General features: G+C 73.2%; 48 protein-coding genes, 3 tRNA genes and 2 pseudogenes (1 of these 53 cut by a window edge). 22 read left to right on the forward strand and 31 right to left on the reverse strand.

Features of this window, described 5'->3' with window-relative positions; genetic code table 11:
• Positions 1–65: 65 nt before the first annotated feature.
• Positions 66–1,580, forward strand: a pseudogene (locus AC067A_RS11895) (MDR family MFS transporter); the annotation flags it as partial.
• Between the two features lie 87 nt (positions 1,581–1,667).
• Here the strand turns inward: AC067A_RS11895 and AC067A_RS11900 are convergent.
• The 11 genes from AC067A_RS11900 to AC067A_RS11950 form a co-directional block, all read right to left on the reverse strand.
• On the reverse strand, positions 1,668–2,456 hold the full coding sequence (locus AC067A_RS11900) for a TetR/AcrR family transcriptional regulator C-terminal domain-containing protein (protein WP_478618025.1): 789 nt from the start codon (positions 2,454–2,456) through the stop codon (positions 1,668–1,670).
• Between the two features lie 35 nt (positions 2,457–2,491).
• Positions 2,492–4,018 carry an MFS transporter gene (locus AC067A_RS11905; protein ID WP_478618028.1) on the reverse strand — a complete coding sequence of 509 codons (1,527 nt, stop codon included), beginning with the start codon at positions 4,016–4,018 and terminating at the stop codon, positions 2,492–2,494.
• Between the two features lie 97 nt (positions 4,019–4,115).
• Complete coding sequence (locus AC067A_RS11910; protein ID WP_478618031.1) at positions 4,116–6,329, reverse strand: ArnT family glycosyltransferase; 2,214 nt, start codon at positions 6,327–6,329, stop codon at positions 4,116–4,118.
• The gene (locus AC067A_RS11915) at positions 6,326–7,627 is read right to left on the reverse strand and encodes a bifunctional glycosyltransferase family 2/GtrA family protein (protein WP_478618033.1); all 1,302 of its coding nucleotides are present in this window, start codon (positions 7,625–7,627) and stop codon (positions 6,326–6,328) included. Before AC067A_RS11915 ends, AC067A_RS11910 begins: the two co-directional genes overlap by 4 nt.
• Positions 7,628–7,653: 26 nt before the next feature.
• Positions 7,654–9,180 (reverse strand): sensor histidine kinase, encoded by a 1,527-nt coding sequence (locus AC067A_RS11920; RefSeq protein ID WP_478618772.1) that lies wholly within the window; start codon positions 9,178–9,180, stop codon positions 7,654–7,656.
• A gap of 11 nt (positions 9,181–9,191) precedes the next feature.
• A complete protein-coding gene (locus AC067A_RS11925; protein ID WP_478618036.1) occupies positions 9,192–9,947 on the reverse strand; it encodes a response regulator transcription factor in 756 nt (251 codons plus the stop codon).
• 68 nt (positions 9,948–10,015) lie between these two features.
• On the reverse strand, positions 10,016–10,906 hold the full coding sequence (locus tag AC067A_RS11930; protein ID WP_478618039.1) for an amidohydrolase family protein: 891 nt from the start codon (positions 10,904–10,906) through the stop codon (positions 10,016–10,018).
• Positions 10,893–11,228 carry an antibiotic biosynthesis monooxygenase family protein gene (locus AC067A_RS11935; protein WP_478618042.1) on the reverse strand — a complete coding sequence of 112 codons (336 nt, stop codon included), beginning with the start codon at positions 11,226–11,228 and terminating at the stop codon, positions 10,893–10,895. Before AC067A_RS11935 ends, AC067A_RS11930 begins: the two co-directional genes overlap by 14 nt.
• Positions 11,229–11,313: 85 nt before the next feature.
• A complete protein-coding gene (locus AC067A_RS11940) occupies positions 11,314–12,180 on the reverse strand; it encodes a DUF2797 domain-containing protein (protein ID WP_478618045.1) in 867 nt (288 codons plus the stop codon).
• A gap of 228 nt (positions 12,181–12,408) precedes the next feature.
• Positions 12,409–13,233: a BRO family protein gene (locus AC067A_RS11945; RefSeq protein ID WP_478618048.1), complete on the reverse strand. Its 825-nt coding sequence runs from the start codon at positions 13,231–13,233 to the stop codon at positions 12,409–12,411.
• A gap of 125 nt (positions 13,234–13,358) precedes the next feature.
• Positions 13,359–13,724 (reverse strand): PH domain-containing protein, encoded by a 366-nt coding sequence (locus AC067A_RS11950; RefSeq protein ID WP_017240499.1) that lies wholly within the window; start codon positions 13,722–13,724, stop codon positions 13,359–13,361.
• 166 nt (positions 13,725–13,890) lie between these two features.
• On the opposite strand from AC067A_RS11950, the gene AC067A_RS11955 reads away from it, so the two are divergent.
• The 3 genes from AC067A_RS11955 to AC067A_RS11965 all read left to right on the forward strand — a co-directional run bounded on the left by AC067A_RS11955 (position 13,891) and on the right by AC067A_RS11965 (position 16,873).
• Positions 13,891–14,838, forward strand: a complete 948-nt coding sequence (locus AC067A_RS11955) for an RNA polymerase sigma-70 factor (RefSeq protein WP_478618052.1) — start codon at positions 13,891–13,893, stop codon at positions 14,836–14,838.
• Between the two features lie 102 nt (positions 14,839–14,940).
• Entirely contained in the window at positions 14,941–16,128 is a 1,188-nt protein-coding gene (locus tag AC067A_RS11960) for an NAD(P)/FAD-dependent oxidoreductase (RefSeq protein ID WP_478618055.1), read from the forward strand.
• 502 nt (positions 16,129–16,630) lie between these two features.
• Entirely contained in the window at positions 16,631–16,873 is a 243-nt protein-coding gene (locus AC067A_RS11965) for a hypothetical protein (RefSeq protein WP_478618058.1), read from the forward strand.
• 149 nt (positions 16,874–17,022) lie between these two features.
• Here AC067A_RS11965 and AC067A_RS11970 read toward each other — a convergent pair whose 3' ends face one another.
• The 3 genes from AC067A_RS11970 to AC067A_RS11980 form a co-directional block, all read right to left on the reverse strand.
• Positions 17,023–17,208, reverse strand: coding sequence for a hypothetical protein (locus tag AC067A_RS11970; protein ID WP_478618061.1), 186 nt, complete (start codon positions 17,206–17,208; stop codon positions 17,023–17,025).
• 127 nt (positions 17,209–17,335) lie between these two features.
• Positions 17,336–17,408: transfer RNA gene (locus AC067A_RS11975), tRNA-Arg, on the reverse strand.
• A gap of 285 nt (positions 17,409–17,693) precedes the next feature.
• Positions 17,694–17,787, reverse strand: a tRNA-Ser gene (locus AC067A_RS11980).
• Positions 17,788–18,241: 454 nt separating this feature from the next.
• Here AC067A_RS11980 and AC067A_RS11985 point away from each other — a divergent pair.
• A complete protein-coding gene (locus tag AC067A_RS11985; RefSeq protein ID WP_478618064.1) occupies positions 18,242–18,670 on the forward strand; it encodes an SSI family serine proteinase inhibitor in 429 nt (142 codons plus the stop codon).
• A gap of 112 nt (positions 18,671–18,782) precedes the next feature.
• Positions 18,783–22,775 (forward strand): PAS domain-containing protein, encoded by a 3,993-nt coding sequence (locus tag AC067A_RS11990; RefSeq protein WP_478618066.1) that lies wholly within the window; start codon positions 18,783–18,785, stop codon positions 22,773–22,775.
• 91 nt (positions 22,776–22,866) lie between these two features.
• On the opposite strand, the gene AC067A_RS11995 is transcribed toward AC067A_RS11990, so the two are convergent.
• The 11 genes from AC067A_RS11995 to AC067A_RS12045 all read right to left on the reverse strand — a co-directional run bounded on the left by AC067A_RS11995 (position 22,867) and on the right by AC067A_RS12045 (position 33,500).
• The gene (locus AC067A_RS11995; protein WP_478618068.1) at positions 22,867–24,519 is read right to left on the reverse strand and encodes a long-chain fatty acid--CoA ligase; all 1,653 of its coding nucleotides are present in this window, start codon (positions 24,517–24,519) and stop codon (positions 22,867–22,869) included.
• 145 nt (positions 24,520–24,664) lie between these two features.
• Complete coding sequence (locus tag AC067A_RS12000) at positions 24,665–25,210, reverse strand: SigE family RNA polymerase sigma factor (protein WP_478618070.1); 546 nt, start codon at positions 25,208–25,210, stop codon at positions 24,665–24,667.
• 276 nt (positions 25,211–25,486) lie between these two features.
• Positions 25,487–26,728 (reverse strand): DUF1906 domain-containing protein, encoded by a 1,242-nt coding sequence (locus tag AC067A_RS12005; protein WP_478618073.1) that lies wholly within the window; start codon positions 26,726–26,728, stop codon positions 25,487–25,489.
• Positions 26,729–26,780: 52 nt separating this feature from the next.
• Complete coding sequence (locus AC067A_RS12010; RefSeq protein WP_478618075.1) at positions 26,781–27,947, reverse strand: lipid-transfer protein; 1,167 nt, start codon at positions 27,945–27,947, stop codon at positions 26,781–26,783.
• The gene (locus AC067A_RS12015; RefSeq protein ID WP_478618078.1) at positions 27,944–28,327 is read right to left on the reverse strand and encodes a MaoC family dehydratase; all 384 of its coding nucleotides are present in this window, start codon (positions 28,325–28,327) and stop codon (positions 27,944–27,946) included. The genes AC067A_RS12010 and AC067A_RS12015 overlap by 4 nt, the downstream gene beginning before the upstream one ends.
• Positions 28,324–29,487 (reverse strand): acyl-CoA dehydrogenase family protein, encoded by a 1,164-nt coding sequence (locus tag AC067A_RS12020; protein ID WP_478618081.1) that lies wholly within the window; start codon positions 29,485–29,487, stop codon positions 28,324–28,326. Before AC067A_RS12020 ends, AC067A_RS12015 begins: the two co-directional genes overlap by 4 nt.
• Before the next feature lies 1 nt (position 29,488).
• A complete protein-coding gene (locus AC067A_RS12025; protein ID WP_478618083.1) occupies positions 29,489–30,427 on the reverse strand; it encodes a bifunctional MaoC family dehydratase N-terminal/OB-fold nucleic acid binding domain-containing protein in 939 nt (312 codons plus the stop codon).
• Positions 30,424–31,635, reverse strand: a complete 1,212-nt coding sequence (locus tag AC067A_RS12030; protein ID WP_478618086.1) for an acyl-CoA dehydrogenase family protein — start codon at positions 31,633–31,635, stop codon at positions 30,424–30,426. The genes AC067A_RS12025 and AC067A_RS12030 overlap by 4 nt, the downstream gene beginning before the upstream one ends.
• Before the next feature lie 215 nt (positions 31,636–31,850).
• Positions 31,851–32,156, reverse strand: coding sequence for a hypothetical protein (locus tag AC067A_RS12035; protein WP_399522280.1), 306 nt, complete (start codon positions 32,154–32,156; stop codon positions 31,851–31,853).
• Between the two features lie 449 nt (positions 32,157–32,605).
• Complete coding sequence (locus tag AC067A_RS12040; protein ID WP_478618091.1) at positions 32,606–33,127, reverse strand: O-acetyl-ADP-ribose deacetylase; 522 nt, start codon at positions 33,125–33,127, stop codon at positions 32,606–32,608.
• 169 nt (positions 33,128–33,296) lie between these two features.
• On the reverse strand, positions 33,297–33,500 hold the full coding sequence (locus AC067A_RS12045; protein WP_478618094.1) for an antitoxin: 204 nt from the start codon (positions 33,498–33,500) through the stop codon (positions 33,297–33,299).
• Positions 33,501–33,725: 225 nt separating this feature from the next.
• On the opposite strand from AC067A_RS12045, the gene AC067A_RS12050 reads away from it, so the two are divergent.
• Complete coding sequence (locus AC067A_RS12050) at positions 33,726–34,490, forward strand: tetratricopeptide repeat protein (protein WP_478618097.1); 765 nt, start codon at positions 33,726–33,728, stop codon at positions 34,488–34,490.
• An 89-nt stretch (positions 34,491–34,579) separates the two neighbouring features.
• Here AC067A_RS12050 and AC067A_RS12055 read toward each other — a convergent pair whose 3' ends face one another.
• A complete protein-coding gene (locus tag AC067A_RS12055) occupies positions 34,580–35,098 on the reverse strand; it encodes a hypothetical protein (RefSeq protein ID WP_478618100.1) in 519 nt (172 codons plus the stop codon).
• A 650-nt stretch (positions 35,099–35,748) separates the two neighbouring features.
• Between AC067A_RS12055 and AC067A_RS12060 the strand changes: the two genes are divergently transcribed.
• Entirely contained in the window at positions 35,749–37,080 is a 1,332-nt protein-coding gene (locus AC067A_RS12060) for a hypothetical protein (protein WP_478618102.1), read from the forward strand.
• A 79-nt stretch (positions 37,081–37,159) separates the two neighbouring features.
• Here the strand turns inward: AC067A_RS12060 and AC067A_RS12065 are convergent.
• Together AC067A_RS12065 and AC067A_RS12070 are read right to left on the reverse strand one after the other, a co-directional pair.
• Positions 37,160–37,246, reverse strand: a tRNA-Ser gene (locus AC067A_RS12065).
• Positions 37,247–37,634: 388 nt separating this feature from the next.
• Positions 37,635–39,200, reverse strand: a complete 1,566-nt coding sequence (locus AC067A_RS12070) for a S1C family serine protease (protein ID WP_478618105.1) — start codon at positions 39,198–39,200, stop codon at positions 37,635–37,637.
• A 200-nt stretch (positions 39,201–39,400) separates the two neighbouring features.
• On the opposite strand from AC067A_RS12070, the gene AC067A_RS12075 reads away from it, so the two are divergent.
• From AC067A_RS12075 to AC067A_RS12085, 3 genes and pseudogenes are all read left to right on the forward strand, one after another.
• Positions 39,401–40,222, forward strand: coding sequence for a glycerophosphodiester phosphodiesterase (locus AC067A_RS12075; RefSeq protein ID WP_478618108.1), 822 nt, complete (start codon positions 39,401–39,403; stop codon positions 40,220–40,222).
• Between the two features lie 117 nt (positions 40,223–40,339).
• Positions 40,340–40,941 (forward strand): annotated as a pseudogene (locus tag AC067A_RS12080) (ATP-binding protein).
• A gap of 129 nt (positions 40,942–41,070) precedes the next feature.
• The gene (locus AC067A_RS12085; protein ID WP_478618111.1) at positions 41,071–42,048 is read left to right on the forward strand and encodes a DUF5926 family protein; all 978 of its coding nucleotides are present in this window, start codon (positions 41,071–41,073) and stop codon (positions 42,046–42,048) included.
• Positions 42,049–42,267: 219 nt separating this feature from the next.
• Here AC067A_RS12085 and AC067A_RS12090 read toward each other — a convergent pair whose 3' ends face one another.
• Together AC067A_RS12090 and AC067A_RS12095 are read right to left on the reverse strand one after the other, a co-directional pair.
• The gene (locus AC067A_RS12090) at positions 42,268–42,849 is read right to left on the reverse strand and encodes a hypothetical protein (RefSeq protein WP_478618113.1); all 582 of its coding nucleotides are present in this window, start codon (positions 42,847–42,849) and stop codon (positions 42,268–42,270) included.
• A 339-nt stretch (positions 42,850–43,188) separates the two neighbouring features.
• Entirely contained in the window at positions 43,189–43,869 is a 681-nt protein-coding gene (locus tag AC067A_RS12095; protein ID WP_478618116.1) for a bifunctional DNA primase/polymerase, read from the reverse strand.
• Between the two features lie 563 nt (positions 43,870–44,432).
• On the opposite strand from AC067A_RS12095, the gene AC067A_RS12100 reads away from it, so the two are divergent.
• Together AC067A_RS12100 and AC067A_RS12105 are read left to right on the forward strand one after the other, a co-directional pair.
• A complete protein-coding gene (locus tag AC067A_RS12100; RefSeq protein ID WP_478618119.1) occupies positions 44,433–45,884 on the forward strand; it encodes a PP2C family protein-serine/threonine phosphatase in 1,452 nt (483 codons plus the stop codon).
• 125 nt (positions 45,885–46,009) lie between these two features.
• Positions 46,010–47,470, forward strand: a complete 1,461-nt coding sequence (locus AC067A_RS12105) for an aminopeptidase P family protein (RefSeq protein ID WP_478618121.1) — start codon at positions 46,010–46,012, stop codon at positions 47,468–47,470.
• Positions 47,471–47,534: 64 nt separating this feature from the next.
• Here AC067A_RS12105 and AC067A_RS12110 read toward each other — a convergent pair whose 3' ends face one another.
• The gene (locus AC067A_RS12110; protein WP_478618124.1) at positions 47,535–47,993 is read right to left on the reverse strand and encodes an ATP-binding protein; all 459 of its coding nucleotides are present in this window, start codon (positions 47,991–47,993) and stop codon (positions 47,535–47,537) included.
• Positions 47,994–48,251: 258 nt separating this feature from the next.
• On the opposite strand from AC067A_RS12110, the gene AC067A_RS12115 reads away from it, so the two are divergent.
• The 9 genes from AC067A_RS12115 to AC067A_RS12155 form a co-directional block, all read left to right on the forward strand.
• Complete coding sequence (locus tag AC067A_RS12115) at positions 48,252–49,025, forward strand: hypothetical protein (RefSeq protein WP_478618127.1); 774 nt, start codon at positions 48,252–48,254, stop codon at positions 49,023–49,025.
• Between the two features lie 113 nt (positions 49,026–49,138).
• Entirely contained in the window at positions 49,139–49,912 is a 774-nt protein-coding gene (locus AC067A_RS12120) for a YcnI family copper-binding membrane protein (protein WP_478618130.1), read from the forward strand.
• A gap of 35 nt (positions 49,913–49,947) precedes the next feature.
• Positions 49,948–50,655, forward strand: a complete 708-nt coding sequence (locus tag AC067A_RS12125; protein ID WP_478618133.1) for an SCO family protein — start codon at positions 49,948–49,950, stop codon at positions 50,653–50,655.
• Positions 50,652–51,104, forward strand: a complete 453-nt coding sequence (locus AC067A_RS12130) for a copper chaperone PCu(A)C (RefSeq protein ID WP_478618136.1) — start codon at positions 50,652–50,654, stop codon at positions 51,102–51,104. Before AC067A_RS12125 ends, AC067A_RS12130 begins: the two co-directional genes overlap by 4 nt.
• Positions 51,105–51,128: 24 nt before the next feature.
• Positions 51,129–53,135 carry a copper resistance protein CopC gene (locus AC067A_RS12135; protein WP_478618139.1) on the forward strand — a complete coding sequence of 669 codons (2,007 nt, stop codon included), beginning with the start codon at positions 51,129–51,131 and terminating at the stop codon, positions 53,133–53,135.
• A 5-nt stretch (positions 53,136–53,140) separates the two neighbouring features.
• Positions 53,141–54,412, forward strand: coding sequence for an iron uptake transporter deferrochelatase/peroxidase subunit (gene efeB / locus AC067A_RS12140; protein WP_478618141.1), 1,272 nt, complete (start codon positions 53,141–53,143; stop codon positions 54,410–54,412).
• 50 nt (positions 54,413–54,462) lie between these two features.
• Positions 54,463–55,398: a prephenate dehydratase gene (pheA, locus tag AC067A_RS12145; RefSeq protein WP_478618143.1), complete on the forward strand. Its 936-nt coding sequence runs from the start codon at positions 54,463–54,465 to the stop codon at positions 55,396–55,398.
• Positions 55,399–55,885: 487 nt separating this feature from the next.
• On the forward strand, positions 55,886–57,175 hold the full coding sequence (gene serS / locus AC067A_RS12150) for a serine--tRNA ligase (protein ID WP_478618146.1): 1,290 nt from the start codon (positions 55,886–55,888) through the stop codon (positions 57,173–57,175).
• Positions 57,172–57,247 carry the 5' portion of an HAD family hydrolase gene (locus tag AC067A_RS12155; protein ID WP_478618149.1) on the forward strand. The gene runs 731 nt beyond the window's last position, so only the first 76 of its 807 coding nucleotides appear in the window; the start codon lies at positions 57,172–57,174; the stop codon falls past the right edge of the window. Before serS ends, AC067A_RS12155 begins: the two co-directional genes overlap by 4 nt.

Raw genomic sequence — 57,247 nt, forward strand, 5'->3', positions numbered from 1 at the left:
CGACCACGCCCGAAACCGGTGTGCGGGACGGCCTCACCGGCAGCGGTGGCGGCGAGACCGCCCCGATGACGCACCGGCAGATCATGGAGGCGCTGTCCGGGCTGCTGCTCGGCATGTTCGTCGCCATCCTGTCCTCGACGATCGTCTCCAACGCCCTCCCCCAGATCATCACCGACCTGGGCGGCGGCCAGTCCGCCTACACCTGGGTCGTCACCGCCGCGCTCCTCTCGATGACCGCGACCACCCCCCTCTGGGGCAAGCTGGCCGACCTCTTCTCCAAGAAGCTCCTCGTCCAGGTGGCCCTGGTCGTCTACGTCGCCGGATCGGTCGTCGCCGGCCTCTCACAGAGCACCGGCATGCTCATCGCCTGCCGCGTCGTCCAGGGCATCGGCGTCGGCGGCCTGACCGCCCTCTCCCAGATCATCCTGGCCGCGATGATCGCCCCCCGTGAGCGCGGCCGCTACAGCGGCTACCTCGGCGCCACCTTCGCCGTCGCCACCGTCGGCGGCCCGCTGCTCGGCGGCGTCATCACCGACACCGACTGGCTCGGCTGGCGCTGGTGCTTCTACGTCGGCGTGCCCTTCGCGATCATCGCGCTGATCGTCCTGCAGAAGACCCTGAACCTCCCCGTCGTGAAGCGTCAGGTCAAGGTCGACTGGGCCGGCGCCGTCTTCATCAGCGCCGCCGTCTCGCTGCTCCTCATCTGGGTCACCTTCGCGGGCGACAAGTACGACTGGATGTCGTGGCAGACCGCCGTCATGGTCCTCGGCGCGGTCGCGCTCGGCGGACTGTTCGTCCTCGTCGAGTCCAGGGCGAGCGAGCCGATCATCCCGCTCCGCCTGTTCCGCAACCGCACGATCACCCTGGCCTCGCTCGCCTCGCTCTTCGTGGGCGTCGCGATGTTCGCCGGCACGGTCTTCTTCAGCCAGTACTTCCAGCTGGCGCGGAACGAGTCGCCGACCATGTCCGGCGTCCTCACCATCCCGATGATCGCGGGCCTGTTCGTCTCCTCCACCGTCTCCGGCCTGATCATCACCAAGACCGGCAAGTGGAAGGCGTGGCTGGTCAGCGGCGGCGCGCTGGCCGCCGGCGGGCTCGGCCTGCTCGGCACGATCCGCTACGACACGACCTACTGGCACATCGCGCTCTTCATGGCGGTCCTCGGTCTCGGCCTGGGCATGATGATGCAGAACCTGGTGCTCTGCACCCAGAACCAGGTGGCCCCCGCCGACCTCGGCGCCGCCTCCTCCGTCGTCACCTTCTTCCGCTCCCTGGGCGGTGCGATCGGCGTCTCGGCGCTGGGCGCGGTCATGGCCCACCGGGTCACGAGCTACGTCAAGGACGGTCTGGCCGAGCTCGGCCCGAAGGCCGCGGGCGCCATGGGCCAGGGCGGCTCGGGCGGCGGCATCCCCGACATGGACAGGCTGCCGGCGCCGATCCGCACGGTCATGGAGAGCGCGTACGGCCACGGTGTCGCCGACGTCTTCCTCTACTCCGCGCCGTTCGCGCTGCTCGCCTTCGTGGTGACCCTGTTCATCAGGGAGGTCGCTCTGAAGAGCAACGCGACGGAGACGGAAGCCCGGTAGAAAAGCTCCCGGCCGCGCTTCGAGCGGAGGCGCGGCCGGGTCGGGTACGGAGCGGCGGGCAGGGGACGGCCCGCCGCTCCGTCATGTCTCCGTACGGTCCGGCTCCCCGGCCTCGCGCGCGACCATGACCTCGATGCCGGCGACCAGGACGTCCAGGGCGTAGGCGAAGTCGCGGTCCCAGACGGCGCTGACGCTGCCGTGCGAGGCCCGCTCGTCGAGGATCTCCCGCATGCCCTCGGCCCGCTCCTCGAACACCGGGTCGTCGCGGAACGCCTTGATCGCGTCGACGTAGAACTCGTCCTGCGACATGCCCGCCTCGGCCGCGCGCCGGCCGAACTGGGACTCGACCGTCCCGTAGCCGTAGACGAACTGGAAGACGGCCGACATGGCGCTCGGCCGGCGGTCCAGCGAGAGCCCGGTGTCCCGGATGGTCTCGTGGATCTTCCGGCCGACGGCGATCGCCTTCGGGCCGATGTTCAGGTACTGGCCGGTGCTCGGCGACATCCACGCGTGCCGGACCAGCATCCGCCGGTACTCCAGGGCGAGCACGCGGATCCGCTCCCGCCAGTCCGCGGCGGCGTCGACCGCCGCGAGGTCGACCTCGCCGTAGACGCTGTCCATGGCGAACTCGATGATGTCGTCCTTGGTGTCCACGTACCAGTAGAGGGACATGGCGGTGACGCCCAGCTCGGTGGCCAGCTTGCGCATCGAGAGCTTGGCGAGGCCCTCCTCGTCGAGCATCCGGATGGAGGTCTCGACGATCCGGTCCCGGTCGAGCCCGGCGGGGCCGCCGCCACTGCGGGCGGCCCTCTCCTCCAGCCAGACGCTGGAACGCGCCGGGTTCTTGGCCCGATCGGCTGCCTTGACCATCGCGTTCCTCCGTCTGTCAGCGGTCCGTCACCATGCTAGGCAGCGACCGGCGTCCCGGCGCCCGCGGCCTTCTCCGCGCGCTCGGCCCGCCCGAGGAGGGCGGCGGCCACCAGACCGCCGGCGAACACGGCGATCGCGCCGACCAGCTGGCTGGTCTGGAGCCCGGAGGCGAACGCGTCGGAGATCGCCCGGCGTTCGGCCTCGCCGCCCGCGGCGGCCAGGGCGGCCGGCAGCGAGGTCGCGGTGACGGCGACCAGCGCGGCGAAGCGGGCGTTGAGCACGGCTCCGAGGACGGCCACGCCGAGGCCGTTGCCGAACTCGGCGAGGGTGCCGTTGATGCCGGCGCCCACACCGGCCTTCTCCGGCGGGATCGAGCTCATGATCGCGTTGGCCATGGCGGGGGAGGAGAGGGCGATGCCGCCGCCCATCAGCACCAGGCCGAGGAGCATGCCCGCGTAGCTGCCGTCCGTACCGCCGCCGAGCAGCGAGATCGAGGTGAGGCCGGCGGCCACCAGGGTCATGCCGAGGACCACGGTGGGCGGGGTGCCGAGCTTCATGACGATCCTGGGGCCGACGCCGGTCAGGTTGAGGCCGACGATCGTCAGCGCCAGCGGCGCCATCCGCAGCCCCGCCTCCAGGGGTTCGTACCCGAGCACGAACTGCAGGTGCTGGGTGAGGAGGAAGAGCGAGCCGCCCATGCCGAAGACGACCAGGATCGAGCCGCCGATGGCGCCGACGAACTTCTGGTTGCGGAAGAAGTGCATGTCGAGCATCGGGTACGGGGTGTGCAGCTCCCACCGGGCGAAGGCGCCGAGACCCGCCACGCCGACGGCGGCCGGGACGAGGACCCGGACGGAGAGCCAGCCGTGCTCGGGGCCGCTGATGATCGCGTACACGACGGCGGTCATGCCGATCGTGGAGAGCAGCGCGCCGAGCAGGTCGGGCCGTTCGCCCTGCGGGTTCTTGGACTCCGGGACCAGCTTGAGGACGGCGACGAGGGCGACGACCGCGACCGGGATGTTGATCAGGAAGATCATTCCCCACCAGAAGTGGTTCAGGATCACGCCGCCGATCAGCGGTCCGCCGGCGAAGCCCAGCGAGGCGACGGTGGACCAGAGCGCGATGGCCTTGACCCGCTCGGAGTCGTCGAAGATCTGCATGACGACGGCGAGCGTGGTGGTCATCAGGAGGGCGCCGCCCACGCCCATGCCCGCGCGGGCGGCGACCAGCTGGGCCGTGGAGTCGGCGAGTCCGGCGGCGAGCGAGCCGAGGCCGAAGAGCGCGAGTCCGATGGCGAGCAGCTTCTTGCGGCCGTAGCGGTCGGCGGCGTTGCCCGCGCTGAGCAGCAGGCCGGACTGGACGAGCGAGTACGCGTTGATCATCCACTGGATGTCGCTGGTGGACGCGTGGAGTTCGGAGGTCAGCGACGGGATGGCGACGCTGAGCACGGTGTTGTCGAGCAGCACGGTGAGCTGGGCGAGACAGATGACGCCGAGGATCAGCCACCGCTGCGGGTGGCCGCCGGTGGCGGTCTGTTCGGTGCCGGCGGTCGTCGCCGTCATGGGCAGGACTCCTTGTACGGTGTACGGGACCAGGTCTCGTACACCGTACAAGAGCTCTCGTACGCTGTATAGCGCTTTCTCGCCGGAGGCTCCCGGCCTACTTCTCCCGGGTCAGGTCGTAGAAGGTGGAGCTGCCGACGGCGACCTCCTCGAAGGTGTCCGCGACCCACGCCGCGATCTCGGAGGAGGCGTTGGATCCGCTGCCGCCGCCCGTCTGCACGCGGTCGGACGAGACGAAGTAGTGGATCTCCCCCTCGGCGACGTACCGCTTGAACCGGTCGAGCGTCGGGGACGGGTCGCTGCCGTTGAAGCCGCCGATCGCCATGACCGGCTTCTCGGTGGCGAGCTGGTAGCCCGCCGCGTTCTGCGCGCCCACCGCCGCCGCGACCCAGGTGTAGTCGTCGGCGTTTTCGAGCAGCGCCTCCTTGGCCTCCGTACCGACGTTCGCGCCGTTGAGCAGACCCCCGGGGCCGCCGCTCATGCCGCCCCGCCCACCGTCGCGGGCGCTGCCGTCGGGCCGGCCGGTGCCGGTGCCGGTGCCGGTGGGCCGGCCCGTGCCGGTGCCGTCGGGCGTTTGGCCTCCCGGCATCTGACCGCCCGGCACCTGACCGCCCGGCATCTGGCCGCCGGGGGCCTGGCCGTTGCCCGGCATCTGACCGCCGCCGGGGGCCTGGCCGCCCGGGGGCATGCCGCCGAAGGCCATGCGGCCGTTGCCCGGCCCCCGGCCGCCCATGGAGCCGCCGGCCGGACCCGCGGTCACGATCGAGCCCTGGTGCCCGGCGTCCACGGTCGCCAGGGTGTACGCGAACGGTCCCGCGAGTCCCGCCGCCAGGCCGAGGCCCGCGAGCCCGAGCCCCAGGCGGCGGTCGACGCGCCCCGCGACGAGGAGGCCGAGCGCAGCGAGCGCACCCGCCACCAGGACCGCCCCGCGCAGCCACGGCAGCCAGTCCGGCGTACGGCCGAGCAGCGTCCAGCCCCACCAGGCCGTCACCGCCACCGTCACCGCGAGCGCCGCCGAGGCGAGCCACCGCGCCCGCTCCTCCCACAGCACCGCCGCGCCCATGCCGATCAGCGCCGCGAGGTACGGGGCGAGCGCCACCGTGTAGTACTCGTGGAAGATGCCGGCCATGAAGCTGAACACGACCAGTGTGATCAGGAGCGACCCGCCCCAGACCAGGAACGCCGAGCGCGCCGTGTCCGTGCGGGACGCCCGCCGGGTGACGACGAGCCCCGCGACCAGCAGGATCAGCGCGGCCGGCAGCAGCCAGGAGATCTGACCGCCCACCGCGTCGTCGAACATCCGGCCGATGCCGGTCTCGCCCCAGCCGCCGCCACCGCCGCCGACGCGACCGGGCAGCTCCACACCGGCCGGCAGGTTCTCGCCCATGCCGCCCATGCCGCCCGGGCCGCCGCGGCCACCGCCGCCGACGCTGCCGACCTCGTCGCCGTTGAGGCGGCCGAGGCCGTTGTAGCCGAAGGTCAGCTCCAGGAAGCTGTTGTTCTGCGAGCCTCCGACGTACGGACGGGAGGACGCCGGCCACAGCTCGACCAGCGCCACCCACCAGCCCGCGGACACCAGCATCGCCAGCCCGCCCAGGGCCGACCGACCGAGCCGCCGGCCGAGGCCGCCGGGCGCGCACACCACATACACGAGCGCGAGCGGCGGCAGGATCAGGAAGGCCTGCAGGGTCTTCGCGAGGAACGCGAACCCGAACGCCACTCCCGCCCACACCAGCCACCTCGTACTGCCCTGCTCCCGCTCCAGGGCGCGCAGCACGCAGTACACGGCGACCGTCATGAGCAGCGCGAGCAGCGCGTCCGGGTTGTTGAAGCGGAACATCAGCGCGGCGACCGGCGTCAGCGCGAGCACCGCGCCCGCGATCAGGCCCGCGCCGGCGGAGAACCGGCGCCGCACGGCCGCGTAGAGCACCGCGACCGTGCCCACGCCCATCAGCACCTCGGGCACGAGGATCTGCCAGGAACCCAGACCGAAGAGGCGGACGGAGAGCGCCATCGGCCAGAGCGCGGCCGGCGGCTTGTCGACCGTGATGGCGTCGGCCGCGTCGAGGGAGCCGAAGAAGAACGCCTTCCAGCTCTCGGAGCCCGCCTGGACGGCGGCGGAGTAGAAGGAGTTGGCGTAACCGGAGGCGCTCAGGTTCCACAGGTACAGCAGCGTGGTGACGACGAGCAGGCCGAGGAAGGCGGGCCGGACCCAGGGGGCGTCCTCGGCGCGTCCGCGCCACAGCCGGGCGAACCGGCCGCTCCCGTTCGCGGCACCGGCCGCGGGGGCCGTCGGGGACAGCGTGGTCATCGTTCGTTCCTTGCGGGAGTCTGCGAGGTGGACCGCTCGGGGAAGACCCAGAGCCGGAAGAGGAGGAAGCGCAGGACCGTCGCGGCGAGGTTGGCGACGATCAGGACGGCGAGCTCCGTGGAGTGCGCGGGATCCCCCGTCGCCGCACCGAGCGCGGCGAGCGAACCGCTGGTCAGGGCGAGCCCGATGCCGAAGACCACGAGCCCCTGCGCCTGGTGGCGGACGGCCCGGTCCCGGCCGCGTACGCCGAAGGTGAGGCGCCGGTTGGCCGCCGTGTTGGCGACGGCCGAGACGAGGAGGGCGGCGGCGTTGGCCGGTTGCGGGCCCACGCCCAGCCGGAAGGCCGAGTACAGGGCGAGGTAGAAGAGCGTGGACAGCACGCCGACCGCGCAGAAGCCGACCAGCTGCCGCGCGAGCCCGCCGGGCACCCCGCTCAGCTCGCGGTCCCGGGGGTCGTCGCCGAAGGGGCGGGCGAGCCGGTCGAGCGGCAGCGAACCGGTCGCCAGCGCCCGCCCGACCCGCAGCACGCCCTTCAGGTCGTCGGTCGCCGTCCGCACGAGGTGCACGGTCGAGTCGGGGTCGTCGACCCAGTCGACCGGCACCTCGTGGATGCGCAGCCCCGCGCGCTCGGCCAGGACCAGCATCTCGGTGTCGAAGAACCAGCCGGTGTCCTCCACCATCGGGAGGAGCCGTTCGGCGACCTCCCGCCGTATCGCCTTGAACCCGCACTGGGCGTCGGAGAAGCGGGCGGCGAGCGAGCCGCGGAGGATCAGGTTGTACGCCCGCGAGATGAACTCGCGCTTCGGGCCGCGCACCACCCGCGAGGAGCGGGCGAGCCGGGAGCCGATCGCCAGGTCGGAGTGGCCCGAGATGAGCGGCGCGACCAGCGGGAGCAACGCGTTCAGGTCCGTCGACAGGTCGACGTCCATGTAGGCCAGGACGGGCGCGTCCGAGCCCGACCACACGGTCCGCAGCGCCCGGCCGCGGCCCTTCTGGTCGAGCCGTACGGAGCGCACCTCGGGCACCTCCGAGGCGAGGGCCGCGGCGACCTCGGGGGTGGCGTCGGTGGAGGCGTTGTCGGCGACGGTGATGCGGAAGCCGTACGGGAAGGTCCGGAGCAGGTGCTCGTGGAGCCGGCGGACGCACGGCTCCAGGTCCTTCTCCTCGTTGTGGACGGGAATCACCACGTCCAGGACGGGCCGTCCGGCGACGCTCACCGGCAGGTGCTCCCGGGCGGGGAGGGCGTCGGACCTTCCGGAGGCCGCGGAGGTGGGACCCGCGATCGTTGGGGTTCGCATGGCACCGACACTCGCCGGGGCCGCTGTCACGGCCGTGTGATGAGCCTGTGTCCTGCCTGTGAGTCCTCGGCCAGGGGCAGGTTCACCGTGAACACGGTCCGCCCCGGGGCGGATTCGACCCCCACCTCCCCGCCGTGCGCGAGGACGACGGCGCGCACGATGGCGAGCCCGAGGCCGGTGGATCCGGCGTTGCGGGAACGGGAGGCGTCACCGCGCGCGAAGCGCTCGAAGACGGCGGGCAGGAGGTCCGGCGGGATGCCGGGGCCGTCGTCCTCGACCTCGACGAGCACCGCCGGGCCGGCCTCGCGCACGCGTGCGGTGACCTTCGTGCCGGGCGGGGTGTGCGTACGGGCGTTCGCGAGGAGGTTGACCAGGACCTGCTGGAGCCGGGCGCCGTCGGCCCGTACGGCCCTGGTGTCCGCGGGCAGTTCGAGGCGCCAGTGGTGCCCGGGCCCCGCCGCCCGGGCATCGCTGACCGCGTCCACGACCAGCGGGACGAGGTCGGTGCTCTCGTACGACAGCGGGCGCCCGGCGTCGAGCCGGGCCAGCAGCAGCAGGTCCTCCACGAGGCCGGTCATCCGGGTCGCCTCGGACTCGATCCGGCCGAGGGCGTGCCGGGTGTCGGGCCCGCACTCCTCGCGGCCTCGCCGGGTGAGTTCGGCGTATCCCCGGATGGAGGCGAGCGGGGTGCGCAGCTCGTGACTGGCGTCGGCGACGAACTGCCGTACCCGGGTCTCGCTCTGCTGCCGGGCGTGGAGGGCCGAGTGGACGTGGTCGAGCATCCGGTTGAGGGCCGCGCCCACCTGGCCGACCTCGGTCCGCGGATCGGCCTCCGCCTCCGGGACCCGCTGGTGCAGGGCCACCTCGCCGCTGTGCAGGGGCAGTCGGGCGACCTGGCGGGCGGTGATGGCGACCCGCCGCAGCGGACGCAGCGCCACCCGCACGAGTACGGTCCCGGCGAGCGAGGCGGCGACGAGCCCGGCGCCGGTGACGCTGAGTTCGACGAGCACGAGGGTGGAGAGGGCGTCCTCGACCTCGGCGAGCGGGATGCCGGTGAGGAACGCGCCGTGGACCCCGACGGCGTACTCGACCCGGTACGAGCCGAGCCCTCCGGGCAGTTCGACGGTGTGCGGCCGGCCGTCCCGGGGGACGGCGGCGAGGGCGGCCCGCTGGGGCGCGTCGAGTTCGGTGGTCTGGACGTTCCGGCCGTATCTGCCGCTGCCCCCGGCCTCCGCCGAGTAGCCGGCCGAGGTCACCCCCCCGTCCGTGAGGACCGCGCCGAGGGTGCCGATGGGGGCGCCGGGCCCCTGGACGAACGCCAGGGGTTCCTTCGCGCGGACCGGGTCGAGCGGGCCGGGCACCGGGGGCCCGGCGACCGGCGGGCCCGCCGCCCGGTCCGCGACGGCGTGGACCTGCTCGTCGGCCTGGTCGTACAGGTACGAGCGGAACGCGATCGTCGTCACCGTCCCGATCACCGCGGCGACGACCGCGATCAGCGCGACCGCCGACACGACGAGCCGCGTCCGCAGCGACCACGGCCGACCGCCTCGCAGGCGCACGGGCGCTACTCCCCCGGCTTGATGAGGTAACCGGCCCCGCGCCGGGTGTGGATCATCGGGGGGCGGCCCACGTCGATCTTCCGGCGGAGGTACGAGATGTAGAGCTCGACGACGTTGGCCTGGCCGCCGAAGTCGTACGACCACACCCGGTCCAGGATCTGCGCCTTGCTGAGCACCCGGCGCGGATTGCGCATCAGGTAGCGCAGCAGCTCGAACTCGGTGGCGGTGAGGTGGATCGACTCCCCGCCCCGGGTGACCTCGTGACTGTCCTCGTCGAGGGTGAGGTCCCCGACGGTGAGCAGCGACTCGCTGCGCGCCTGCGCGGCCCCGGACCTGCGGATGAGGCCGCGCAGCCGGGCGACGACCTCCTCCAGGCTGAAGGGCTTGGTGACGTAGTCGTCGCCGCCCGCCGTGAGCCCGGCGATCCGGTCCTCGACGGCGTCCTTCGCCGTGAGGAACAGCACCGGGACGTCGGGCAGCTCGCGCCGGATCCGGCCGAGCAGGCTCAGCCCGTCGACGTCGGGCAGCATGATGTCGAGGATCACCACGTCGGGCCGGAACTCGCGCACGGCGCGCAGGGCGAGGGCCCCGTCCCCGGCGCTGCGGACCTGCCAGCCCTCGTAGCGCAGGGCCATGGAGAGCAGTTCGGCGAGCGAGGCCTCGTCGTCGACGACGAGGACGCGGACGGCGGTGCCGTCGGCACGGAGCATGTCGGCGCGGGTGCCGGGGCGGGCGCTGGTGCTTCGCGTGGTCACGGTCATGGGACCCACGCTGTCCGCCGCCGCTGAGACGCTCCTTTCCCTTTCCTGTGAATTTCCTGAGAAAGCCCTCAGGTGCCGGGCGGCGGATGTTTCACGTGAAACAGCGCGGCCCCGTTCTCGTACAGGACCCTCCGGAGCCAGTCGTCCCCGAGCCCCAGCCGTTCGAGGGCGTGGAGCTGGTGCGCGTACGGATACGGGATGTTCGGGAAGTCCGAACCGAGGAGGATCCGGTCGCCGACGTCGACGAGCCGCTTGCGCTCCTCCTCGGGGAAGGGTGCGAGCCGCTCGCTGAAGTCGGTGAAGGCCATGGTGGTGTCCAGGTGGACGCCCTCGTACCGCTGGGCCAGGTTCAGGAAGTCGCCGTACTCGGGCATGCCCATGTGCGCGACGATCACCCTCAGCCGCGGGTGCCGGGCCAGCAGCCGCCACATGGGTCCCGGCCCGGTGAAGTTCCCCGGGGTGGGCCCCGATCCACAGTGCACCACGACGGGGGTGCCGCTGTCGGCCAGTGCCCCCCAGGAGCTGTCGAGTGCGATGTCGTTCGGGTCGAAGCCGCCGACCTGGAGATGCACCTTGAACACCCGGGCGCCGGCGTCGAGCGCCTGGTGGACGTACGTGTTCACGCCCTCCTCGGGGAAGAGGGTCGCGGTGTGCAGGCAGTCGGGGGTCCTCGCCGCGAAGTCGGCGGACCAGGAGTTCAGCCAGGCGGCCATGCCGGGCTTGTGCGGGTAGAGCATCGCCGTGAAGGCGACCGCGCCGAACCCGCGCAGGAGCGCGAGCCGGCGGTCCTCCTCCTCGCGGTAGGTGATGGGCCACTCCATGCCGGTCAGCGGACCGACGGCGTCGAAGTACGCCCACACCTTGTCGAGCACGTTCTGCGGCATGAAGTGCGTGTGCACGTCCACGAGTCCGGGGATCCCGAGCCGCGTCAGCAGCTCCGCGGTGTCACTCGCGCTCAAAGCCGTAACTCCGCTCGACCCTGCCGATGTGGACGCTGTAGCTGTCGTACCAGTGCTCCCTCCCGTGCCTCTTGGCGGCCTGGTGATCCGCGTCGAGCCGCCACTTGTCGAGCGCCTCCAGGTCGCGGAAGTAGGCGACCGTGATGCCGATGCCGCCCGGGGTGCGGGCGGACTCGTAGCCGAGGAACCCGGGAACCTCCCGGACGATCTCCTGCATCCGGGCGGAGGTCTCCGCGTAACCCTCGGGGGCGTCGGGACGGACGGACGTGAACACGGCGGTGTAATAGGGCGGTTCGATGCCCGCCACCAGCTTCGGAGTCATGTGATCACCCTCGCCGGGACGACGGCGCGATGTCCACGGCGGCCGGTGAAAGGGATCCAAGACTTTACGAAGCGGGGCAGCCGCGTCAGAACAGCCCCTCCTGGGCGCTGCCGGCCACCGGAGCCGCCGCCGTCACCGGCACCGAGAAGGCGTCCCCGTCCCCGGCGGCCTCCAGGATCCAGCCGCCCATGAGCCGGGTGTCGAGGACGAGGCAGCGTCCGTCGGGGGCGAGGAGGTGCAGGTCGGGTCCGGCGGCGGCGAGCAGCCGCCCGGTGACGACACCGCCGCCGACGAGCTCGGAGACCGTGCCGTCCAGGCGCGGCAGACCGTCGAGACGGAACGCCTCCACGTGGTCGCGGACGGCGCACTCCAGCGGCTCCAGGGTCTCCGTCCAGCCGCCGACCGCCCGGGCCCGCCCGTACAGCTCCTCGACCTCGCGGACCCGGTCCACGGCGGGCGGCAAGGCGTGCCGGGCGGCCCGCTTCCGCTCGTACGCCACCCGGTCGGGCACGCCGAGGGCCTGCCGGAGCACCTCCTCGGTGCGCCGCGCGGCCATCAGCGGCCCCCGGCCCAGCCAGCCGAACGCCACAGCCCCCTGCTCCAGCAGCCGGGCCTCTCCCCGGGCCTCGGCGGTGATCCCCACCTTGGTCATCCCGGGGCCGAACCAGGCCAGGTAGACGCGGTACGGCTGCGGATCGTCGGCGACGGTGTCGGCCGCGACCGAATGGGCCCGGTCGAGCCGCGCGCACTCCGGACACCGCCCGCCGGTGGACCGCCCGGACACCACGGCCTCCAGCGGGCACGGGTTCCCGCGGGCCCCGGGGCACCGCCGGACCCCCACGGCCCGGAAGGCCAGCCCCTGCCCGTACGTGAGCGCGCTGACCCGCCCGCCGCGCCACCGCAGCCCGGGCACCCCGCCGGCCCAGCCGATCCCCCGAGACCACCACTCCACGCCGCCCGCCCTCCTCAGCTCCCCGCCCTCCTCGACTCCCGCCCATCCAGTCTCCGCCACATCGGCTACCGGCCCCCGGCACCGGCCCCCGCCCCGTCTCCGGCACCGGCCCCCGCCCCGGCTCCGGCACCGGCCCCCGCCCCGGCTCCGGCACCCGCTCCGGCAGCCGCTCCGGCACCGGCCTCGGTCCCCGGCCCCGGCCGCGCACGACGGGACGCGGGCCGCCGCTCAGGGCAGCACGTAGATGCGGGTGCCGTCCGGCGCCGGGACGCCGACCTCGCGCATGCAGCCGCGTTCGATGAGGAGGCGGACGCAGTCGCGGACGCGTTCGCCGGGGAGCCCGGTGCGGCGGGTGACGTCCTGGGCCCGGTAGCGCACCCCGCCGCGTACGAGCGCGGGCGCCAGACAGGAGGCGACCGTCCGCATGTCACCGGAGATGGCCCAGGACTCCAGGAGCTCCTGCGGGGTGAGCGCGACGGCGGCGCCGGTGCGCTGGCGGGGCACGGCGAGCCGCTCCAGGGAGTCGGCGACCCTGGAGAGGTTCCGCCGGGTCTCGCGGAGCAGCTCCGCGTACTCGGCGTGCTCGACGTACGCGGAGGCCCGCTCGTCGAACCGTCCTTCGAGCCGTACGAGGACGTCGACGAGCTCCGGCGGGAACAGGAAGCCGGTGTGCACCGGCGAGGGATCGAGCCCGTACCCGCCGTATCGCTGGACCGCCGCCACCACCCCCGCCGTCCACGCCCGGAACGGCCCGGCCTCCGGTCTCCGGCACGCCCCGACGAGCTGCACCAGCCCCTCCAGGCTCACCATCCGCGTCGACGCCCGGATCCCGGCGGACCTGCCGGGCATCCCCACCGCGCCGAGCTCCCCCGCGGCCGCGAGGCACGCCCCGGGCAGCTCCACCGTCCGCAGCGCCTCCCGCGTCCCCGCGTACCCGAGCCGTTTCGCCACGTCCACGACCGGGAACCAGTGGGCCCCGTCCGGCGCGGTCAGCCGCCGCAGGGGCGCTCCGGTGGCGGCGTACACCAGGTCATCGATGTCGATCGCGTCCATCGATCATCACCTCCGCCACGCAAGCTAGGCCGAAGGCATATTCAACTGACATGCCAATCAGACAGGTTCACCCAAAAGGGGAGGGCTCTCGGCGATTCACCCGAGAACCCTCCCCTCGTCACCGCCTACTTGGCGACGAACTGCGTGAGGATCGCCTGCACCTCGTAGATGTCGACACCCTTGGTGAAGGTCTTCTGGACCGGCAGCTGGCTGCCCGAGATCCAGATCTTCAGCTCGGCGTCCAGGTCGAAGGTGCCGGCCGTCTCGACGGCGAAGTGGGTGATGCTCCGGTACGGGATCGAGTGGTACTCGACCTTCTTGCCGGTGATCCCCTGCTTGTCGACGAGCACGAGCCGCCGGTCGGTGAAGAAGATCGTGTCGCGGATCAGCAGGTACGCGGCGTGCACCTGCTCCCCCTGTCCGAGCAGCCGCGCGAAGTCCTGCTGCGCCTGCGCCGGATCGATCGCGTGCGCGTTCCCGAAGAGCGCCATGTCCCAAACCCCCGCATCCGATGAAAAGAAAGATCATCAGACCCTAACTCCGCCCTGGGACAACGGGCCAGGGGACTTTCGTCGATCAGGCCTGACGGGCCGGGGGGCCCAAGGAGCGACTCCCGGCCCCTGCCGTCGCCCACCCGCCCGGACTAGGATCCGAAGCATGCCTCTGACCATGAACGACGTGGACCGGTTCGAGGCCTCCAGGCCCCGCCTGGAGGCGATCGCCTACCGCCTCCTCGGCTCCGCGAGCGAGGCCGAGGACGCCGTGCAGGACACCTACCTGCGCTGGCAGGCCGCCGACGCCGACCTCATCGAGGTACCCGAGGCCTGGCTCACCAAGGTCCTCACCAACCTCTGCCTCAACCAGCTCACCTCGGCCCGCGCGCGCCGCGAGACGTACGTGGGCGAGTGGCTGCCCGAACCGCTGCTCTCCGGGGACCCGATGCTCGGCCCCGCCGACACCGTCGAACAGCGCGAGTCGGTCTCGTACGCGGTCCTCGCGCTCATGGAGCGCCTCTCCCCCAACGAACGCGCGGTGTACGTGCTGCGCGAGGCCTTCGGCTACCCGCACCGGGAGATCGCCGAGATCCTCGACCTCACCGAGTCCGCCTGCCAGCAGATCTTCCACCGCGCCAAGAAGCACGTCGCGGACGGCAAGGCGCGCACCGAGATCGACGAGGCCGCCGCCCGGCGGATCGTCGAGGAGTTCCTCGCGGCCGCCACCACCGGCCGCACCGAACCCCTCGTCCGGCTGCTCACCGCGGACGCCGTCGCGATCGGCGACGGCGGCGGCAAGGTCCCGGCGCGCGCCAAGGCCTTCGAGGGCGCCGTCGCGGTCGCCACGTTCATGCGCGGCCTGTTCAAGCCCAGCACCGCCAAGCGCACCATCATCGGCGGTTCGCCGGACGTCTACGCCACGACCGCCAACGGCGCCCCCGCCGTCGTCGCGGTCCTCGACGGCCGGGTCGTCGGCATCATGTGCCTGGAGGTCACCCCCGACGGCATCACCGCGTTCCGCAACCAGGTCAACCCCGACAAGCTCGACCGCGCGACGCGGCACTGGGCGGCCTCCGACCACGGAAGCCCCCTGGTGGAAGCCGCCTTCTGACCCCCTCCACCGTCATGTGACCTGCTTCACACTCGCCACCTGTCAGGAAACGACGGGCTGCCCGGTTCAAGGGGCACAACCGCGCGAGACAGGAGCAGGCACATGCAGCAGCACCGCATCATCGTCCTCGGAGCCGGCTACACCGGAGCCATCGCCGCCGGGCGCCTCGCCAAGCAGCTCCACCGCGAGGACGTCGCCATCACCCTCGTCAACCCCGAGCCCGACTTCGTCGAGCGCGTCCGGCTGCACCAGCTGGCCGTCGGCCAGGAACTCCCCCACCGGCCCTTCAGCGAGATGTTCGCGGGCACCGGCGTCGAACTGAAGCTCGCCACGGTGACCGCCGTCGACGTCGAGCGCAGGACCGTCGCCGTCACGGCCGCCGGCGGCGGCGCCGAGGAACTGGCGTACGACACCCTCGTGTACGCCCTCGGCAGCGGCTGGAACCCCCAGGGCGTCCCCGGCACCGCCGAGCACGCCCACGAGATCTCCAGCCGGCCCGGTGCCCTGCGGCTGCGCGACCGGCTGGCCGCCCTGGAGGCCGGACAGTCCGTGGTCGTCGTCGGCGGCGGCCTCACCGGCCTGGAGGCCGCGACCGAGATCGCCGAGTCCCGCCCCGACCTGCACGTCGCCCTCGCCGCCCGCGGCGGACTCGGCGACTGGCTCTCGGACAAGGGCCGGCAGCACGTGCGGAAGGTCTTCGACGGCCTCGGCATCACCGCGCACGAGCGCACCCCCGTCACCGGCGTCGAGGCCGACCGGGTCCTCACCGCCGACGGCCCCGTCCCGGCCGACGTCACCATCTGGACCACCGGCTTCGCGGTCCACCCGATCGCCGCCGCCACCACCCTCGACGTCACCGAGACCGGCCAGATCATCGTCGACGGGACCATGCGCTCGGTCTCCCACCCCGACGTGTACGCCGTCGGCGACGCCGCCCAGGCCATGGGCCCCGGCGACAAGCCCCTGCGCATGTCCTGCGCCTCGGGCACCCCCATGGCCTGGCTGGCCGCGGACACCATCGCGGCCCGCCTCACCGGCGCGAAGCTCCCGAAGGGCCACCTGCGCTACTTCAACCAGTGCATCTCCCTCGGACGCAAGGAAGGCCTCATCCAGTACGTCACCGCCGACGACCGCTCCGTCCGCGCCGCCCTCACCGGCCGCCTCGCCGCCCGCTACAAGGAGATCATCTGCAAGGGCGCCGCCTGGGGCGTGGCCAACCCCACGATGGGCTTCCCCACCCGCGCCCGCCGCACCCTCCCCCAGGCCGCCCCCGTCCCCACCGCCGCCTGACCCCCGTCCGCGGACCGGGCGCTCTCCCCCGGAGCGCCCACCGCCGCCCTCACCCCCTCGACCGGTCAGCCGTTCCCCGCCGCTCGGCCCGCGGCCGCGCCGAGGCGCCGCCGACGACGCGCGACCCACACGCCGGCAAGCGGAACGCCGACCGCCGCTGTCCGCCCCTGTGGGCGTCGACTGCCGATGCCGGACGCCAGTGATCGACTTGACAGCCCGATCACGGACAAGGCCACTGGAATCGGACAATCAGCAGCCCGACACACACGGTGACCGGCTGGTTCGCCGAGTCGAGAATTCCGGCAAGAGCCGCGCGCGGAAAGGGCGATGCCGCCCCTCGCCCCGGACGCCGCACCGGCAGCGGCCCTCCCGCGCGTCCACAATGAGATGCCCTGTCCATAATGTGGCCCACGATTTGACACGTCCGACAGGCGCTACAAGCGTTGCCAAGGACGAACGACGGAAACCTTCGCCGTGCAGCCGAGAAGGAGGCTGAGTCGAGATGGCGAGCAGACTGACAGCCAGACGGCTGGGAGCCGCACTTGCCGCGGGCGCCGCAGCGTTCGCGCTGGGCATCGGCGGCGCAGGTGTCGCCGACGCCAAGATCCAGCCGGTCGACACCCAATGCACCAACAACGGCGGCCAACAGCCCGGCGGCCAGCAGCCGAGCTGCACGGGCGGCGGGCTCACGCAGGAGAGCGAGAACCAGAACCCGTCCGGCCACGCCCCGCCCGGACAGAACTGACCTCACATGACGCGAGGAGGGGAGCACCCTCCGTGGCAGCGGGTCTCGGCGACCCGCTGCTTCCTTACGCGCCTGAAGCTCGCCGAGGGCACCTCGATTCCTCCGGCGTGGCGACCTCGCCCCCATCCCACCGCTCTCCCCACCCCCGCCTACTCCGTCTGGAGCGACGACGGCATCTCGTCAAGGTCCGAAACCGTCGAGAAGCCGCCGTGGCGGAAGACCCTGAAGACGAAGGGCTTCATGAAGGGTGGATCACTGCTCATCAGCCTGAGCGGGTCTGGAGGGACGGCCACCTGCTCGGTCAGCGTGGACAACGACTCGCCGAAGACGGCCATCGCCTCCGGGCCATCGGCGGCAGCTACCTGCAGCGGGTTCCGAACCGAGCACGAGTGACAGGACGTTGATGTCACCCACTGACGCCAAAGGCCCCCCGGACGATGTCCGGGGGGCCTTTGATCTGTGTGCACTCGGCAGGATTCGAACCTGCAACCTTCTGATCCGTAGTCAGATGCTCTATCCGTTAAGCTACGAGTGCCTGTTTTTAGTTTTTGTCTTCGCTCCCCGGTCTTTCGACCCGCTCGCGGCGACAGGAAGAACATTACATGACTGCCGCCGTCATGTGAAATCCATTCCCCACACCCGTTGTGACCTGCGAAAACACCCCGATGAGGGTGGAGGGAGCGGGGGTGGGGCGGCGGGCGCGAGGGGGGCTCGCGGGGGGTGGAAAGCGCGGAAAGAGACCGGGGTCACACGGGTGGGGGCCGCGGTGGTTTTCGGGGCGGGAATGAGTGAAGCCCCGGCCTTGGGGCCGGGGCTTCGGTGGCGGAGGCGGAGGGATTTGAACCCTCGATGGGCTTGAAGGCCCAAACCGCATTAGCAGTGCGGCGCCATAGACCGGACTAGGCGACGCCTCCTCGCACCTCGCGCATGCGCGGTGGTGCGTGCAGATGATGACACAGGCGAACCGGCTGTCACCAATCGATTCTCACCGTACTAGGCGGGTGGGGTCCAGGGCAAAGCCCGGGGGCGGGTCGCGGAGGAGCAGGGGGAGGGCGCGGGGAGGGCCTCGGGCGGGGTGCGCCGGCTGGGGTGGGACCCAGCCGGGCGCGACGGCGGGGGTGGGCACGGGCCGGGGGCGACGGTCGGGATGGGCACGGGCCGGGGGTGACGGTCGGGATGGGCACGGGCCGGGGGCGACGGTCGGGATGGGCACGGGCCGGGGCGACGGCGGGGGTGGGCACGGGCGGCACGGGTGGGGGGCCCGGGTGGCGCACAGGGGTTGCGCAACGTGGGGGCGGCGGGAGCGTTAGAGGGGCGGGCGCGTCGTGCGTCCGCGTCCGTCGTCACCTCGTGTTGCTGGAGATCCGAATGCTGCGCAGTCTCGTCCTCGCGACCCTCGCCACCGCCGCAGGGACCGCGGGGTTCGGCCCGTTGCCGCCGTTGCCGTTGCCGTTGCTGTCGGGGCCCGACACGCTGACGGTGACGGTGGAGAAGAGCGGGTATCCGGCGGCGGACGGCACCTTCGAGCTGACGTGCGACGGCGGGCCGGAGGGGAACCACCCGGCGGCGGAGGACGCGTGCAAGCGGCTGGAGCAGTTGGCGGAGGAGGGGGCGGACCCGTTCGGGGCGGTTCCCGGGGACGAGCTGTGCACGCAGGTGTACGGCGGGCCCGCGCTCGCGCACGTCACGGGCACCTGGCAGGGCCGCAGGGTCGACGCCCGGTTCTCCCGGGCGAACGGCTGCGAGATCGGTCGCTGGGAGAACCTGGAGCCGGTCCTTCCCATCGTCCGGGGATGACGGCCGGAGGCTCCCTTAGACTCCCTCCAGTGACAGGCTGCGGCCCGAGGGGCAAGATGGGGCCGCGGTCGGTGGGCAAGCACGTGCAGTGGTTCTGGGAGGAAGCGTCGTCGTGAGCAGCAGGCCATCCCGAGGCGCTGCTCGCCTCGCAGCGATACTCGACGCCCTCCCCGACGGCCTCGTGCTCGTCAACTGCAACGGCACGGTCGTCAACGCCAACACGATCGCCCTCGGCATGTTCGAGACGCCCGGCACGGCGCTCGTCGGACGCGGTCTGCTCGACCTGCTGCCCGGCTTCGACTCGCGCCTCATCCCCGGCTCCATGCGCCGCCCGGAGGGCACCGACGAGCGGGGCCGTACCAAGCCCGCCCGGATGATCGCCCGCCGCACCGACGGCAGCGAGTTCGCCGTCGAGGTGACCAGCGCCAGTCTGGAGGACGGCCGCGAGGCCTACGACTCGTACGGCGGCTACACCGGCGACGAGCTGCTCATGCTCGTCGTGCGGGACCTCACCGGCACCCTCGACACCGAGGCCGAACTCGCCCGGTCGCAGCGCCAGACCGAGATGATCCTGCGCGCCGCCTCCGAGGGCGTCGTCGGCACGGACACCGAGGGCCGGGTCGTCCTGGTCAACCCCGCGGCCGCGCAGATCCTCGGCTACCGCGCCGGCGAGCTCGGCGGCCGGGAGCTGCACCCGCTGATCCTCGCCAAGCGCGCCGACGGAGAGCCGTTCCCGTACGAGGAGTCGGCGCTCGCCGACACCCTCAAGTCCGGACGGAAGCACCGGGTCCGCGGGCAGGTCCTGTGGGCGAAGAAGGGCGACCGGGTGCCGGTCGACCTGACGACCGCTCCGGTGCGCGACGGGGACCAGCTCGTCGGCGCGGTGATGACCTTCACCGACCGCAGGCCGTACGAGGAGCTCGCCGAGCAGCACGCCGCCGAACTCGCCGACCGGGCCGAGCGGCACGCGGCCGAGCGGGAGGCGCAGCAGGAGCGGTACGCCTCGCTGGCCGCCCGGCACGAGCAGCTGACGGCCGTCCTCTCCGAGTCGCTGCGCGGCCCCCTGGAGGAGCTGCGCACCCAGCTGGGCACCCTCGCGGCCGACGACGCCGGGCAGCTGTGGCCCGAGGCCAACCAGGTGCTGCACCACCTCGCCGCCGGGTACGCGCGGATGACCGCGCTCGTGGACAACGTCCTGGGCTTCCAGCGCCTCGACGCGGGCGCGGAGGAGCTGGACAAGCGGGTCGCGCTCCTCGACGGCGTCGTGACGGCCGGCATCGACGGGGCCGTCGAGCTGATCGGGCCCGGCCGCGCGCAGTTCGCCGTGCACGCGCCGCCGATCGAGGCCGAGGTCGACCCGGTCCGGCTCGCGACCGCGCTCGCGCACCTCGTCGCGGACGTCGCCGGCGTGGACGCCACCGGCAAGAACCGGACCACTTCCCAGGGCACCGTGGCCGCCGACTCGACGATCGTCGTCGCGGCCGCGCAGCGCGGTGACGTCGTACGCATCGAGGTCCGCGGCCCGTACGCGGGCGGCGACCCGGTCCACGGGCCGGTCGTCCGCGGGATCGTGGCGGCGCACGGCGGTGTCGTGCAGACCCACGAGGTGCCGGGCACGAGCGGTGGCGCGTACGTGCTGGAGGTGCCGGTCGGCGCCGGGCGCGGCACGGTCCCGCCCGCGCCGAGGAACGACCCGCCGGGGGGTGGCGCCGGAGGCCGGGAGGCCCTCGCGCTGCCGGCCCAGGCCACCGCGTCCGGTACGGGTACCGGTACGGGTGCCGCTGCCATGGGCCCGGTCACGGGTGCGGGTGCGGGCGTGGGTGCCGGAACGGGTCCCGCAGCCGGTCCGGGTCCCGTTTTCGCCGCCGGCCCGGTTCCCGGTGCGGACGGGTATGCCGTCTCCGCCTCCGAGACGTCCGGCGGGGGGCGCCGGCGGGCCCGGCGCGGGTCCACCGACGCCTTCCTGGAGAGCCCGGTCGCGCCCGAAGGGGGAAGCCGGGCCGGCGTCGAGCCCAGTGGGCGCCGCCGTGCCCGTACGGGAGAGGCGGCCGGTCCGGCCGAGCTGATCCCGGCCCAGCAGAACGCGGCCGCGGACGCCGTACCGGCCGGAGCCGTCGTCGACCCCGCCGGGCGCGTCGAACCCACCGGGCGCCGTCGGGGCCGTCCCGCCGAGGGCTCCGTGGTGACCGCAGCCGAAGGCGCGCAGGGGCGCGCCGCGCTGGGGGCCGCCGTACCGCCGCAAGGGGTTGCCGTCGAGCCCACGGGGGCGCCCGCCCTCGCCCGGGCCCTGCCCGCCGTCGCGTCCGGCGAGGGCGCGTCGGAGGAGCGGCCGAGCGGTCGCCGTCGCCGGGCGCTGGCCGCGGCGCAGGAGCGTGCGGCGGCGGCCGAGGCCGGGCCGCGCACGCCGTTCGCGCTGCCCCCGGCCGACGCCGACCGCGCGCCGGACCAGCCGGTCCCGCCGTTCCAGGGCGCTCCGCTGCCCGCCGGTCCGGTGCCTTCGGACCCGCTGCCCGCCGGCTCCGTGCCGCCGGGCCCGCTGCCGGCCGGTTCCGTGCCGCCGGGTCCGCTGCCGGCCGGTTCCGTGCCGCCGGGTCCGCTGCCCGCGGGTTCCGTGCCCGTCCCGGGTTCCGTGCCCGCCGGTCCGCTGCCCGCGGGTTCCGTGCCGGGGCTCGGCGCCGGGCCCGTACCCGCGGACTCGGCCGCTCCGGGGGCCGGTGCGCTGCCCGTGTCCGACGAGGGTCAGCACGACGCCGTACGGGGTGTGCCGGGGGGCGATCACACGCCGCCGCAGCCGCATCCGATGCCGCGGACCCCGCTGCCCGACGAGCTTCGGGACGGATCGGCGGCCGAGGCGACCGGGCGTCGCCGGGCCGTCGCACCGCCGGCCCCGCGGCCCGGGTCCGGGGTCGAGACCCGGAGCGCCACCGGCTCGGGAGGCACGGCTCCGGGGAGCGGGACCGGGTCCGTACCGCTGCCGCCCGAGTTGCCGATGCCGAAGGACTCGACGCAGGGGCGGGCGTTCAGCGTCCGCACGCTCGGGCAGGGCGTGCCGTTCGTCCCGCCCGCTCCGGCCGCCGCGCCGGTCGCGCCGCCCGCCGCGCCGTCCAACGGGTCGGGGCGGCGGCGGAAGCTCGCCACCCCGCCCGAGACGGACCCGCCGGTGCCGTCGTCGATCGCGCCGGTCGAGACCGACGCGAGGCCGCACCCGCAGTCGTCGCCCGAGGCCGCGCTCGGGCTGGTCCCCGCCGCGCCCGAGGGTCGCGCGTACGCCATAGGGGCACCCGCCGAGGGCTCCGCCGAGGGCCCCGAGCCGCTGGACGGTCCCGGTGGTGCGGTCGAGGTAGCCAACCGGCCGGCCCCGCGTCCCGTGGACGACGAACTGCCCCCGGAGCCCCTCGACAACCCGCGCCGGCTGCTCGTGTGGCCCGCGCCCGACGTCGCCACCCAGCAGGCGCTGAGCGACCGCGGCTACCGGCCGGTGATCGTGCACTCCCGCGAGGAGGTCGACGCGCAGATCGCCGCCTTCCCGGCCGCGCTGTTCGTCGACCCGCTGACCGGGCCCATCACCCGTACCGCGCTCCAGTCGCTGCGTCAGGCCGCCGTCGCGGCCGACGTGCCGGTGCTGCTGGCGGCGGGTCTGGGGCAGGCGACCCGGGAGGCGGCGTACGGCGCCGATCCGGCCGTACTCCTCAAGGCGCTCGCGCCGCGCGACAGCGACCAGCACCCGTCCCGGGTCCTGCTGATCGAGGAGCACGAGGACATCGCGCAGGCGCTCGCGGCCACGCTCGAACGGCGCGGGATGCAGGTGGCGCGGGCGGCGACGGACACGGAGGCGGTCGCGCTCGCCGCGCAGACACGGCCGAACCTGGTGGTGATGGACCTGATGCAGGTGCGTCGCCGCCGGGCCGGGATCATCGACTGGCTGCGCGCGAACGGGCAGTTGAACCGCACGCCGCTCGTCGTCTACACCTCGGTCGACCTCGACGAGGACGAGCTGCCGAAGCTGTCCTCCGGGGAGACGGTCCTCTTCCTCGCCGAGCGGTCGAACAGCACCGAGGTCCAGGCCCGGATCGTCGACCTGCTCGCGAAGATCGGCACCAACTAGCCTCCGAACCGGGCTCGTCGCCGGGAAAGCGGTGACGACACGGGAGAGGGGAGGGCACCCCCGCCCTCCCCTCTCCGCACCGGGCCCCCGGCTACAGCTGGGTCACGTCCAGTTCGCCCTCCGCGTACTGCCGGCGGATGACCTTCTTGTCGAACTTGCCGACGCTCGTCTTCGGGACCGCGGGCACGATCGCCCAGCGCTCCGGCAGCTGCCACTTGGCGATGCCGCCCTCGTCGGCGAGGAAGGACCGCAGCGTGTCGTAGTCCGCGGTCTCGCCTTCCTTGAGGACGACGGTCGCCAGCGGGCGCTCGCCCCACTTCTCGTCCGGTACGGCGACGACGGCGGCCTCGGCGACCGCGGGGTGGGCCATGAGGGCGTTCTCGAGTTCGACGCTGGAGATCCACTCGCCGCCGGACTTGATGACGTCCTTGGCGCGGTCGGTGAGGGTGAGGTACCCGTCGGGGCTGATCACGCCGACGTCACCGGTCTTCAGCCAGCCGTCCTCGCTGAACTTGTCGGCGGGGCGGCTCGCCTCGGCGTCGATGCCGCCGAAGTACGAGCCCGCGATCCACGTGCCGCGCACCTCGAGCTCGCCCGCCGACTCGCCGTCCCAGGGCAGGTGTTCCCCACCGGGGCCGACCAGACGGGCGTCGACGCCGGCCGGGAAGCGTCCCTGCGTGACGCGGTAGGGCCACTCCTCCTCGGCCGTGAGGCCGTGCGGCGGGTGGGCCATCGTGCCCAGCGGGGAGGTCTCGGTCATGCCCCAGGCGTGGCAGAGGCGGACGCCGAGCCGGTCGTACGCCTCCATGAGGGAGGGCGGACAGGCGGCGCCGCCGATGGTGACCTGGGTCATCGAGGAGAGGTCGCGGGGGTGGGCGGTGACCTCGGCGAGCAGGCCCTGCCAGATGGTGGGGACGGCGGCCGCGTGGGTCGGCCGCTCGCGCTCGATCATCTCGGCGAGGGGGGCCGGCTGGAGGAAACGGTCCGGCATGAGCATGTTGATGCCGGTCATGAAGGTGGCGTGCGGCAGGCCCCACGCGTTGACGTGGAACTGCGGGACGACGACCAGGGTCGTGTCCTTGTCGGTGAGGCCCATCGACTCGGCCATGTTGACCTGCATGGAGTGCAGGTAGATCGAGCGGTGCGAGTAGACGACGCCCTTGGGGTCGCCGGTGGTGCCGGAGGTGTAGCACATGGCCGCGGCCGAACGCTCGTCGAGCTCGGGCCAGTCGTACGTCGTCGGGCGGCCGGCGATCAGCTCCTCGTAGTCGTGCACGCGCGGCGCCGCGCCGTCCAGGACGGAACGGTCACCGGGGCCCGCGACGACGACGTGCTCGACCGTCGGAAGGTGCGGGAGCAGCGGCGCGAGGAGGGGGAGCAGGGAGCCGTTGACGATGACCACCCGGTCGGCGGCGTGGTTGACGATCCACACCAACTGCTCAGGGGGCAGGCGGAGGTTGAGCGTGTGGAGGACCGCGCCCATGGAGGGGATCGCGAAGTACGCCTCGACGTGCTCGGAGTTGTTCCACATCAGGGTGGCGACGCGCTGGTCGCCGGTCACGCCGAGTTCGTCGCGCAGGGCGTTGGCCAGCTGGTGCGCGCGGGCGCCGGCCTCGGCGAACGTGCGCCGGTGCGGCTCGGGCTCGCCCGTCCAGGTGGTGATGGTGGACTTCCCGTGGATCGTCATCCCGTGCTTCAGGATGCGGCTCACGGTCAGCTGTACGTCCTGCATGGTGCTGTACACGGGGCGTCCTCCCGGTGGGCGCTACGTGGCAGAAGGGGTGTGGAGATTCTGCGCACATACCGCGCGGTATGTCACTACCCGGGAGTACGGAAATTGCCAGTGATCACTGGCGGGAGTGCGCGGACCGGCCCCGACGCCCGTTTCGCTACCGTACGGGGGTCAGCTCCGGGTCCTCCCGGAGCTTGCCGAGCGCCCTGGACACCGCGCTCTTGACCGTGCCGACCGACACCCCGAGCACCTCCGCGGTCTGCGCCTCGCTCAGGTCCTCGTAGTACCGCAGGACCACCATCTGCCGCTGCCGCTCCGGCAGCTTCGACACCGCGCGCCACATCGCGTCGTGCAGCACCTGCCGCTCGGCCGGGTCCGGCTCCGGGAGACCGGTCGGCTCCGGCAGCTCCTCGCAGGCGAACTCGTCGACCTTGCGCTTGCGCCACTGCGACGTCCGGGTGTTCAGCAGCGCCCGCCGGACGTAACCGTCCAGCGCGCGGTGGTCCTCGATGCGCTCCCACGCCACGAAGGTCTTGGCGAGCGCGGTCTGGAGCAGGTCCTCGGCGTCCGAGGGGTTGGCGGTCAGCGACCGCGCGGTGCGCAGCAGCACGGGCCCGCGCGCCCGGACGTACGAGGAGAAGGTCGAGTACGACGCGTACTGCGAGGCACCGGCGCAGACGGGGCCAGAAGGTGGCGGAGTCATGGCTCCACGCTAGGAGGGGACCCGCCCCCGGCGGATCGGCCCCAGGTCCCGAACCGCGGTCCGCCTCAGGTTGTAGGGGCGGCGACGGCTCCACCTCCTCTGGGTGGAGGACCCCCACCCCCACCTCAGGGTCGAACCCCATCAGCGGAGGGGGAGCGGGGGCGGGCCGGGGGGCGGACGGGGCCGGGCCGGGGTGGAGCGCTGGGCCGGTGGCGGGGCGCTGGACCGGGGTGGAGCGCTGGGCCGGGGGCGGGCCGGGTCACGGCCGGGTCGTGGTCAGGGGGTTCCGGGCGGCTCCGGGCGGGTGGCCGCGACGGCGGTGCGAGCGCCGCTGCCGGTCGTGACGCGGGCGACCGGTGCGTCGAGCACGCTGCGGTCGATCATGAGGCGGCGACCGCCGTGCGACTCGGCGACGTCACCCGCGTACTGGTGGATCCGGGCATGCGGCATCCAGGCCTGCGGGTGCAGCGAGGACTCGGTGTACAGCGACGGTTGGCCCCGCCAGCGCGCGAACCACATCACCGACGGCAGGTCCTTGGTACCCGCCTTCCGCTGCGCCTCGATGTCCCGCATCCCCGAGTCGGCGCTGCTGTAGAAGCCGGGGACGTAGCCGAGGCGCCGCACCTCCCGGTTCCAGGCGCGGACGAAGCTGAGCGTGGTCGCGGCACAGCGCGCGTCACCGCGCCGGTAGGCCTCGATGTCGAGGTAGAGCGGGCTGCTCGTCCCGATCCCCAGGGCCTGCGCCGCCCGCACCGCCTCGCCCGCCTCCCGGGTGCCCTGCCCCCAGGGGGTCGCGCCGATGGCGTACGGCCGCTTGGCGGGCGCGACGACGCACGGCGCCTGGGAGCCGACGAAGAGGGGCAGCAGTCGCCAGCCCATGTCGTGGACCGAGGCGACCCAGGCCCGGTTGAGCTCCCGCTGTTCGGGACACCCCCGGCCCCGGCCCCCGAAGTAGACCCCGACGGCCCCGTACGACGAGCTGCGCCACGCCTTCATCACCGCGAGGGACGGCGCCTCACAGGTGTCGAAGGCCTTGCCCACGTAGTACGCGGGCGCGGGAGCCGGCGCTTCGGCGGGAGCCCGAGCCTCGGCGGGAGCGGGCGCTTCGGCGGGCGCGGGAGCCGGCGCTTCGGCGGGAGCCCGAGCCTCGGCGGGAGCGGGCGCGGGTGCCGGAGCCGTGCTCGGCCGCGCCCCCGCCACGGCCGGCGCCGGGGCCGTCAGGAGCGCCGCCCCTGCCACCGCCCCCGTCAGGACGGCCACCACGGCCCGCACGCCGGGGCCGCGACGCGACGCGGCCGGGGGGCGGTTCGGCCGCCCGTCGAGTACGGCGTCGGAGGCGGGCACGGCGGGTTCGGATGCGGTGGCGGGTACGCCGACGCCGGGCGCGGCAGCCGCGGTGGCCGCCCTGATGGGGGCGGTGGGTGCGGCCACCACGGGTACGCCGGTGGCGGGTGCGGGTGCGGGTGTGGGGGGCGCGTCGGTGGGGGGTGGCGTGGGGGGACGGGATCCTGTGCTCATGGCGCGAGTGAAGAACCGCGCGCGCCGCCCGGCCACCGCTGGGCCCGTCGCCTCAGCCGTCCGTGCCCAGGATCAACCCGGACGTGGGAACCCCGGTGCCCGCGGTGACCAGGGTCCGGGCCGCGCCGGGTATCTGGTTGACCGAGGTGCCACGGAGCTGGCGTACCGCTTCCGCTATGCCGTTCATGCCGTGGAGGTAGGCCTCGCCGAGCTGGCCGCCGTGGGTGTTGATCGGGAGCGCGTCGGCCGCGACGAAGTCGGCCGCCTCCCCGGGCCCGCAGAAGCCGAACTCCTCCAGCTGCATCAGCACGAACGGGGTGAAGTGGTCGTAGAGGATGCCCACGTCGATGTCGGTCGGGGCGAGCCCGGACGTCCGCCACAGCTGCCGGGCGACCACCCCCATCTCCGGCAGCCCCGTCAGCTCGTCCCGGTAGAAGCTGGTCATGGCCTCCTGCTTGCGTCCGGCGCCCTGCGCCGCCGCCAGGATCACGGCGGGCGGCCTGCGCAGGTCACGGGCGCGCTCGGCGGAGGTGACGACGATCGCCTGGCCGCCGTCGGTCTCCTGACAGCAGTCGAGGAGCCGGAGGGGCTCGACGATCCAGCGCGAGGCGGCGTGGTCGGCGAGGGTGATGGGCTTTCCGTGGAAGTACGCGGCGGGGTTGCGGGCCGCGTGCCGCCGGTCGGTGACGGCGACGTGGCCGAAGGCGTCCGGCGTCAGGCCGTAGGCGTGGAGGTACCGCTGGGCGGCCATCGCGACCCAGGAGGCGGGGGTGAGCAGCCCGAAGGGCAGCTGCCAGCCGAGGGCGGCGCCTTCGGCCGAGGGCTCGCGCTGCTGGACACCGGAGCCGAAGCGGCGACCGGAGCGCTCGTTGAACGCCCGGTAGCAGACGACGACGTCGGCGACGCCGGCCGCGACGGCGAGCGCGGCCTGCTGCACGGTGGCGCAGGCGGCCCCGCCGCCGTAGTGGACGCGGGAGAAGAACGACAGCTCGCCGATGCCGGCCGCCTGGGCGACGGTGATCTCCGGGTTGGTGTCCATGGTGAAGGTGACCAGGCCGTCGACGTCGGCGGGGGTGAGCCCGGCGTCGTCGAGGGCCGCCCGCACCGCCTCGACGGCGAGGGAGAGTTCGCTGCGGCCGGAGTCCTTGGAGAACTCGGTCGCGCCGATGCCGACGACGGCCGCCCGGCCGCCCAGTTCGTCCCGGGTGCGCAGGCTCATCGCCCGACCTCCACGGTGACCGTCCCCGTGACGTGGTGCCCCAGCCCGTTCGCCCCGACGACCCTGACGCCGACCGTCCTCCCGTCCACCTCGGTCACCGTGCCGGTGAGGACCATCGTGTCCCCGGGGTGGTTGGGTGCGCCGAGCCGGATGGCGACCTTCCGGAGGACGGACGTGGGGCCGAAGTGGTCGGTGACGTAGCGGCCGACGAGCCCGTTGGTGGTGAGGATGTTCATGAAGATGTCCGGGGACCCCTTCTCCCGGGCCAGCTCGGCGTCGTGGTGCACGTCCTGGTAGTCGCGCGAGGCGACGGCCCCGGCGACGATCAGGGTGCGGGTGATCGGGATCCGCAGCGGCGGCAACTCGTCCCCGGGCCTCATGACGGGTCTCCCTTCGCGAGGAGGTCGCCGAGTTCGGCGAGGAGTTCGGTGCCGCAGCCCAGGTAGGCGTCGAGCTGCCGGCCCCACAGGAAGTGGCGGTGGACGGGGTGGTCGAGGTCCGCACCCATGCCTCCGTGCAGGTGCTGCCCGGCGTGCACGACCCTCTTCCCCGCCTCGGAGGCCCACCAGGCGGCCGTCAGGGCCGCCGCCTCGGCGTCCAGGCCCTCGTCGAACCGCCACGCGGCCTCGTAGGCCGTGACCCGGATGGCCTCGGTGTCCATATGGGCGTCCGCCGCCCGCAGTTGCACCGCCTGGTGCGTGGCGAGCGGCCGTCCGAACTGCTCCCGCACCGAGGTGTACGCGACGGCCCTGGCCAGCGACCCGGCGCACACCCCGGCCTGGAGACCGGCGAAGGCGATCCGCGCGGCCGCGAGCACCTCCGCGTACGCCGCACCCGGCCCGGAGACCGCACCCGGCCCGGAGACCGCACCCGGCCCGGAGGCCGCATCCGGCCCGGAGACCGCGCCCGGATTGGAGGCCGCGCCCGGTGCGAAGAGCGCGCCCGCACCGGAGGCCGCCCCGGGTCCGGGGTCTCCGAGCCGCTCGGCGGGTGTCCCCGCGAGGACGAGCCGCCCGGCGGACCAGGGCGCGGTGAGCTCCACCGCCTCGACCCCGGCCGCGTCCTCGGTGCGGACGAGCCACAGGGCCCGGTCCTCGTCCGGGACGAGGACGTGGGTGGCGTCCCTGAGCCACGGCACCCACTCCACGGTCCCGCTGAGGAGCCCGTCCCGCGCGGCGACCGTGCCGGACGCCGGGAAGGCTCCCGTCACCACCGTCGTGCCGTCGCGGAGGCCGGGGAGGAGGCGGGCGCGCTGCTCCCCGGTGCCGTGGCGGGTGACGGCGAGGAGTCCGTACACGCCGGTCGCCGCGAAGGGGACCTGGGCGGTGACGCGGCCCTGTTCCTCCAGGAGGAGGACGAGGCCGAGGAGGCCGGTGTCCTCGACGGCGCCGGGGAGCCCGGCCGCGCAGAGCGCCTTCCAGAGTTCGGCGTCGGTGCCGGTGCCGGCGGCCCTGAGCCGCTCGTGGGTGGCGAGGTCGCCGAAGATCCGGGCGGCGAGCTCCCGGGCCGCCTCCTGCTCCTCGGTGGGGGTGAAGTCCATGTCAGTCCTCCCCTCCCGCGCGGAAGACGGGAAGCTCGAGCTCCTCGTCGGCCCGCAGGAACTCCAGCCGCACCGGCATCCCGATCCGCACCTTGTCGTACGGGACTCCCACCACGTTGCTGATCATCCGCACGCCCTCGGCGAGTTCGATCAGCCCCACCGCGTACGGGGGGTCGAAGGCCGGGAAGGACGGGTGGTGCACGACCACGTACGAGAAGACCGTCCCGGCGCCGCTCGCCTCGACCGCGTCCCACTCACCGGAGCCGCAGTCGGCGCACCCCGGCAGCCAGGGGAAGCGCAGGGCCGCGCAGGCGCCGCAGCGCTGGATGAGCAGCTTGTGCGCGGCAACCCCTTCCCAGAACCCGGCGTTGTCCCGGTTGACGACGGGTCGCGGGCGCCTCGCCGGCGGCCGCCCGGCCGCGGGCCCGGTCGCGGAGGGCCGGGCGGCGGGCGCGTACTTGAGGATGCGGAAGCGGTGGGTGCCGGCGAGGGTGCCACCGGTCCGCACGTCCATCCGGGTCGTCACGAAGTGCCCCGTGCCGAGTCTGGTGGTCTTGCGCGGCGAGACCGACTCGATGACGGCGTCGAAGGTGATCTCGTCGCCCGGCCGCAGGGGCCGCAGGTACTCCTGCTCGCAGTCCGTCGCGACCACCGACGTGTATCCGGCGCCGTCGAGGAGGGCGAACAGCTCCTCGTACGCCCCGGAGCGGTCGGTGTGCCCGGACAGGCCGCCCATCGTCCACGCCTGGAGCATGGTCGGCGGGGCGACCGCGTCGGGTCCGCGGTAGGCGGGGTGGGTGTCCCCCATGGCCTCGCACCAGTGCCGGATCATGGGCTGGTTGACCGGGTCCTTGCCGGTGCCGCCGGTGGCGGCCGGCCGGCCCTCGTAGGCGGCGAGCAGCTCGTACAGCCCGTCCGTCGTCGGTTCGGTGCCGCTCATCGCCGTCCCCTCCCCTTCATGCCGAGCCGCATCCTCGCGACGATCTCGCGCTGCACCTCGCTCACCCCGCCCCCGAAGGTGTTGATCTGCGCGGCGCGGTTCATGCGCTCCAGCTCACCGCCGTCGAACTCCCCCGGCGATCCCGCTCGCACCGTGCCCGCCCCGCCCGCGATCTCCTGACATATTCGATACACCTCCACCGCCGATTCGGTTCCCGCGAACTTCACTCCGCCGGCGTCCCCCGGGGCGAGTCGGCCGGCCCCCACGTCCCCCACCAAACGCCAGTTCAGCAGGCGTGTCGCCGCCAGCCGGGCGTGCGCCTCGGCGGCCCGGATCCGGACCCACGGCTCGTCAGCACGGCGCTTGCCCGTCACCGGATCGGGGGTACGTGCCCGGTCGAGCACGGCCTCGAAGAAGTCCTCGGCCTGCATGCCGATCGCGGCGAGCGCGACCCGCTCGTGGTTGAGCTGGCTGGTGATGAGCCCCCAGCCGCCGTGCTCGGGACCGACGAGGTTCCCCGCCGGGACCCGGATCCCGTCGTAGTACGTCGCGGTCGTCGTCAGGCCGCCCACGGTCGCGATCGGGGTCCAGGAGAAGCCGGGGGCGTCGGTGGGGACGAGCACGATGGAGATGCCCTTGTGCGGGGGCGCGTCGGGATCGGTGCGGCAGGCGAGCCAGATCCAGTCGGCGTTCTGCGCGTTGGAGGTGAAGACCTTCTGCCCGTCGATCACCCAGGAGCCGTCGTCGCCGGGACGTCCGCCCGGGGTGCTCCCCGCCGGCCCGGCCGGGTCCCGCACGGCCCGGGTGCGCAGGGAGGCGAGGTCCGTGCCCGCCTCCGGCTCGCTGTACCCGATGGCGAAGACGGTCTCGCCGCGCAGGATCCGGGGCAGGAAGCAGGCCTTCTGCTCCTCGGTCCCGTACGCCATCAGCGTGGGTCCGACGGTGTTGAGGGTGACCATCGAGACGGGGGCGCCCGCGCGGTACGCCTCGTCGAAGAAGACGAACTGCTCGTCGGGGCCCCGCCCCTGTCCGCCGTACTCCTCGGGCCAGCCCAGGCCCAGCAGCCCGTCGGCGCCGATGCGGCGGAGCAGTCGGCGCTGTGCGCCGCTGTCGTCCGCGGGAGGTGGGCCGTCGGGCATCAGCTCCCGGAAGTACGCGCGGAGTTCGGCGCGCAGCCGCAGCTGCCGCTCGGTCGGGGCGAGGTGCACGGCGACGGCCTCCCGTGGGACGACTGAGATTTCTGACTGTCCGTCAGATTCAGGACGCCTGTCAAGGTCGCCGACGCCCGCAGCCTCCTCCGGCCGCCCCGGAACCCGGTGCACGACAGCGCGACGGCCCGCACGCCGGTACCGAAGTACCGCCGTGCGGGCCGTGGTTCACACCGCGGTCATGCCCCCCGTCGGGCCGGCTCCCGTGCTGCCGGTCACCACCACGGGAGGAAGTTGACCACGTTGTTCGACTGGGCGATGTGCGTGAAGGCGGAGCCGTTCACACTCGCGGTGTTGTTCTGGTTGGAGGCACCGGAACCGGTCGCCACCTGCTGCGTGGTGGTGGAGTTGCCGTGGTTGTTCCCGCCCACGCCACTGCCGATGATCGTGGCGACGCTCGTGTTCGATCCGTCGTCCGCGAATCCGCCGTTGTCGGCCTGGGCCACCCCCGTGAAGAGCGCGGCGGCGAGGGGCAGGGCGGCGGCAGCGGCGAGGATGCGGGCGGTACGGATGCTTGCCATGTGTGTTCCTCCGGGAACTGAAACGAGTGCTGGTGCACGGAGCTGCTCTGAACTGATCTGAAGTACGGCCATCACCCGGGCGGTCGGCCCACCGCCCCGGTCGTTTCGTGCTCGACGTCGCGAACCCAGAGTTGCCCACCGAATCCCCGGCGAACCACCCCGGAGCGGCCGATTCCCCCTCAAGCGTGAGGACAAGCCGATAAACCCCGGCGCTCCGGGGAAAGCCGCAGCTCACCGCCGTACAGAGGGTTCGTGACAGCCACTACCGGTACGCCACAAGAGAGGAAGCGTTCCGGCACCTTTTGCGCCAACCTGCCCCTCGGCCGAACACCACGGCGCGTCTCCCCCGGAAGAAGACCGAGCACGCTCGCGAGTCCGGAAGAGACGTTCGACCGCCGACGGCGATCAGCTCTTCCGTCCCTCCCGTCCCCTCCCGTCCCCTCCCGTCCCTACCGGGCGGAGTCCCCCGCCGCCGCCTCGAAAGCCGCGTACGCGGACGCGTCGAACAGCACGAACCGCACCTCCTCCACCTCGGTACGGGCCGCCCGTACCGTCTCGACGGCGATGCGGGCGCCGTCGTCCATCGGCCAGCCGTAGATGCCCGTGGAGATCGCCGGGAACGCGACGGTACGGTCCCCCAGCTCGTCCGCCACGCGCAGGGACTCCCGATAACAGGAGGCCAGCAGCTCCGAGCGGTCCTCGTCCCGCGACCAGACCGGCCCGACCGTGTGGATCACATGGCGGGCGGGCAGCCGCCCCGCCGTCGTCGCCACGGCCCGGCCCGTCGGCAGCCCCTTGCCGTAATGCGAGCGCCGCAGGTCCTGACAGGCCGCGAGGATCTCCGGACCGCCCTTCCGGTGGATGGCGCCGTCGACCCCGCCGCCGCCGAGCAGCGACGAGTTCGCGGCGTTGACCACCGCGTCCGCGGCCTCCGCGGTGATGTCCCCCTGGACGAGCACGATGCGCACCACGACGGGCCCCTTCCTCCGATCGTCTCCCACCGGATTCAAGCCCCCGCGTACGCCCCCTGCCAGACCTTTTCGTCCGGCGCACCACGCGGCACGGTCCGCGAAGCACCGCAGGGGCGCCCCGGGAGGAACCCCGGGACACCCCTGCGGTGACGATGGTCGCGAACCAGCCCTACTGCTGAGGCGGCCTGTCCTGGCTCTGCCCCGGCTCCGTCCCGCCCATCTGCCGCTTGAGCTTCTCCTGGGCGGTGTCGACGTGGCTGCTGTACTTGCCCTGGGTCTTCCGGTCGACGTAGTCGCCGCCCTTGTCGATGCCCTGGGACGCCTTGTCCTCGTGACCCTTCAGCATTCCCTTGAGCTTGTCCATCATGGACATCCTGGCCTCCTAGCGGCCTCCTAGCGCGGTTCCAGCCCCTCAAGCATCAGGGCACCCCACGCAAACCGCATCCGCAGAGCCGCGCCGTTCGTATGCTCCGGCCATGACGTTCTCTCGGCCTCACGGCGGGCACGAAGCCGGTCTGCAGACGATGGAAGCGTCAGCCCAGACCAGGGCGCACTACGAGGCGGGACGCCACGCCGAGGCCGAAGCCGGGCGCGGGCCGTGGCCGAAGCCCAGGCACGGCCGCACGACGAACCCCTCGCACCGATGGCGTGGGGCATCGTCGGCCTCGCGGAAATCGCCCAGGGCCGCCTCACCGAGGCGCTCGCCACCTTCGACGCGGTGCTGCCCGACCACGAAAAGCTCTTCGGCGCCGCGCACCCGATGACCCTGAAGCTCCGGACCGACCGCGCCCAGACGCTGAGCGGGCTCGGCCGGCACGACGCATGCGAAGCCGAGTGCGCGGCCGTCACGCGGACCGCGGCCCTCGAAGACGAGACGCCGGAGATGCGGTTCGTCCTGATCGGCGCCCTGCACGGACGGATCGCGGCCCTCAACGCACTGGGCGACTACGCGACGGCCGGGACACTGGCACGTGACTTCCTCGCCACCTACCACGAACCGGACCGGTTCACCCTGATCGCACGCCTCTCGCCGGCCGCCGGCCTCAATGCCCTGGGCCGCCACGAGGAAGCCCTCGCCGAGGCGGCGCGCGCCGACGAGGTCCACCGCCGCCTGCCCCCGGGGCACCGCGGCCCCGAGACCGGGGCCCCCGACCTGGCCGCGGCCACCGCCCTCCACGGCCTCGGCCACCACGCCAAGGCCCGCGCCCTGGCCACCACCGCCCACGACGCCTGCCTGACCGCCTTCGGCCCGGACAACATCCGCACCACCCAGGCCCGGGCCCTGCCCGACCGCCTCGACCGCGCCGACGGCACCGACGGCACCGACAGCACCGACAGCACCGACGGCATCAACAGCACCTGAGCGGACGCCTCGCGCCCGGCCCGCCAGCGCGAACGCGGAGGGCGGACCCCGACTCCCGGGACCCGCCCTCCCACCTGCCGCTTCGCCCGTCAGACGGGTGCCTCGGTGCGGCAGCACCCGTAACGGCCGGTCATGTCGTACTCGTGGCCGACCATGATCCCGCGCGCACAGGCGGGGCACACGGCGGAGTTCACGGGATTGACCCGCATGACGTAGACGTCCTCCAGCCTGAGCACCGCGTCCACCTGCTCCTTGCCGTGCTCCGCGATGCCCTGCTGGACGAACTCGAACGCCCCGTAGACGGCACCGCATTCGCACTCGATCCGGTTGGAGTACGACTGGCCCATGCCCTCGACCCGCAACTCGGTCTCGATCCTGCCCAACTCCTCGCTCGAGACGGGCTCAAGACCCCGCTCCTCGACCCTCTTGGGCGTCCAGTACCAGGACTTGACCGCCGCCGCCTGTTCCGGAGCGAGGTAGAACGTCGCGGACCTGCCGTGCCGCAGCGCGTCCTGCACGGCGGCGACGACCGTGCTGTCGTCGGCCGAGATCACGGCCCTTCCCCCGCCGACGACAGCTTCGACGGAGTCGAGCGAGAAGCCCACCATGACGCGTACCTCCAACAAGGCCGGAAGGGGGACAGGGCTCTCCGACCGCCGGAAGGAACCCCGGCCGAAGCCCCGAACACGTACGCGCGGGCGGAACCCCACGCCTGCTGCGATCGTCACCCACCCCCCGGCCCCCCGCCAGCCGGCACCTCCGACCGGGCGCACCGGTCCCCCCGCCAGGCGGCACCTCCGGCCGGGTGCACAGGTCCCCCCGCCAGGCGGCGTGCCGGCCCCCACCCGCCCGGGCCCACCTGGGACGGAGCGGGCCGGAGCGAGCCGGAGGAGTACCGGCCGCGGGGCGACGGCCGCTTTACCACCTCTCCGGACCGGGAAACCCCCCGTCCGGGGCCGTCGGCGGCCACCGCACGGAAGGATGCATACGTACGGGCTGCCGACGGTGGAAGCGGCGTCACGCGTACGAGTGGGTGTCGGGGCGCCGCGGCCCGGCTCCGCGGCAGCCGCCCCGTGGGGACGCGCGCCTCCGGATCCCGTCGGGCGGGGAAGCGAAATGCCCGGCCCAGAAGGCGTTTCCGGCCCTCAATGGATCAGCGCTGTGTGCGTGTCTAACCCCAAGGCGACGCCTAAATTGTTCAGAATGTCACCTACTGCCCCAGTTGAAACCACGAGGTTTCGTCGCCTAGGAGCGTGTCATGCAGATTCGCAGGTGGCTCCCGGACCAGCCCACTCTCATCGGCCGTCACGACTGGCCGGACGAGGACGGCAAGGGGACACATCTGCGGCTCCGGGCCGGCTCCATCGTCGTGCTGGACCGGCGGGCGTGGCGGGTCCTGGAGATCACCGGTTACCCCGACAGCTCATGGCCGAAATCCTACGAGAAGGCGTGGCGCGACCACGTGGAGCTGTGGTGGCACGCCAACGAACTGCGGCGGGCCGAGAACCAGGCGTTCAAACCGGCCCCCGATCGCGCCGAGTTCTACAGGCGGCCGGTGGTCCTCGTGCTGCGCGACGAGAACCTGCCCCGGTCGGCGGTGAAGCACTGGTGCGCCCCCGCCAGCATGGACTGGCAGGTCCTCCCCGAGCACTACGCCGTCTGCCGGGCCTGCGGCGAACTGCCGCCCTGCCACCACGGGGAGTACCGACCGGAGGGCGGCCCCCGGCGTCCGGAGCAGAGCGGCGGCATCCCGCTCATCGTGCCGGAGGGCTGCTGCATGGGGTGCGCCGAGCAGATCAAGCCCCGCATGCGGACCGTACGTTTCCCCGGCCCCAACCTCTGGTACCCGGACCTCGGCGACGACACCGCGGTCTTCCACTCCCGCTCCTCCTGCGAGGACCAGGTGGAGTACTACCGCGCGCAGTGGCAGAGCGAGTACCCCCAGCCCGTCGCGCACCCGACCACTCCGGCGTTCCCGGGCTTCGACCACCTGGCCCTGCCCCGGGCCCGCCAGTCCCTGCCCCCCGCCCCCACCCCCCAGCACGGAAAGGGCCCGGCCCCGGTCCCCCAGCACGACCAGACCCAGGTCCCCCAGCACGTACAGGGCGCGACCCCCCAGCACGGCCAGGGTGCGCTCCCCCAGCACGGCCAGGCTCACTTCGCGGCCCCCCAGCACGCCCAGGACCACTTCACCGCCCCGCAGCACGGCCAAGACCACTTCACGGCCCCCCAACACAGCCAGGACCACTTCACGGCCCCGCACATCCGGGAGGAGGCGCGCACCTCCCTGGCCACCGGCTCCGGCGCCTTCTCGCCGTCCTTCGGCGGCTACCGGACGGAGCCCGAGCCGTACCCCTCCACCCCTCCGCCTCCCCCTCAGAGCACGGCGCCCGCGCCCGCGGCCCCTCCCGTGGCCACCGGGGAGGCCGGCCTCGCCGTCCGGGCCGCGGAGGAGCTGCGCCGCTCCCTCACGGACCGCCCGGTCTTCCACAACGCGGAGCAGGCGGCCCGGGTGATCGAGGAACTCACCGCGGCGGTCCGCAACATCGCCCTCTGCCTGAACGACCCCCAGGCCCGCAACCACCCCTGAACCCACCCGCGCCCCTCCCCCGGCACCGGGAACGCCGACGGCCCCTGACCGTTCCATCCGGTCAGGGGCCGTTCACCTGCGGTGGGTGTGGGATTTGAACCCACGGTGACATCGCTGCCACGACGGTTTTCAAGACCGTTCCCTTAGGCCGCTCGGGCAACCCACCTCGCCCCGCCTCGCCTGCTGCGGAGCGGCTACAGCCTACCGGCTGGGTGCGGCTGCGGATGTACTGACTTTCGGGGGGCGGGAGGGGTCCCGGGGGCCAGGGAGACCGGGTGGGAGGCGCGTACGAGGAGGGGGTGGGGGGCGAGGGTGCGGGGGTTCGTCCCGTTCGGTGGGCGCAACGCCGGGGAACCGGGCAGGAGTTCATGGGTGTTCTCCTTGCGTGACGCCTGTGCTCGGTGTGGCCGGACCACGGTCCTTCCGCCGGACGGGCCGCCCGCCTCCACCGCTCGCGCCCGACCCGGCCACCGGGGACGATCACGGGCGGGCCTGACACGAGGGAGGGGAGCACCCGGTCCGGGTGCTCCCCTCCCTCGTGTTCGGCGGGGCCGTCAGCTGTCGCCGGTGCGTTCGCCGAGGGTGACGGTGGCGGTGGCGGTCTTGCCGTCGCGCTCGTAGGTGACCTTGACGGAGTCGCCGGGCTTGTGGGTCCAGATCTCGCTGATGAGGGTGGGGCCGCTGTCGATCTGGTGGCCGCCGAAGCCGGTGATCACGTCGCCCGCCTTCAGGCCCGCCTTGGCCGCCGGGCCGTTCGGGGTGACCGCGGCGGTGCCGCCGGCGCCCTGGGCGGCGATCGTGGCGCCGGAGCCCTTGCCGTTCATGTTCACGGTCGCGCCGATCACCGGGTAGACCGGCTTGCCCGTCTTGATCAGCTGCTGGGCCACGTTCTTGGCCTGGTTGACCGGGATCGCGAAGCCGAGGCCGATGGAGCCCGCCTGGGACTGTCCGAAGCCGTTGCCGGTGGACTGGATGGCCGAGTTGATGCCGATCACGGCGCCGCTCGCGTCGAGCAGCGGGCCGCCGGAGTTGCCCGGGTTGATCGAGGCGTCGGTCTGCAGCGCGCTCATGTACGAGCTGCTGCCGCCGGAGCCGTCGCCCGAGGCGACCGGGCGGTTCTTCGCGCTGATGATGCCGGTCGTCACCGTGTTGGACAGGCCGAAGGGCGCGCCGATCGCGATGGTCGAGTCGCCGACGGCGACCTTGTCGGAGTCGCCCAGGGGCAGCGGCGTCAGTCCCTCCGGGGCGTCGGTCAGCTTCAGGACGGCCACGTCGTAGCCCTCCGCCCGGCCGACGACCTCGGCGTCGTACGACTTGCCGTCCGAGAAGGTCACGGAGAGCGTGCCGCCGTCCGCGGCCGAGGCCACCACGTGGTTGTTGGTGACGATGTGGCCTTCCTGGTCGTACACGAAGCCGGTGCCCGTGCCGCCCTCCTCCTGGGTGCCGCCGGACTTCGCCTGGATGGTGACCACGCTCGGCAGCGCCTTCGCCGCCACCGCGGCGACCGTGCCCGGGTCGCGCTTGAAGGAGGCCGGGGCGTCGCCGGAGGAGACCGTGGTCGAGCTGAAGCCGCCGTTGTCGCCGCGCTCGGCCGCCCAGTAGCCGATGCCGCCGCCGATGCCGCCCGCGACGAGCGCCGCCGCCAGGACGGCCGCCGCGATGCCGCCGGTCCGCTTGCGGGCCCCGGGGGCGGGCTGCGCGGGCGGAGGCGGCGCACCCCACGCCGGTACGGCCGGCGGAGGCGGCGGCCAGCCACCGTCCGAGGCCGCCGGGGCGTGGGCCGGGGCCTGCGCGTAGACGGGCGGCTGGAGGTGGGAGTCGGCCTGGGGGTGGGAGGGGGTCTGGGGGTGGGAGGGGGTCTGGGGGTGGGAATGGGTCTGCGCCTCGGTCTGCGGCAGCGTGCGGGTCTGCGCCTCGGGCCGCGCCTCGGTCTGGGGCAGCGTCTGCGTCGGGTCCGGTTCCGTCGGGACCGGTTCCGTCCGGGCCGGCTCCGGCGTGGCCGGGGTCGCGGCGGACGGGGCGGGGGCCTGGGCCGTGGCCGGGGGTACGGGAGGCGTGGGAGGGGCGGACGGGGCAGCCGGGTCCGCCGGAACCGCCGTACCGTCGTTCTCGGTGCTCACAGCTCGCTCTCCTCGTTGACTGCGCGGGGTGGTGGCCGACGAGGCCACCTACTGGTTCCAGGGTGCTGCACCAGCTTTTCCCACAGGACGTCAGGCCGCTGTAAGGCGGAGCTGTGCGTTCCCACCCCTTCCTTTATATACGGACAGAACGGACGACCTCGAGTGTGCCCGCCCCGCCCCGCCAATGGCACCATGACGCCGTGACTCACGCACGGCAGCACCCGAACCGCGTCCCCCTCCAGGTCGTCGCCCACCGTGGAGCATCCGAGGACGCACCGGAACACACCCTGGCCGCCTATGTGAAGGCCATCGAGGACGGCGCGGACGCCCTGGAGTGCGACGTCCGGCTCACCGCCGACGGCCATCTCGTCTGCGTCCACGACCGGCGCGTCGACCGCACCTCGAACGGCCGCGGCGCCGTGTCCACCCTGGAGCTGGCCGATCTCGCCGCGCTGGACTTCGGGACCTGGAAGGGATGGGAGGACTCCGGCGAGAGCCCGGACCGGAAGGCCCCGGGATCGACCTCGGTCCTCACCCTGGAACGGCTCCTGGAGCTGGTCTCCGACACGGGGCGGCGGGTCGAGCTGGCCATCGAGACCAAGCACCCGACCCGGTGGGCGGGCCAGGTCGAGGAGCGGCTGCTGCAGCTCCTGAAGCGGTTCGGCCTGGACGAGCCGGAGTCCCCGGCCGACTCCCCCGTGCGGATCATGAGCTTCTCGGCCCGCTCCCTGTACCGGATCGCCGCGGCTGCGCCGACGCTGCCCACCGTGTCCCTCGCCCAGTTCGTCTCGCCCCGGCTGCGCGACGGGCGGCTCCCCGCGGGGGCGCGCATCGCGGGCCCGTCGATCCGGATCGTCCGCCACAACCCGGCGGTGATCCTCCGGCTCCAGAAGGCGGGGCACCAGGTCCACGTCTGGACGGTGGACGACCCCGAGGACGTCGAGCTCTGCGAGCGGCTGGGAGTGGACGCGATCATCACCAACCGTCCGAAGCAGGTGCTCGCCCAGCTGGGCCGCGACTGAGCGCCGTTGCCCTGAATCCTCCCGGTACGTCCCCCTCGCCTTTCCCACCCGTCACAGGACACAACAGGACTTACAGGGAGTGCACCGGCGCGTTCCGTGTGTACGCGATCGTCACGAGTGCCTCATCGAACGCGGATTGGCCGGTTTCCGGTCCAGGCCATTGGGGCATTCACACGGTGCGTGGGGCAAAGGAGGTCTCGGGGGTGGCGTTGGTGGTGGCACAGGAGGTGCCCACGTCGTCGAGCATGGCCGTACCCCATGGCCCGGCGGGCGTGGGTGAGGCGCGACACCGGATGCGGGACGAGCTGTACCGCAGCGGGGTGGCCGAATCGGTCGTCGACGACGCGGTGCTGATCCTTTCCGAACTGCTCAGCAATGCCTGTCGGTACGGCAGGCCGCTGGGGTGCTCGGAGCGGGGCGAAGGCGATGTACGGGCGGCCTGGCGGGTCGATCCGGCGGGCGGCCTGCGGGTCGAGGTCACGGACGGCGGTGGTCCGACGCGACCCGTTCCGTCGACGCCCTCGGTCACCGCGCACGGCGGCCGCGGGCTGAACATCATCGGGGCGCTGGCCCAGGACTGGGGCGTACGGGACAGCGCGACCGGCGAGGTCACCGTCTGGGTGGTGGTCACCGAGGGGCATCGCCGCGAGGACTTCGCGGCGCGCGTCGGCGGCGGCTCCGGCTTCGACTTCCTGGACGCGTACGACGATCTGGACTGACACCCGCGCACCGGGACCACGCCCCGCCTGAGGGGCGGTCGGGCCCGGTGCGACTAGGCTCGCGCCCGATACAGCACGCACTCAGCGCACACAGCGCGCAGCACGCCGCGATCGGGAGAAAGCCACACCATGGCCAAGAAGCGCCCCCAGACGAAGGCCGGCAAGACCGGCCAGGCACAGGTCACGAGCGGGGAGATCCCGGTCGTCGGTGCCCGCGAGCCGTGTCCGTGCGGTTCGGGCCGCCGCTACAAGGCGTGTCACGGCCGGGCCGCCGCGCACGCCGTGACCGAGCTCGTCCAGCGCCCCTTCGAGGGCCTGCCCGGCGAGTGCGACTGGGTGGCGCTGCGCGAGCTGGTGCCCGCCGCCACCGTGCCGCTCACGCTGAAGGGCGGGCTGCCCGAGGGCGTGCCGTCCGTGACGCTCGCGACCGTGCTGCCGATGGCGTGGCCGGCGCTGCGCCGCGACGACGGCTCCGTCCTGCTCGCCCTGCAGAACGACTCCACCTCCGGCGACCTGGCGCGCGACCTCGCCGACACCCTGCAGCGCGCCCTGGAGACGGAGCCGGGCAACCCGGTCCCCGCGCGCCGGGTGCCGGCGGAGGGGCCGCGCCTGCAGGAGCTGCTCGACGCGGACGCCGCGTTCACGCCCGAGGTCCACACGGGCTTCGAGTTCTGGATCCCGCAGTCCGCCGACGGTGCCGACCCGGAGGTCGCGGCCTCCCTGGAGCGGGCCAACGCGGCCGCGATCCCGACCGTGAAGCTGGCGAGCGTCGACTCGGCGTACTGGTGCGAGGTTCCGGACAAGAACCACCTCCGCTGGGTCATGCCTCACCCGGAGGAGAAGCTCCTGGACGCGCTCGCCCGACTCCAGGCCGGGGAGGGCACCTCCCTGGGCGCGGACACCCGGCTCGTCGGCTCCTTCCGGGCCCACGGCCTGATGGTGCCGGTGTGGGACCTGCCGTCGTCGATGACGGCCGAGGACTGCGAGAAGCCGGCGGCCGAGTTCGCCGAGCGGCTGGCCGCGGCGCTCGCCTCGGACGCCCCGCTCACGGCGGAGGAGCGCCGGGCGCGCGGCGGCCTCACGAACCGTCAGGTGACTCTCAGCTGATACCCCACGTGGTATCGGTGACTGACAGACCGACCAGTCGGTGACTTCCGCCACAACGCGGTCGGGCGACGGGTAAATCCCTGTCCGAATAACCGAGATCGAATTTGCGAACAGCAGATCTCTTGTTACCGTTCTGGAAGCCCGGTCGCTGGTGCATCCCCCGTCGCCAGCGATCGGGCCTTTCCATGTCCGCTCCCGGCAGGTCCGGAGCGTCGACGCTCAACTTCCTTCGCTGTCCGCCGTGTTGCTGCCCGAGCGCAGCAGCAACGGAGTGTCGGCCCCTTCGCCCGTGCCCGCGAATTCCGCCACCGCCGTATAGGCGGAGGAGGCGCCGCGACCACGCTCCGGAGGCGTTTCGCAGGTCCCCGGCTCGTCCTGCGCGGGAACGGGGCAACGCACGTGAACGGTCCGTCCACCGGGCGCCATGAGGGTCAGAAACGCGTCGAGATCCTGCCCCGCCGCATTCCGGTAGTACGTACGCGCCCAGACGTCCGGGCCCTCGCTCAGGACGCAGGTCTGCGCCTCGACGCCCTCGGGTGAGGCGAGTTCCGGACCGCAGCGCGTGACCCGCTCGGGGGTCACGGGGACGGTCGCGGCGGCGCCGGGGACGGCCGGGGCGGGGGAGGCGGCGGTACGGGGTCCCAGGCCGAGGTCCCTCAGCATGTCCCCCGCCTTGGCATCGCCCGCGCCGGGCGGTCGTACGGGGCCGCCCGTCGGTCCGGCCATGGCGACGAGCGGCAGCAGGACGGCCACCGTGACGGCGGTCCCGAGTCCGACCACGCGGAGGTTCACCGGCCCCATGGAACCCACCTGCTCCTGCTCGGCTGGAGATCTTGAACGGTGGGGTGAACATAGCGTCGGGCGGCGGGCGCCCGGCCTGCCGCGCGCCCGTTTTCCGGACAAGTCGGCCCAGGACACACCCGTTCGGGTGAACCGGCGAGGGGCCGCCGCAGCCGGGGCCGCCCACGGCCGCCCCGTGGCCGCCCGCGCGGATCACGGCCCGGGGCCCCGAGGGGGCCGACGTCCGGGCCCCGGACGGGCTCGCGCCGACGCTCCCGGCAGGCTCGCGGCCACGCTCCCGCCCGGCTCGCGGCCACGCCCCCGGCAGCCTCTCGGCCACGCCCCCGCACGGCCTCCCCGTCAGTACGTCAGCCGGCTTCCGCCGCCCGGGGTGCTCGTGCTCGCCTCGACGAGGGCGTCGACCACCGCCTCGACGTCGGGCAGCCACGGACGGGCCGAACCCGTGAGCGGCGCCCGTTCCCACCGCACCTGGCCGGCCCCGGCGACCGAGGGCGGCAGCAGCAGGTAGCCGCCCTCGCCGTGGAACCGGAGCGAGCTGGGCACGCTGTCCTTGGCGTACAGCAGCTCGCCCAGCCGTTCGAGGCCGTACGGGGCGACGAGGATGGACCAGCGGGTCGGGGTCGCCACCACCGGGCCGAGCCGCAGGCCGGAGGCATCGAGCGCGGCGAGGGCCCGCGCGCCCGCCATCGCGGGCAGGCTGACGGCGCAGGGCGCGCGGCCGCCGGTGGCCAGCACCACGGGGGCGTCCGGGCGCCTGGTCCACCACCAGCGGACCATGCGCTCGTCCGTGGTGGCCGCGAGCAGCCCGGGGTCGTAGGGGTGGGCCCCGGGGACCGCGCAGTCGGGGTCGGGGCAGGCACAGGCCGCGCCGGCGGCCGTGCGGGTCGTCGTTCTCAGGCCCGCTCCCGGCAGGACGGGCCAGTCCCACTCGACGGCGAAGGTGACCGCCGCGTCGAGCCGGGCGGACCTCGCCTTGCGCCGGAACCGGAGCCTGCGTCGCCTTCCGAGGATCTCGCGCATGAGCGCTCGTTCCTTTCCGTTGAACGCCGAATCCACATCACAACACGTGCAGATTTCTTCACCGTGCGTATCAGCGCGTACCGGGCGGCGGAGTGGCGCCCCGCGTCCGAGCGGGGCCGGCCGGGCCGGGACCAGGTGGAACCAGGTGGTACCGAGTGGAACCAGGTGGAGCCAGGTGGAGCCAGGTCAGAACCAGGTGGTGCCGGGCCGTCGCCGGGGGCGGGTCGGAACACGTTCCCCGCCACTCGGGGTGGGGGTGCGGCCTGCGGCATGAAAGACGCCGGGGTCCCGCGTCACGTTCCGGGGCAGCTCCAACTGCCCCTGCCTGTCACCGATTACGTACCCAGCACGCTCGGAATGACGCGCTTTCAAACGACGCCAGTCGACCGCAAAAGGTGCACACCGGGGGCAATTTTCGGCCAACTTCCCGCGTACTTCAACCCTTGCGCACGACCTCACGGACACCACAAGTCCCATCGGGACAATGCTGGACATCGTTCCTCTGGTGCGTGTACATGTGGAGGCATCGAGCGGCTCGGAATGACATGGGGGTTTGCGATGCTATGGCGTCAAACGCACCGGTCGGAAAGCCGACTGACATGAGCGCCCCGCACATGCCGAAAGTGGCTGGAATCGATGCCACGGTCCCCGGGCCCCCGCACACTACGTCGCCCCTCCCCGGCGTCCCCCCGGCGGCGACGCCCTCCGACGCGGCCCTCCCGGCCGGAGCGCTGATCCAGGACCGGCTGGCCGCCTGGGTCTCCGACCTCACCACCCTCCACGAACTCACCGAGCGCCTCATCAGGACCTCCTCCCTCGACGAGGCCCTCCGCGAGGTGCTCGGCGCCGGCGCCGCCCTCGTCGGAGCCCGCCGCGGCATGGCCGTTCTCGAACCGGCCGACGGCCTCGGCCCCGCCACCACCATCGGCCTCGGCCTCGCCCACGCCGAGCTCGGCACCATCGAGACCGTCCCGCACGGTGCCGGCAGCTACGGCCGCCTCCTCGACGGCCTCCCCGAGCCCGGGCACCCGGAGCGCGTCCCCGATCCGATCGCCATCCGCGACGTCCGCACCGAGGCGGGCCTCGACCCCCGCCACCGCGAGGTCGCCGCCCGCCTCGGCTACGCCGCCAGCTACGCCCTCCCCCTCGCCGCCGAGGAGGCCGGCCGCCTCGGCGCCGTCGTCTGGCTCTACGACGAGCCCGCCGAGCCCGACGAGCGCCGCCGCCACCTCGTCGGGCTCTACTGCCGCTTCGCCACCGAGCACCTCGCCCGGCTCCTCCAGGTCGAGCGCGCCCGCGTCCAGGTCTCCACCGTCGCCGAGGAGCTGCTCCCCAGCCGCCTCCCCCGCGTCCCCGGCGTCCAGCTCGCCGCCCGCCACCGGACCGGCCCCCTGGGCGGCGGCGACTGGTACGACGCGCTGCCGCTGCCCGACGGCGCCCTCGGACTCGCCGTCGGCTCCGTCTCCGGGGCCGGTCCCAGCGCGCTCGCCGCGATGGGCCGGCTGCGCGCCTCGCTCCGGGCGTACGCGGTGATGGAGGGCGAGGATCCGGTCGCCGTCCTGTCGGACCTGGAGCTGCTGCTCCGGCTCACCGAGCCCGCCCGGTCGGCGACCGCGCTCTTCGCGTACGCCGAGCCCGCGCAGCGCCGGATCGTCCTCGCCGGGGCCGGCCACGCCCCGCCGCTCGTCATCGGCGAGCGGCGCACCGAGTTCGTGGAGACCTCGCTCTCGGCCCCGCTGGGGATGCTCTCCTGCTGGGAGGCACCGAGCGTGGAGCTGTCCCCCGCGCCCGGAGAAACGGTGCTTCTCTACACCGACGGGCTGCTCCGCCGTACCGGCGACGCCACGGACCGCGCCTTCGCGCGGCTCCACGCGGCCGCCGCGAGCGTGCCGAGGGCCGACCGGGACGACCCGGGAGCCGTCGCCGACCACGTCCTGCGGACCCTGCTGCCCGAGGGCCTCGACCCCGCCGTCGAGGGGGAGGACGTGGTCCTGCTCGCCGCCCGCTTCGCATGAGGTCCCGCCGGGATCCGGGTAAGCGGAACGTGACTCTCCGGTAATGGGTCTTCCGGCCCTGGGCCCCCTTCCGTACGACCGTACGATGGTGGGGGTTCAGTGTCGTACCAAGAGGAGGCAGACCCGTGGCCGAGGAGCTCACGCCGGAGACCCCGGAAGAGACCGAAGAGCAGGCGATCAAGCAGCGGAAGAACGGCCTGTACCCGGGCGTCTCCGACGAGCTGGCCGAGAACATGAAGTCCGGCTGGGCCGACACCGAGCTGCGCGACCTCGCCCCCATCGCCCAGGCCGACAAGACCGCCGCGCGCCGCGCCGCGCTGTCCGCCCGCTTCCCGGGCGAGCGCCTCGTGATCCCGGCCGGAAACCTGAAGACCCGGTCGAACGACACCGAGTACGGCTTCCGCGCCTCCACCGAGTACGCGTACCTCACCGGCGACCAGACCCAGGACGGCGTCCTCGTCCTGGAGCCCACCGCCGACGGCCACGAGGCCACCCTCTACCTGCTGCCGCGCTCCGACCGCGAGAACGGCGAGTTCTGGCTCGACGGCCAGGGCGAGCTGTGGGTCGGCCGCCGCCACTCCCTCACCGAGGCCGAGCAGCTCCTCGGCGTCCCGGCGAAGGACGTGCGCGAGCTCGCCGACGCGCTCAAGGAGGCCACCGGCCCCGTCCGCGCCGTCCGCGGCCACGACGCCGGCATCGAGGCCGCGCTGACCGACAAGGTCACCGCCGAGCGCGACGAGGAGCTGCGGGTCTTCCTCTCCGAGGCCCGTCTCGTCAAGGACGACTTCGAGATCGCCGAGCTGGAGAAGGCCTGCGCCTCCACCGCCCGCGGCTTCGAGGACGTCGTCAAGGTCCTCGACAAGGCCGAGGCCACCAGCGAGCGCTACATCGAGGGCACGTTCTTCCTGCGCGCCCGCGTCGAGGGCAACGACATCGGCTACGGCTCGATCTGCGCCGCCGGCCCGCACGCCACCACCCTGCACTGGGTGCGCAACGACGGCGACGTCCGCTCCGGCGACCTGCTGCTGCTCGACGCCGGCGTGGAGACCACCGAGCTCTACACCGCCGACATCACCCGCACCCTGCCGATCAACGGCCGGTACACCGAGCTCCAGCGCAAGATCTACGACGCCGTCTACGAGGCGCAGGAGGCCGGCATCGCCGCGGTGAAGCCCGGCGCCGCCTACCGCGACTTCCACGACGCCGCCCAGCGCGTCCTCGCCGAGAAGCTCGTCGAGTGGGGCCTCGTCGAGGGCCCGGTCGAGCGCGTCCTGGAGCTCGGCCTCCAGCGCCGCTGGACCCTGCACGGCACCGGCCACATGCTCGGCATGGACGTCCACGACTGCGCCGCCGCGCGCACCGAGATGTACGTGAACACCACCCTCGAGCCGGGCATGTGCCTGACCGTCGAGCCGGGCCTGTACTTCCAGGCCGACGACCTGACCGTGCCGGAGGAGTACCGCGGCATCGGCGTCCGGATCGAGGACGACATCCTCGTCACCGAGGACGGCAACCGGAACCTGTCGGAGGCGCTGCCGCGCCGCTCCGACGAGGTCGAGGCGTGGATGGCCGCGCTGAAGGGCTGACCTCCGCGTACGTTGGAGGGGAAGGGCCTCCGCCGACCGACCGGCGGGGGCCCTTCCCCGTACGTCACGCCATGAGGAGCGACGGGCTGTCCCGCCACTTCAGGATCTTGTCGAAGCTGACCACGGCACCGCCCCGGCCCGAACGGTTGCCGAACTGGACGTGGTCGGCGAGCTCCTCGATCAGCCGCAGCCCCCGGCCGTGCTCGGCGTCGGCCGACGGCGCCCGCGGCGCACCGGCGCCCGGAAAGCCCGGTCCCGCGTCGGCCACCTCGATGCGGCAGGTCTCGCCGTCCAGATACGCCGTCACCCGGTACGCCTCCGAACGCGCGCCGCCCGGCACGCCTGTCCCGCCCCCGCCGCCGTGCTCCACCGCGTTCGCACACGCCTCGGTCAGCGCGACCGACAGGTCGTAGGACACGTCCGGATCGACGCCCGCCGTCTCCATCGTGCCCAGCAGGAGCCGCCGGGCGAGCGGCACGCTCGCAGCCTCGCGCCGCAGATGGAGTGACCACCAGATGCTCATGCTCCAGCCTCCCGGCAGCGGCTCGACATACCGATACCTATTGCCTGACGGAACCCTTCGTAAGCGCGTGAACGAGCCAAGAGCACTCGTCCGGCGGATGCGACCGTCCGAACCCCGGTGTATGCCCCGCCGGAGAACCGCGGCCCGTTTCCCGGACGACCCGCGTATGTCATGCCCTGTCATCCCGAAGAGGCCCAAGGACGACCTTCCGGACCTGCCTCATGGCGGCGGGGCCGCTGGTGCGATGATGGGCCCGCCATGACTGCCCCCGCGCTCGCTCCACGGCTGCTGAGGGCCGCGGTGTTCACCGCGGTCTGCGTCGTGCTGTCCGCGCTGGGCCACGCCCTCGCCGCCTGCGCGGGAATCGCCCTGTGGACCCTCCTCGCCGGCTTCCTCGGCGTCTTCGGGATCACCGTCCTCTTCACCGGACGCGAGCGCTCCCTCGGCTTCGTCGTCGGCGCCCTCGCCGGCGGGCAGCTCGGCCTGCACGTCCTCTTCGGCCTCGGACAGCGCCGGCTCGCACTGGGCGCCGAGGCCGACGACGTCCTCGTACGGACGGCCGCCCGGCTCGTCTGCGGAGCGGGACCCGCGTCCCTCAGCCCCGCCGAGGCCACCCGGATCCTCGCCGACGCCGGACTCGACCCGTCCGCCGCGCACGCGCACGTGGGACACGCGGCCACCGCGCCCGCCGGGCAGCTGCTGCCCGGTGTGCCCATGCTGCTCGGCCACCTGCTCGCCGCCCTGGCCACGGGCTGGCTGCTGCGCCGCGGCGACCGGGCGCTGCGCCGGCTCGTCGAGCTCTCCGAGCAGGGTGCGGCGGAGCTCGCCGAGTGCGCGCTCGTGCGCTCCCTGCGGGCCGCGCTCCGCCTCGTACGGACGCTGCTCGCCGGACTGCCGACCGACCCGCGCACCGGGCCGCGCCCGGCCGTCCGCACCGCGGGTGACTCCTCGCCGCCGCCGGTGGCCGAGGCGCTCAGGAACACGGTGATCAGGCGCGGCCCACCGGCCGCCGACTGCGTCCTCGCAGCCTGACGCGGTCCGCTCACCAGGAGCGGGGCCGCGCCCGTCCGCACGCCCGTGCGGGGCCCCCGGCCCCGGCGTGCCGGACTCCCCCCGTCTTCCTCCGAGCTGGAGTGTCCTCTGCCATGACCGTTTCCCGTCTCGCCGCCGGCCGTGTCTCCGCCGCCCGTGCCGCCCTCGCCGGCGGCATCGCCCTCTCCTCCGTCGTCCTGCTCTCCGGTACGGCCTTCGCGCACGTCAGCGTGCAGCCGCAGGGCGAGGCCGCCAAGGGCGGCTACGCGACCGTCAACGTCAAGGTCCCGAACGAGCGCGACAACGCCTCCACCGTGAAGCTGGAGGTCAACTTCCCGCTCGACCACCCGCTGGCCTCCGTGATGCCGCAGCCCGTCCCCGGCTGGAAGGCCGTGGTGACCAAGAGCAAGCTCGCCAAGCCGCTGGAGCTGCACGGCAAGACGATCAACGAGGCCGTCTCCAAGGTGACCTGGACCGCCGACGGCTCGAAGATCGGCCCCGGCGAGTTCCAGCAGTTCCCGCTCTCCCTCGGCCGGCTGCCCGAGGACACCGACCAGCTCGTGCTCAAGGCGATCCAGACGTACGACAACAAGGAGGTCGTGCGCTGGATCGAGGAGGCGAAGGAGGGCGCGGACGAGCCGCAGAACCCGGCGCCCGTCCTGAAGCTCTCCGCCGCGTCCGCCGACCACCACGGCGGCGGCTCCACGCCCACCGCCTCCGCGGACGCGAAGGCCGGGCACGACGACAAGGCCGGCGCCCACCAGGAGACCGCCTCCGCGTCCTCGTCGACCGACACCACGGCCCGCGTCCTCGGCGTCGTCGGCATCCTCGCCGGTGTCGCCGGCGTCGCCTTCGGCGTCCTCGCCGGCCGCCGCCGCTCGGCCTGACGGCCGCGCCTCACCCGAGAACCGGAAGAAGCACCATGTCTGAAGAGAAGACGCCCGGGACGGACGCCTCCCGTCCCGGGCGGCGCACCCCGCTGGTCATCGCGGCCGTCGCGATCGCCGCGGCGATCGGCCTCACCGCGGCCGTCGGTCTCGGCGGCAACGACGACAAGGCCTCCGGGCCGGTCGCCGAGGTCACGGGCGGGACCGACCCCACCAAGGCCGCCACCGTCCTCGACCGGCCGTTCACCAAGCCCGACCTCGTCCTCACCGACACCAAGGGCGAGAAGTACGACCTGCGCGAGCGCACCAAGGGCAAGCCGACCCTCATCTACTTCGGCTACACGCACTGCCCCGACGTCTGCCCCATGACGATGAGCAACATCGCCATCGCCAGGAAGCAGCTCCCCAAGGCCGACCAGGACAAGCTCCAGGTCGTCTTCGTCACCACCGACCCCGAGCGGGACACCTCCGCCGAGCTCGCCAAGTGGCTGCCCGCCGCCGGCGACCCCTCCTTCACCGGTCTCACCGGCGACTTCTCCGCCATCCAGGCGGGCGCCAAGCAGATCGGCATCGGCATCGACCCGCCGAAGGAGGAGGACGGCAAGGTCGTCTCCATGCACGGGGCCCAGGTGATCGCCTTCTCGCCCGCCACCGACCAGGGCTACGTCCTGTACGGCGAGGACGCGAGCATCGACGACTACGCCAAGGACCTGCCGAAGATCATCAAGGGGGAGAACCCGTGAACCGCCGCACCACCGCCCTGACCGCCGCCGTGGCGCTCGCCGCCTCGCTCGCGCTGACCGGGTGCTCGTCCTCCGACGACAAGCCCCACCTGGAGGTCAGCGGCGCGTTCATCCCCCAGCCCGTGATGGACATGGCCGGCGGCTTCCTCACGATCAGGAACGACGGCGACACGGCGGACAAGCTCACCTCCGTCACCAGCCCCCTCTCCGACGACGTCACGATCCACGAGACGAAGGACCAGAAGATGCGGGAGGTTCCGTCCTTCGACATCCCCGCCAACGGGGAGCTGAGGCTCGAACGCGGCGGCAACCACATCATGTTCATGGAACTGAAGTCGAAGCCGAAGCAGGGCGACAAGGTCAGCATCGAGCTCCACTTCGAGAAGGCCGACCCCATCAAGCTCGACGTTCCCGTCGAGGCGCCCAACCACAACCCGCGGCAGCACTGAGCTCGTTGACGGAGTGACGCAGAGATGACAACCACCGCCCCGCGCCTCGGTACCGCCCTGGCCCGGCTGCTCGTCCTGGCGGCCGCGCTGCTCGGCACGCTCCTCGCCGGCGCCGCCCCCGCCTCCGCGCACGCGGCGCTGACCGGAAGCGACCCGAAGGACGGGGCGGTGGTCGCCACCGCTCCCAAGGAGGTCAACCTCACCTTCTCCGAACAGGTGGCCATGAGCCCCGACTCGATCCGGGTCCTCGACCCGGCGGGCCGGCGGGCCGACACCGGAGAGATCCGGGACCTGTGCAGCGGATCCGTCGTCCGCTACGGGGTCGGACTCCGCGCCGGACTGCCCGACGGCACCTACACCGTCGCCTGGCAGACCGTCTCGGCCGACAGCCACCCCATCGCGGGCGCCTTCACCTTCTCCATCGGCGCCCCCTCCACCACCTCCGTCGCCCTGCCCGACCGGACCCCCGGCGGCGGAGTCGTCGGCGTCCTCTACGGCATCGCGCGCTACCTCTCGTACGCCGGGTTCGCCGTCCTCGTCGGCGGCGGCGCCTTCGTCCTGGCCTGCTGGCCGCGCGGCGCGAGCGTGCGGCCCGTACAGCAGACGGTCGTACGGGGCTGGCTGACCCTCACCGGAGCCACCCTGGCGCTGCTGCTCCTGCGCAACCCGTACACCGGGTCCGGCGAACTCTCCGACGCCTTCGACCTGGCGGGCCTGAAGGCCGTCCTGGAGACCAAGACCGGGGCCGCCCTCACCTCCCGCCTGCTGCTGCTCGGCGCGGCCGCGCTGTTCGTGGCCGTCCTCTTCGGCGCCTACGCCCGGCGGACCGACCCGAAGGAGAAGAAGGACCTCGCCTTCGGGCTCGGCCTCGGCGGCACCGTCGTCGCCGCGGGCATCGCCGGCACCTGGGCCCTGGCCGAGCACGCGTCGACCGGTATCCAGCCCGGCGTCGCCATGCCGGTCGACATCCTGCACCTCCTCGCCGTCGCCGCCTGGCTCGGCGGCCTCACCGTCCTCCTCGTCGCCCTCTACCGGGCGCCGTCCCTCGACCGCCGGGCGGTCGCCCGCTTCTCGAAGGTCGCCTTCGGCTCGGTGACCGTCCTCGCGGCCACCGGGCTCTACCAGTCCTGGCGCCAGGTCGGCTCCTGGTCCGCCCTCACCGGCACCCGCTACGGCCAGCTCCTCCTCGTCAAGATCGGCCTCCTCGCCGTCCTCGTCGGCATCGCCTGGATCTCCCGCCGCTGGACCCAGCGCCTGGCCGACCCCGCACCGGCGGCCGAGACCGACGCGGAGGCCGACGCGGACGCGGACGCTGATGCCGATGCCAATGCCGATGCCGATGCCGAAGCGGACGCCGAGACCGAGGCCACGGTCGAACCGGAGGCCGGGGGTACGGACGCGGACGAGCCTGAGGTCGCGGATACGGACGCGGACGAGCCTGAGCCGGACCCCGAGCGGGCCGCCCAGCTGGCGCGGCAGCGGGCCGCCGTCGCGACGGCGCGGCGGAAGAGGGAGCGGGACGCCGATCCCGAGCGGGCCGGTCTGCGCCGCTCGGTGCTGACCGAGGCCGCCGTCGCCGTGGTGCTGCTCGCCGTGACCACGATCCTCACCTCGACCGAGCCCGGCCGCACCGAGGAGGAGGCCGGACGGGCCGGCACCGCCTCCTCCGGCCCGGCCGCGGTACCCGACCGGCCCGTCGACATCCGCCTGCCGTTCGACACCGGGGGCGTCGACGGCAAGGGCGTCGTCCGGCTCAGCCTCGACCCCGGCCGCACCGGCGCCAACGCGCTCCACCTCTTCGTCGAGCGCCCCAACGGCAAGCCGCTGGACGTCCCGGAGATCAAGGTCGCCTTCACCCTGGAGGCGAAGGACGTCGGCCCGCTGCCCGTCGCCCCCGACCGGATCCAGACCGGACACTGGAGCGCCGCCGGCGTCCAGATCCCGATGCCGGGCGAGTGGAAGATCCAGGTCACCGTCCGGACCTCCGACATCGACCAGACCACCATCGACAAGAACGTGAAGATCGGCTGAGCAACGTGACCGACAGCGACAACCTCGACATCTCCCGTCGGCGCCTCCTCGGCACCGTCGGCGCGGCGGGCGCGGCCGGGCTCGTCATCGGCGCGGCAGGCGGCGTCGGCGTCTCCTCGGCCGTGACCGGCGACGACGGCTCCGGCGGTGCCGGTGCGGGCGGCGCCCAGGCGCTGACCACCGTCGGCGCGACCGAGGTGATGTTCCACGGCAGACATCAGGCCGGCATCACCACCCCCCTCCAGGCGCGCGGGCACCTGGTCGCGTTCGACCTCGCCCCCGGCGCCGGCCGCAAGGAGGCCGCCGCGCTGCTGCGCCGCTGGTCCGCCACGGCGAAGACGCTGATGGCGGGCGAGGCGCCCGCCGGGGACACCGGTATCGCGCTCGACGCGGGGCCCTCCTCCCTCACGGTCACCTTCGGGTTCGGCCGGACGTTCTTCGACCGCACCGGGCTGGCCTCGCGCCGCCCCACCGCGCTCGACCCGCTGCCGGCCTTCTCCGCCGACGCCCTGGACCCCCGGCGCTCGGAGGGTGATCTGTGGGTGCAGATCGGCGCCGACGACGCCCTCGTCGCCTTCCACGCGCTGCGCGCCCTGCAGAAGGACGCGGGAGACGCGGCCCGGGTCCGCTGGCAGATGAACGGCTTCAACCGCTCGGCCGGCGCCACCGCGAAGCCGATGACCGCCCGCAACCTCATGGGACAGGTCGACGGCACCGGCAACCCGAAGCCCACCGACCCCGACTTCGACCGGCGGATCTTCGTCCCGGCCGGGGCGAGCGGCGCGGAGGCGTGGATGGCCGGCGGCTCGTACGCGGTGGTGCGGCGGATCCGGATGCTGCTCGACGACTGGGAGAAACTGCCGCAGGACCGGCAGGAGAAGGTCATCGGACGGCGGAAGTCCGACGGGGCCCCGCTCAGCGGCGGCACCGAGACCACCGAGCTCGACCTGAACAAGCTCGGCCCCGACGGGAAGACGGTGATTCCCGACAACGCCCACTCCCGGATCTCCGCCCCCGAACAGAACGGCGGGGCGGCGATGCTGCGCCGGCCGTTCTCCTTCCACGACGGGATCGGCCCGGACGGGACCCCGGACGCGGGACTCCTCTTCGTCTGCTGGCAGGCGGACCCGCTGAGGGGCTTCGTCCCGGTGCAGCGCAAGCTGGACCGGGGAGACGCCCTGTCCGCGTTCATCCGCCACGAGGCGAGCGGCCTCTTCGCGGTGCCGGGCGGCCCCGCCGAGGGCGAGTACGTGGGCCAGCGGCTCCTGGAGGCATGAGCGGGTCCGAGAGGGCGGCCCCCGTCTCCGGCGACCATTAGGGTGACGGTATGTCCGCCACCCGGTTCACGTATCTCGGCCCCGAGGGCACCTTCACGGAGGCCGCCCTCCGTACGCTGCCCGAGGCGGCGACGCGGGAGCTCGTCCCGATGGTCTCCGTCCCGGCCGCGCTCGACGCCGTACGGAACGGGGAGGCCGCCGCCGCGCTCGTCCCGATCGAGAACTCGGTCGAGGGCGGGGTGACCGCGACGCTGGACGAGCTGGCCTCCGGCGAGCCGCTGATGATCTACCGCGAGGTGCTCCTCCCGATCGCCTTCGCGCTGCTCGTGCGGCCCGGCACCAAGCTGTCGGAGATCAAGACGGTGACGGGCCACCCGGTGGCCCAGCCCCAGGTGCGGAACTGGCTTCGGAGGCACCTGCCGGAGGCGGCGTGGGAGTCGGCCGCCTCCAACGCGGACGGCGCCCGGCTGGTGCAGGAGGGCCGCTTCGACGCCGCCTTCGCCGGGGAGTTCGCGGCGGCGACGTACGGTCTCGAGGCGCTGGTCACCGAGATCCACGACGCGGAGAACGCCGAGACGCGCTTCGTGCTGGTGGGCCGGCCGGCCCGGCCGGCGGCCCCGACGGGCGCCGACAAGACCTCGGTGGTGCTGTGGCTGGGTGACGATCATCCGGGTGCCCTCCTCGAACTGCTGCAGGAATTCGCGGTGCGCGGGGTGAACCTGATGCTGATCCAGTCCCGTCCCACGGGGGCCGGGATCGGCAACTACTGCTTCGCCGTGGACGCCGAGGGCCATGTCTCGGACCGCCGGGTGGGCGAGGCGCTGATGGGGCTCAAGCGGATCTGCCCCCAGGTGCGCTTCCTCGGCTCGTACCCGAGGGCGGGTGTCGCGGTCGAGGACGTGCCGCCGCTGCGGCGCGGGACTTCGGACCAGGCGTTCACTGCGGCCTCCGACTGGTTGGCGAGGGCCCAGGACGGTCGGGCCTGATCCCGATACTGACCGACCGCTGCCGACACCGGGGGCGGTCGTCCACAGGTACGAACCACTAGTCCTACCTGCATACTTTTCGGTTACCCACAGAAGTTATCCACAGGCGCCCCGTCCAGCCTGGGGACAAGTCGACACCTCGCTCCGACAAGGTCGACAAATTGCCCTGACGACTCCCGCTTGTCCGCGCCCCGTCCACAACTCCCGGATGGCGCTCACGTCAGCACTCCTCGCCCGATCAACTCTTTGGAGCGAGCAATTCCCACCCAAATGAGTGGGCTAATGGCGTTTGATCACGGAATTCCCAAGGACGGCCCCGGAAATCCACGGACCGTCGCCCGTAGTCCACAGATCTTCCGCACAGCCTGTGGATAAGTGAATGCGAACCCTGGGGATCCGGCATTTCCACCGGTCTCAATTCGGGCAAAACAACACGCGCGACCTTATCCGGTGGGGGCACGCGAACGCGCACCGGTAGCCTGGTGGGGTGATTGACCTTCGCCTGCTCCGTGAGGACCCCGACCGTGTTCGCGCCTCCCAGCGCGCCCGTGGAGAGGACGTCGCGCTCGTCGACGCCCTGCTCTCCGCCGATGAGCGGCGCAGGTCGTCCGGCGTCCGCTTCGACGAGCTCCGATCCGAGCAGAAGGCGCTCGGCAAGCTGATCCCCAAGGCCACCCCCGAGGAGCGCGCCGCGCTCCTCCAGAAGGCCGAGCAGCTCAAGACCGACGTCAAGGCCGCCGAGGCCGAACAGAACGAGGCCGACGACACGGCCAAGCAGCTCCTGCTCCAGCTCGGGAACATCGTCCACACGGACGTCCCGGTCGGCGGCGAGGAGGACTTCGTCGTCCTCGAGACGCACGGCACCATCCGCGACTTCGCGGCCGAGGGCTTCGAGCCCAAGGACCACCTGGAGCTGGGCGAGGCCCTCGGCGCCATCGACGTCGAGCGGGGCGCCAAGGTCTCCGGCTCGCGCTTCTACTACCTGACCGGCGTCGGCGCCCTGCTGGAGCTGGCCCTGGTCAACGCGGCGATCGCCCAGGCCACCGAGGCCGGCTTCATCCCCATGCTGACCCCCGCGCTGGTCCGTCCGCGCGCCATGGAGGGCACCGGTTTCCTCGGCCAGGCCGCGGAGAACGTGTACCACCTGGAGAAGGACGACTACTACCTCGTCGGCACGTCCGAGGTGCCCCTCGCCGCGTACCACATGGACGAGATCATCGAGGCCGACAAGCTGCCGCTGCGGTACGCGGGCTTCTCGCCCTGCTTCCGCCGCGAGGCCGGCACGTACGGCAAGGACACCCGGGGCATCTTCCGCGTCCACCAGTTCGACAAGGTCGAGATGTTCTCGTACGTCGCGCCGGAGGACGCCGAGGCCGAGCACAAGCGTCTCCTGGAGTGGGAGAAGCAGTGGCTGACCTCGCTGGAGCTGCCGTTCCAGGTCATCGACGTCGCCACCGGCGACCTCGGTGCCTCGGCCTCCCGCAAGTTCGACTGCGAGGCGTGGATCCCGACGCAGGGCAAGTACCGCGAGCTGACCTCCGCGTCGAACTGCGACAGCTTCCAGGCCCGCCGGCTCTCCGTCCGCATGCGCGACGAGCAGGGCGGCAAGAAGACCGTGCAGCCGCTGGCCACCCTGAACGGCACGCTGTGCGCCGTACCGCGCACGATCGTGGCGATCCTGGAGAACCACCAGCTCGCCGACGGTTCGGTGCGGGTGCCCGAGGTCCTGCGGCCGTACCTCGGCGGGCGCGAGGTCCTGGAGCCGATCTCCAAGTGAGCCCGTTCCCCTACCGCCTGGTCGCGACGGACCTCGACGGCACGCTGCTGCGTTCCGACGAGTCCGTCTCGG

This window comes from Streptomyces sp. NPDC043176 (assembly GCF_056436715.1).

Coding starts and splice junctions, on each gene's coding strand:
- AC067A_RS11900 (WP_478618025.1), bottom strand. CDS start 2,456: ATGGTCAAGGCAGCCGATCGGGCCAAGAACCCGGCGCGTTCCAGCGTC.
- AC067A_RS11905 (WP_478618028.1), bottom strand. CDS start 4,018: ATGACGGCGACGACCGCCGGCACCGAACAGACCGCCACCGGCGGCCAC.
- AC067A_RS11910 (WP_478618031.1), bottom strand. CDS start 6,329: ATGACCACGCTGTCCCCGACGGCCCCCGCGGCCGGTGCCGCGAACGGG.
- AC067A_RS11915 (WP_478618033.1), bottom strand. CDS start 7,627: ATGCGAACCCCAACGATCGCGGGTCCCACCTCCGCGGCCTCCGGAAGG.
- AC067A_RS11925 (WP_478618036.1), bottom strand. CDS start 9,947: ATGACCGTGACCACGCGAAGCACCAGCGCCCGCCCCGGCACCCGCGCC.
- AC067A_RS11935 (WP_478618042.1), bottom strand. CDS start 11,228: ATGACTCCGAAGCTGGTGGCGGGCATCGAACCGCCCTATTACACCGCC.
- AC067A_RS11945 (WP_478618048.1), bottom strand. CDS start 13,233: ATGGACGCGATCGACATCGATGACCTGGTGTACGCCGCCACCGGAGCG.
- AC067A_RS11950 (WP_017240499.1), bottom strand. CDS start 13,724: ATGGCGCTCTTCGGGAACGCGCACGCGATCGATCCGGCGCAGGCGCAG.
- AC067A_RS11955 (WP_478618052.1), top strand. CDS start 13,891: ATGCCTCTGACCATGAACGACGTGGACCGGTTCGAGGCCTCCAGGCCC.
- AC067A_RS11960 (WP_478618055.1), top strand. CDS start 14,941: ATGCAGCAGCACCGCATCATCGTCCTCGGAGCCGGCTACACCGGAGCC.
- AC067A_RS11965 (WP_478618058.1), top strand. CDS start 16,631: ATGGCGAGCAGACTGACAGCCAGACGGCTGGGAGCCGCACTTGCCGCG.
- AC067A_RS11970 (WP_478618061.1), bottom strand. CDS start 17,208: ATGGCCGTCTTCGGCGAGTCGTTGTCCACGCTGACCGAGCAGGTGGCC.
- AC067A_RS11985 (WP_478618064.1), top strand. CDS start 18,242: ATGCTGCGCAGTCTCGTCCTCGCGACCCTCGCCACCGCCGCAGGGACC.
- AC067A_RS12000 (WP_478618070.1), bottom strand. CDS start 25,210: ATGACTCCGCCACCTTCTGGCCCCGTCTGCGCCGGTGCCTCGCAGTAC.
- AC067A_RS12005 (WP_478618073.1), bottom strand. CDS start 26,728: ATGAGCACAGGATCCCGTCCCCCCACGCCACCCCCCACCGACGCGCCC.
- AC067A_RS12010 (WP_478618075.1), bottom strand. CDS start 27,947: ATGAGCCTGCGCACCCGGGACGAACTGGGCGGCCGGGCGGCCGTCGTC.
- AC067A_RS12015 (WP_478618078.1), bottom strand. CDS start 28,327: ATGAGGCCCGGGGACGAGTTGCCGCCGCTGCGGATCCCGATCACCCGC.
- AC067A_RS12020 (WP_478618081.1), bottom strand. CDS start 29,487: ATGGACTTCACCCCCACCGAGGAGCAGGAGGCGGCCCGGGAGCTCGCC.
- AC067A_RS12025 (WP_478618083.1), bottom strand. CDS start 30,427: ATGAGCGGCACCGAACCGACGACGGACGGGCTGTACGAGCTGCTCGCC.
- AC067A_RS12035 (WP_399522280.1), bottom strand. CDS start 32,156: ATGGCAAGCATCCGTACCGCCCGCATCCTCGCCGCTGCCGCCGCCCTG.
- AC067A_RS12045 (WP_478618094.1), bottom strand. CDS start 33,500: ATGTCCATGATGGACAAGCTCAAGGGAATGCTGAAGGGTCACGAGGAC.
- AC067A_RS12055 (WP_478618100.1), bottom strand. CDS start 35,098: ATGGTGGGCTTCTCGCTCGACTCCGTCGAAGCTGTCGTCGGCGGGGGA.
- AC067A_RS12060 (WP_478618102.1), top strand. CDS start 35,749: ATGCAGATTCGCAGGTGGCTCCCGGACCAGCCCACTCTCATCGGCCGT.
- AC067A_RS12085 (WP_478618111.1), top strand. CDS start 41,071: ATGGCCAAGAAGCGCCCCCAGACGAAGGCCGGCAAGACCGGCCAGGCA.
- AC067A_RS12090 (WP_478618113.1), bottom strand. CDS start 42,849: ATGGGGCCGGTGAACCTCCGCGTGGTCGGACTCGGGACCGCCGTCACG.
- AC067A_RS12095 (WP_478618116.1), bottom strand. CDS start 43,869: ATGCGCGAGATCCTCGGAAGGCGACGCAGGCTCCGGTTCCGGCGCAAG.
- AC067A_RS12100 (WP_478618119.1), top strand. CDS start 44,433: ATGGCGTCAAACGCACCGGTCGGAAAGCCGACTGACATGAGCGCCCCG.
- AC067A_RS12110 (WP_478618124.1), bottom strand. CDS start 47,993: ATGAGCATCTGGTGGTCACTCCATCTGCGGCGCGAGGCTGCGAGCGTG.
- AC067A_RS12115 (WP_478618127.1), top strand. CDS start 48,252: ATGACTGCCCCCGCGCTCGCTCCACGGCTGCTGAGGGCCGCGGTGTTC.
- AC067A_RS12120 (WP_478618130.1), top strand. CDS start 49,139: ATGACCGTTTCCCGTCTCGCCGCCGGCCGTGTCTCCGCCGCCCGTGCC.
- AC067A_RS12125 (WP_478618133.1), top strand. CDS start 49,948: ATGTCTGAAGAGAAGACGCCCGGGACGGACGCCTCCCGTCCCGGGCGG.
- AC067A_RS12135 (WP_478618139.1), top strand. CDS start 51,129: ATGACAACCACCGCCCCGCGCCTCGGTACCGCCCTGGCCCGGCTGCTC.
- pheA (WP_478618143.1), top strand. CDS start 54,463: ATGTCCGCCACCCGGTTCACGTATCTCGGCCCCGAGGGCACCTTCACG.